The 57,671-nt window shown below is 61.7% G+C and carries 52 protein-coding genes (1 of these 52 running past the window's edge); 28 read left to right on the top strand and 24 right to left on the bottom strand.

Annotated features, from left to right (window positions below):
• Together SM753_RS19425 and SM753_RS19420 are read right to left on the bottom strand one after the other, a co-directional pair.
• A protein-coding gene (locus SM753_RS19425) for a DEAD/DEAH box helicase (RefSeq protein WP_323192766.1) crosses the window boundary here: on the bottom strand, positions 1 to 1,604 show its 5' portion. 217 nt of this gene lie to the left of the window's left edge; only the first 1,604 of its 1,821 coding nucleotides appear in the window; the start codon lies at positions 1,602 to 1,604; its stop codon lies beyond the left edge, outside the window.
• 234 nt (positions 1,605 to 1,838) lie between these two features.
• Positions 1,839 to 2,516 (bottom strand): halocyanin domain-containing protein, encoded by a 678-nt coding sequence (locus tag SM753_RS19420; RefSeq protein WP_323192765.1) that lies wholly within the window; start codon positions 2,514 to 2,516, stop codon positions 1,839 to 1,841.
• A gap of 186 nt (positions 2,517 to 2,702) precedes the next feature.
• Here SM753_RS19420 and SM753_RS19415 point away from each other — a divergent pair, with 186 nt between their 5' ends.
• A complete protein-coding gene (locus SM753_RS19415) occupies positions 2,703 to 2,915 on the top strand; it encodes a hypothetical protein (RefSeq protein WP_323192764.1) in 213 nt (70 codons plus the stop codon).
• A gap of 203 nt (positions 2,916 to 3,118) precedes the next feature.
• Here SM753_RS19415 and SM753_RS19410 read toward each other — a convergent pair whose 3' ends face one another.
• Complete coding sequence (locus SM753_RS19410; protein WP_135536981.1) at positions 3,119 to 4,330, bottom strand: orc1/cdc6 family replication initiation protein; 1,212 nt, start codon at positions 4,328 to 4,330, stop codon at positions 3,119 to 3,121.
• Between the two features lie 1,639 nt (positions 4,331 to 5,969).
• On the opposite strand from SM753_RS19410, the gene SM753_RS19405 reads away from it, so the two are divergent.
• A complete protein-coding gene (locus SM753_RS19405; protein WP_135536980.1) occupies positions 5,970 to 6,167 on the top strand; it encodes a HalOD1 output domain-containing protein in 198 nt (65 codons plus the stop codon).
• 843 nt (positions 6,168 to 7,010) lie between these two features.
• On the opposite strand, the gene SM753_RS19400 is transcribed toward SM753_RS19405, so the two are convergent.
• Positions 7,011 to 7,292 carry an ArsR family transcriptional regulator gene (locus SM753_RS19400; RefSeq protein WP_135536979.1) on the bottom strand — a complete coding sequence of 94 codons (282 nt, stop codon included), beginning with the start codon at positions 7,290 to 7,292 and terminating at the stop codon, positions 7,011 to 7,013.
• A 1,080-nt stretch (positions 7,293 to 8,372) separates the two neighbouring features.
• On the opposite strand from SM753_RS19400, the gene SM753_RS19395 reads away from it, so the two are divergent.
• Both SM753_RS19395 and SM753_RS19390 read left to right on the top strand, forming a co-directional pair.
• Positions 8,373 to 9,410 carry a DUF1616 domain-containing protein gene (locus SM753_RS19395; protein WP_323192763.1) on the top strand — a complete coding sequence of 346 codons (1,038 nt, stop codon included), beginning with the start codon at positions 8,373 to 8,375 and terminating at the stop codon, positions 9,408 to 9,410.
• Positions 9,410 to 9,991, top strand: a complete 582-nt coding sequence (locus SM753_RS19390) for a metal-dependent hydrolase (RefSeq protein ID WP_323192762.1) — start codon at positions 9,410 to 9,412, stop codon at positions 9,989 to 9,991. Before SM753_RS19395 ends, SM753_RS19390 begins: the two co-directional genes overlap by 1 nt.
• 80 nt (positions 9,992 to 10,071) lie before the next feature.
• Here the strand turns inward: SM753_RS19390 and SM753_RS19385 are convergent, their stop codons facing one another.
• From SM753_RS19385 to SM753_RS19375, 3 genes are all read right to left on the bottom strand, one after another.
• Positions 10,072 to 11,076, bottom strand: a complete 1,005-nt coding sequence (locus SM753_RS19385) for a lipid II:glycine glycyltransferase FemX (protein WP_135536975.1) — start codon at positions 11,074 to 11,076, stop codon at positions 10,072 to 10,074.
• Positions 11,077 to 11,229: 153 nt separating this feature from the next.
• Positions 11,230 to 12,852: an alkaline phosphatase family protein gene (locus SM753_RS19380; protein ID WP_323192761.1), complete on the bottom strand. Its 1,623-nt coding sequence runs from the start codon at positions 12,850 to 12,852 to the stop codon at positions 11,230 to 11,232.
• A 282-nt stretch (positions 12,853 to 13,134) separates the two neighbouring features.
• Positions 13,135 to 13,686 carry a hypothetical protein gene (locus tag SM753_RS19375; protein ID WP_323192760.1) on the bottom strand — a complete coding sequence of 184 codons (552 nt, stop codon included), beginning with the start codon at positions 13,684 to 13,686 and terminating at the stop codon, positions 13,135 to 13,137.
• Positions 13,687 to 14,077: 391 nt separating this feature from the next.
• Here SM753_RS19375 and SM753_RS19370 point away from each other — a divergent pair, with 391 nt between their 5' ends.
• From SM753_RS19370 to SM753_RS19335, 8 genes are read left to right on the top strand one after another with little or no spacing between them, the layout of a single operon-like run.
• Positions 14,078 to 14,662, top strand: a complete 585-nt coding sequence (locus SM753_RS19370) for an acyltransferase (RefSeq protein WP_138799156.1) — start codon at positions 14,078 to 14,080, stop codon at positions 14,660 to 14,662.
• On the top strand, positions 14,659 to 15,738 hold the full coding sequence (locus tag SM753_RS19365) for a DegT/DnrJ/EryC1/StrS family aminotransferase (protein WP_323192759.1): 1,080 nt from the start codon (positions 14,659 to 14,661) through the stop codon (positions 15,736 to 15,738). The genes SM753_RS19370 and SM753_RS19365 overlap by 4 nt, the downstream gene beginning before the upstream one ends.
• The gene (locus tag SM753_RS19360; RefSeq protein WP_323192758.1) at positions 15,731 to 16,705 is read left to right on the top strand and encodes a Gfo/Idh/MocA family oxidoreductase; all 975 of its coding nucleotides are present in this window, start codon (positions 15,731 to 15,733) and stop codon (positions 16,703 to 16,705) included. Before SM753_RS19365 ends, SM753_RS19360 begins: the two co-directional genes overlap by 8 nt.
• Positions 16,705 to 18,069 (top strand): nucleotide sugar dehydrogenase, encoded by a 1,365-nt coding sequence (locus SM753_RS19355; RefSeq protein WP_323192757.1) that lies wholly within the window; start codon positions 16,705 to 16,707, stop codon positions 18,067 to 18,069. The genes SM753_RS19360 and SM753_RS19355 overlap by 1 nt, the downstream gene beginning before the upstream one ends.
• 2 nt (positions 18,070 to 18,071) lie before the next feature.
• The gene (locus SM753_RS19350) at positions 18,072 to 19,103 is read left to right on the top strand and encodes a glycosyltransferase family 2 protein (protein WP_323192756.1); all 1,032 of its coding nucleotides are present in this window, start codon (positions 18,072 to 18,074) and stop codon (positions 19,101 to 19,103) included.
• Between the two features lie 8 nt (positions 19,104 to 19,111).
• Positions 19,112 to 20,173 carry a non-hydrolyzing UDP-N-acetylglucosamine 2-epimerase gene (gene wecB, locus SM753_RS19345; RefSeq protein WP_135536967.1) on the top strand — a complete coding sequence of 354 codons (1,062 nt, stop codon included), beginning with the start codon at positions 19,112 to 19,114 and terminating at the stop codon, positions 20,171 to 20,173.
• Positions 20,166 to 21,071 (top strand): polysaccharide deacetylase family protein, encoded by a 906-nt coding sequence (locus tag SM753_RS19340; RefSeq protein WP_323192755.1) that lies wholly within the window; start codon positions 20,166 to 20,168, stop codon positions 21,069 to 21,071. Before wecB ends, SM753_RS19340 begins: the two co-directional genes overlap by 8 nt.
• Before the next feature lie 25 nt (positions 21,072 to 21,096).
• Complete coding sequence (locus SM753_RS19335) at positions 21,097 to 22,101, top strand: GNAT family N-acetyltransferase (protein ID WP_323192754.1); 1,005 nt, start codon at positions 21,097 to 21,099, stop codon at positions 22,099 to 22,101.
• 203 nt (positions 22,102 to 22,304) lie between these two features.
• Here the strand turns inward: SM753_RS19335 and SM753_RS19330 are convergent, their stop codons facing one another.
• Both SM753_RS19330 and SM753_RS19325 read right to left on the bottom strand, forming a co-directional pair.
• Positions 22,305 to 24,827 carry a PKD domain-containing protein gene (locus tag SM753_RS19330; protein ID WP_323192753.1) on the bottom strand — a complete coding sequence of 841 codons (2,523 nt, stop codon included), beginning with the start codon at positions 24,825 to 24,827 and terminating at the stop codon, positions 22,305 to 22,307.
• A gap of 44 nt (positions 24,828 to 24,871) precedes the next feature.
• Entirely contained in the window at positions 24,872 to 25,993 is a 1,122-nt protein-coding gene (locus SM753_RS19325) for a DUF354 domain-containing protein (protein WP_323192752.1), read from the bottom strand.
• Between the two features lie 353 nt (positions 25,994 to 26,346).
• Here SM753_RS19325 and SM753_RS19320 point away from each other — a divergent pair, with 353 nt between their 5' ends.
• Together SM753_RS19320 and SM753_RS19315 are read left to right on the top strand one after the other, a co-directional pair.
• Entirely contained in the window at positions 26,347 to 27,573 is a 1,227-nt protein-coding gene (locus SM753_RS19320) for a prenyltransferase/squalene oxidase repeat-containing protein (protein WP_323192751.1), read from the top strand.
• 55 nt (positions 27,574 to 27,628) lie between these two features.
• Positions 27,629 to 28,690: a glycosyltransferase family 4 protein gene (locus SM753_RS19315; RefSeq protein ID WP_135536961.1), complete on the top strand. Its 1,062-nt coding sequence runs from the start codon at positions 27,629 to 27,631 to the stop codon at positions 28,688 to 28,690.
• Between the two features lie 4 nt (positions 28,691 to 28,694).
• Here SM753_RS19315 and SM753_RS19310 read toward each other — a convergent pair whose 3' ends face one another.
• Positions 28,695 to 29,624 carry a hypothetical protein gene (locus tag SM753_RS19310; protein ID WP_138799165.1) on the bottom strand — a complete coding sequence of 310 codons (930 nt, stop codon included), beginning with the start codon at positions 29,622 to 29,624 and terminating at the stop codon, positions 28,695 to 28,697.
• 198 nt (positions 29,625 to 29,822) lie between these two features.
• Here SM753_RS19310 and SM753_RS19305 point away from each other — a divergent pair, with 198 nt between their 5' ends.
• The 4 genes from SM753_RS19305 (at position 29,823) to SM753_RS19290 (ending at position 34,991) form a co-directional block, all read left to right on the top strand.
• On the top strand, positions 29,823 to 31,643 hold the full coding sequence (locus tag SM753_RS19305) for a hypothetical protein (protein ID WP_323192750.1): 1,821 nt from the start codon (positions 29,823 to 29,825) through the stop codon (positions 31,641 to 31,643).
• 96 nt (positions 31,644 to 31,739) lie between these two features.
• A complete protein-coding gene (locus SM753_RS19300) occupies positions 31,740 to 32,732 on the top strand; it encodes a sugar phosphate nucleotidyltransferase (protein ID WP_323192749.1) in 993 nt (330 codons plus the stop codon).
• Positions 32,729 to 33,706, top strand: a complete 978-nt coding sequence (locus SM753_RS19295) for a UDP-glucuronic acid decarboxylase family protein (RefSeq protein ID WP_138799167.1) — start codon at positions 32,729 to 32,731, stop codon at positions 33,704 to 33,706. The genes SM753_RS19300 and SM753_RS19295 overlap by 4 nt, the downstream gene beginning before the upstream one ends.
• 103 nt (positions 33,707 to 33,809) lie before the next feature.
• Positions 33,810 to 34,991, top strand: a complete 1,182-nt coding sequence (locus tag SM753_RS19290) for a glycosyltransferase family 61 protein (RefSeq protein ID WP_323192748.1) — start codon at positions 33,810 to 33,812, stop codon at positions 34,989 to 34,991.
• A gap of 64 nt (positions 34,992 to 35,055) precedes the next feature.
• Here SM753_RS19290 and SM753_RS19285 read toward each other — a convergent pair whose 3' ends face one another.
• The 9 genes from SM753_RS19285 to SM753_RS19245 all read right to left on the bottom strand — a co-directional run bounded on the left by SM753_RS19285 (position 35,056) and on the right by SM753_RS19245 (position 47,411).
• Entirely contained in the window at positions 35,056 to 36,579 is a 1,524-nt protein-coding gene (locus SM753_RS19285; protein ID WP_323192747.1) for a flippase, read from the bottom strand.
• A gap of 380 nt (positions 36,580 to 36,959) precedes the next feature.
• A complete protein-coding gene (locus tag SM753_RS19280; protein ID WP_138799169.1) occupies positions 36,960 to 37,193 on the bottom strand; it encodes a hypothetical protein in 234 nt (77 codons plus the stop codon).
• Between the two features lie 10 nt (positions 37,194 to 37,203).
• Positions 37,204 to 39,840: a hypothetical protein gene (locus SM753_RS19275; RefSeq protein ID WP_323192746.1), complete on the bottom strand. Its 2,637-nt coding sequence runs from the start codon at positions 39,838 to 39,840 to the stop codon at positions 37,204 to 37,206.
• 460 nt (positions 39,841 to 40,300) lie between these two features.
• A complete protein-coding gene (locus SM753_RS19270) occupies positions 40,301 to 41,917 on the bottom strand; it encodes a right-handed parallel beta-helix repeat-containing protein (protein ID WP_323192745.1) in 1,617 nt (538 codons plus the stop codon).
• An 88-nt stretch (positions 41,918 to 42,005) separates the two neighbouring features.
• Positions 42,006 to 42,251, bottom strand: a complete 246-nt coding sequence (locus SM753_RS19265) for a hypothetical protein (protein WP_135536951.1) — start codon at positions 42,249 to 42,251, stop codon at positions 42,006 to 42,008.
• Positions 42,252 to 42,273: 22 nt separating this feature from the next.
• Complete coding sequence (glmS, locus tag SM753_RS19260) at positions 42,274 to 44,091, bottom strand: glutamine--fructose-6-phosphate transaminase (isomerizing) (protein WP_138799172.1); 1,818 nt, start codon at positions 44,089 to 44,091, stop codon at positions 42,274 to 42,276.
• Between the two features lie 265 nt (positions 44,092 to 44,356).
• The gene (locus SM753_RS19255; RefSeq protein WP_323192744.1) at positions 44,357 to 44,956 is read right to left on the bottom strand and encodes a hypothetical protein; all 600 of its coding nucleotides are present in this window, start codon (positions 44,954 to 44,956) and stop codon (positions 44,357 to 44,359) included.
• 739 nt (positions 44,957 to 45,695) lie between these two features.
• Positions 45,696 to 46,826, bottom strand: coding sequence for an alpha-D-ribose 1-methylphosphonate 5-triphosphate diphosphatase (locus SM753_RS19250; RefSeq protein ID WP_323192743.1), 1,131 nt, complete (start codon positions 46,824 to 46,826; stop codon positions 45,696 to 45,698).
• Positions 46,827 to 46,958: 132 nt separating this feature from the next.
• Positions 46,959 to 47,411, bottom strand: coding sequence for a hypothetical protein (locus tag SM753_RS19245; RefSeq protein WP_138799174.1), 453 nt, complete (start codon positions 47,409 to 47,411; stop codon positions 46,959 to 46,961).
• A gap of 225 nt (positions 47,412 to 47,636) precedes the next feature.
• Between SM753_RS19245 and SM753_RS19240 the strand changes: the two genes are divergently transcribed.
• Together SM753_RS19240 and SM753_RS19235 are read left to right on the top strand one after the other, a co-directional pair.
• Positions 47,637 to 48,002 carry a hypothetical protein gene (locus SM753_RS19240; RefSeq protein WP_323192742.1) on the top strand — a complete coding sequence of 122 codons (366 nt, stop codon included), beginning with the start codon at positions 47,637 to 47,639 and terminating at the stop codon, positions 48,000 to 48,002.
• 131 nt (positions 48,003 to 48,133) lie between these two features.
• Positions 48,134 to 48,448: a HalOD1 output domain-containing protein gene (locus SM753_RS19235; RefSeq protein WP_323192741.1), complete on the top strand. Its 315-nt coding sequence runs from the start codon at positions 48,134 to 48,136 to the stop codon at positions 48,446 to 48,448.
• Positions 48,449 to 48,736: 288 nt separating this feature from the next.
• Here the strand turns inward: SM753_RS19235 and rdfA are convergent, their stop codons facing one another.
• From rdfA to SM753_RS19220, 3 genes are read right to left on the bottom strand one after another with little or no spacing between them, the layout of a single operon-like run.
• Positions 48,737 to 49,345 (bottom strand): rod-determining factor RdfA, encoded by a 609-nt coding sequence (gene rdfA, locus SM753_RS19230; RefSeq protein ID WP_135536945.1) that lies wholly within the window; start codon positions 49,343 to 49,345, stop codon positions 48,737 to 48,739.
• A 49-nt stretch (positions 49,346 to 49,394) separates the two neighbouring features.
• On the bottom strand, positions 49,395 to 49,937 hold the full coding sequence (locus tag SM753_RS19225) for a hypothetical protein (protein ID WP_323192740.1): 543 nt from the start codon (positions 49,935 to 49,937) through the stop codon (positions 49,395 to 49,397).
• 43 nt (positions 49,938 to 49,980) lie between these two features.
• Positions 49,981 to 51,276, bottom strand: coding sequence for a sodium:proton antiporter (locus SM753_RS19220; protein ID WP_135536943.1), 1,296 nt, complete (start codon positions 51,274 to 51,276; stop codon positions 49,981 to 49,983).
• A gap of 151 nt (positions 51,277 to 51,427) precedes the next feature.
• Here SM753_RS19220 and SM753_RS19215 point away from each other — a divergent pair, with 151 nt between their 5' ends.
• The 8 genes from SM753_RS19215 (at position 51,428) to SM753_RS19180 (ending at position 55,364) form a co-directional block, all read left to right on the top strand.
• Complete coding sequence (locus tag SM753_RS19215; RefSeq protein ID WP_323192739.1) at positions 51,428 to 51,997, top strand: hypothetical protein; 570 nt, start codon at positions 51,428 to 51,430, stop codon at positions 51,995 to 51,997.
• Positions 51,998 to 52,070: 73 nt separating this feature from the next.
• Positions 52,071 to 52,292, top strand: coding sequence for a hypothetical protein (locus tag SM753_RS19210; RefSeq protein ID WP_323192738.1), 222 nt, complete (start codon positions 52,071 to 52,073; stop codon positions 52,290 to 52,292).
• 151 nt (positions 52,293 to 52,443) lie between these two features.
• Complete coding sequence (locus SM753_RS19205) at positions 52,444 to 52,641, top strand: hypothetical protein (RefSeq protein ID WP_323192737.1); 198 nt, start codon at positions 52,444 to 52,446, stop codon at positions 52,639 to 52,641.
• Between the two features lie 39 nt (positions 52,642 to 52,680).
• Positions 52,681 to 53,064, top strand: a complete 384-nt coding sequence (locus SM753_RS19200; RefSeq protein WP_323192736.1) for a hypothetical protein — start codon at positions 52,681 to 52,683, stop codon at positions 53,062 to 53,064.
• 55 nt (positions 53,065 to 53,119) lie between these two features.
• Positions 53,120 to 53,701: a hypothetical protein gene (locus SM753_RS19195; RefSeq protein WP_323192735.1), complete on the top strand. Its 582-nt coding sequence runs from the start codon at positions 53,120 to 53,122 to the stop codon at positions 53,699 to 53,701.
• Positions 53,702 to 53,752: 51 nt separating this feature from the next.
• Positions 53,753 to 53,926: a YHS domain-containing protein gene (locus SM753_RS19190; protein WP_138799180.1), complete on the top strand. Its 174-nt coding sequence runs from the start codon at positions 53,753 to 53,755 to the stop codon at positions 53,924 to 53,926.
• Complete coding sequence (locus SM753_RS19185; protein WP_323192734.1) at positions 53,923 to 54,468, top strand: uracil-DNA glycosylase; 546 nt, start codon at positions 53,923 to 53,925, stop codon at positions 54,466 to 54,468. The genes SM753_RS19190 and SM753_RS19185 overlap by 4 nt, the downstream gene beginning before the upstream one ends.
• A gap of 209 nt (positions 54,469 to 54,677) precedes the next feature.
• Positions 54,678 to 55,364, top strand: coding sequence for a hypothetical protein (locus SM753_RS19180; RefSeq protein ID WP_323192733.1), 687 nt, complete (start codon positions 54,678 to 54,680; stop codon positions 55,362 to 55,364).
• Between the two features lie 73 nt (positions 55,365 to 55,437).
• Here the strand turns inward: SM753_RS19180 and SM753_RS19175 are convergent, their stop codons facing one another.
• A complete protein-coding gene (locus SM753_RS19175) occupies positions 55,438 to 57,105 on the bottom strand; it encodes an NADH-quinone oxidoreductase subunit D (protein ID WP_323192732.1) in 1,668 nt (555 codons plus the stop codon).
• Positions 57,102 to 57,671: NADH-quinone oxidoreductase subunit B (locus SM753_RS19170; protein WP_323192731.1), on the bottom strand; the 570-nt coding region annotated here is incomplete at its 5' end. The genes SM753_RS19170 and SM753_RS19175, both read right to left, overlap by 4 nt.

Genomic DNA, 57,671 nt, shown 5'->3' with positions numbered 1-57,671 from the left:
GGCAGGTCGATCCCCTCGTCGCCCACCCGCGAGATGACGAGCGTATCTCGCTTTCCGTGCCGGAACTCGGAGAGCAGTTTCTCGCGGCGAGCATGGCGGGTCTCGCCGCTGAGGAAGGGAACGTTCAGCGCCTCCGCGAGCGCATCGCCGTGGTCGAGATACTCGACGAATATCAGCGCCTTCGCGTCGCGGTGAGTCGCGAGCAGATGGCGAACTTCCCGGAGTTTAGCGGGGTTAGTCGCCGCTATCTGGCGGCGGTCGTGGCCGCTGGTGTTCGCGTGGTCCTGCTGTCGCTCGTCGGTGTCCCAAGGGACGTACCGTATCTCGACTTCGGGTTCCTGCACGAACCCGGCATCGAACAGCGAGTCCCAGTCGGTACCGATCGGCGGACCGATGAGCGTGAAGATGTCCTTCTCGCGGTCGTCCTCCCGGATTGGAGTCGCCGACAGGCCGAGGCGGTGTCTGGTCTGTAAGTCCGCGCTACGCCGATACACCGTCGCCGGCACGTGGTGCACTTCGTCGTACGCGATGAGTCCCCACTCGCGCTCGTCGAATAGCTGTCGGTGTCTGTCCATCCCTGCGGTTTGGTAGGTGGCGATCGTGACTGGCCGGATCTGCTTTTTCCCGCCGTGGTACTCGCCGATCTGGTCCGCGGTGAGCGTCGTTCGCGCGAGCAGTTCGTCGCACCACTGGGTAGCGAGTTCCCTGCTCGGCACGAGTATCAGCGTCTCGCCGCCGACCGCCTCGAGTATCCCCATGGCGGCGACCGTCTTTCCGCTACCAGGCGGACCGACGAGGACCCCGGACTTCACGTCGGTGAACTCCCGAACCCACTCCCTCTGATAACCCCGAAGGTCGACGTTGAGATCGATATCCAGTTCGTCACCCTCGTCCAGATCGCGTTCGTCCTGTACAGGGTAGCCCGCTTCGTAGAGGACCCGCTTGACCGCCGCGACGCGCCCCTCCGCGACCCACGAGATGTCGTCGTCGATGGGCGCGCGCAGTTCGTCGTCGGTGAGTTTCTGGCGTGCGACGTTTCCCATCAGGTCGTCGCTCGCGGCTTCGAGGACGGTGTAGCCGTCCTCGTGGGTCCGCAGGGTGAACTGGTGGGCCCGCTTCCACTGGTCCTCGATCCACTCCTCGACGTGGGAAGAAGAGTTTGGGACGACCTGACGGACCGTTTGCAACAGGTCGGAAAGCGAGTCGTACGGCGCTTGCCAGATATCCTCGCGGCGGAGTTCGTACACGTATCCGCCTTCCCTGTTCGTGTCCGCGAGGTGTGCGAACTGCGACAGTTGCGCCCGCGTGAACTGCGTCGGGTTGTCGACGACTATCTCTCGACGTTCGGGGAAGAGCACGACTCGTTCTCTCTCCGCCACTGCCGCCCAGTCGGTCGGGAACCAGACAACCGGGTCCGTCTCCACGTCGAGACGTTCGACATCGGACCCATCCGCGAGGGCCGCGAGGGCGTCGACGGCTTCGGCCTGCGAGCAGTCGAGCGTCTTTGCGACCTCGCTCGCCGTCACGACTGGTCGGTCCGCGTCCTCTAACACGTCGTGGAACGCGTCGAGCGTCACCGCGTCGAGATCCGCTGAATCAGTCACTACCGACCGTTACGGCGGCGGAAACAAACGGCTTGCGGGTTGCGGCGACCGGACCCTACCGCGCTAATCGAGCGGGCACGGAGTGAGGTATCCTAGCGTGTAGTATTCCGAGATCGGACTGGATGTACCCGTAGCGTCCTCGGAAACGGGTTTGACTTCGGCTGTTCGACGGGGGCGTGACAGTCGGCTGTTCGACGGGGGCGTAACGACCGGCTGTTCGCCTAGGTCACCTGCTCACCTGTACGCTGTGGGCTCGTTATCGGTCCGATCGCCTCGGGAAAACAGGAAGATCGCGAAGGCGATAGGCGAGAGGAACGCGGCGAGCATGCTGGCGCCGATCAACATCGTTTCGGTCGAACCCGTATTGCCGCCGCTACCGCCGTCTTCCTGTTCACCGTTCCCTCCCTCGCCGCCCTCCTGGTTACCGTTCGCCGCGGAGCCCTCGTCGACCTCGATGTCGCCGACGACGACAGCGCCTTTCATCCCAGTCTGTTGGTGGGGGGAACAGAAGTACAGGTTGATACCCTCTTCTTCGAACGTCTGCGTGAAGGTAAACCCCTCCTCGTTGGTGAGTTCGCTCTCGAAATCGCCGTCTTGGTGAACGACGTTGTGGCTCCCCGCACGCCACTCCCAGACGATCTCAGTCCCAGGGTCGACCCGGATAGCCGCCGGGTCGAAACCGAAGTTCCCGCCGTTCGCCTGGCTCCCGACGGTGACGGTCACCTGGTCGGTTCCGGTCTGGTCCTGAATTCCGTCGTAGTTGCCGACGTTCTCGAACCAGTTTCCGAAGCCGTCCTCCTGCGCTCGTGCCCGACCGGCCGCCGCTGGCGCGGCCGTTGCGATCCCGGCCGCACCGGTCGCCTTGAGCAAGTCCCTGCGGCCCATACCGCCGCGCGTACCGTTTTCGGTCATGGTGTATTCCAAGATACGTGACGGGACACTAATACCGTCATCGGAATTCTCATACACTGGGAACATAGAGGTTCCTCAGCCTCGGAAGTAGCTGGGTTTCACACGCTGAAGCCGTCATATCCCACGGACTGGGAACATCGGTCCGGTGCGATAGCCACTCCAACACAGCTCAGGAACCCTCTCTGTATGGATGCGAAGGGCCTCGGACGAGTTCACAACCGAGGTCGGAACGGCGGCTGGGCGTGGGGTGTCGGGACCCGAAACGACGGCTGGGCGTGGGGCATCGGGACCCGAAACGACGGCTGGGCGTGGGGCATCGGGACCCGAAACGACGGCGGCGCACTCGGGTATTACCCCGGCAGATTTCGGATACGGATCGAACCCCAGTTCAGCCGATGACGCGGAACTGGATCCGCTCGAACTGGGCACGATAGACCGCAGGGAAGTGCTCTTAGAGCTGGTGAGTAATCGAGACGTACAGAACTACTGGTACATATCTGCACCGACAGAGGAAGCGTTGTGGGGATTCTGGACGGCATTTCACGGGAAACGTGGTGTGTTCTCCACTCTACTATTAGTCGTCTTGTGTTCTCAGCTTACTATTAGTCGTCTTCCTGATCCGTCTCGATGAGGACCTTCTTCACCACGTCGGGGTCCTCCAGAAGTTGGTGTTCCGTGTAACTTCCTTCGGCGCTTCCACCGCTACGCCGGGACTGTTCGAGGATATCGAGGAAGGCGTGTTCTTTCAGCAGGTCGCGGACGCGCCGGAGCGACAGCGGTTCCGACCCTTCCTGACGGCAAACCTCTTCGTAAACGTCGTAGATGCGCGTAGTCCGAAACCCGTCAGCTTCCGGCTGGTTGAGCGCGAGGACGGCGAGTGCTTGCAAGACGTATCTGGAGTGAGGCGTCGAACCGCGGATGAGTTCGCGGAACCTGTCGGTTTCGGCCCGCTCTCGTGCCTGCACTACGAACTCCTCTCGGACCGTTTCGGACCCACCGGACTGGGCGATCTCGCCCGCGTACCGGAGGATGTCGATCGCCTTTCTGGCGTCGCCGTGTTCGCGAGCGGCGAGCGCCGCGGCGCGCGGTATCGTCGACGAATCGAGAACGCCGTCCCGGAAGGCGTCGCTTCGAGCTTCCATGATCGACCGAAGTTGCGTCGCGTCGTACGGCGGAAAGACGAACTCGCGTTCACAGAGGCTGCTCTTGACTCGTTCGTCCATCCGGTCCTTGTACTTTATCTTGTTGCTGATACCGATGACACCGAGCTTACAGTGGTCGAGTTTGCCGGCCTCGCCCGCACGGGAAAGTTGCATCAGAATGTCGTCGTCGTCGAGCTTATCAACTTCGTCGAGGATGATCAGAACGACGTCGTACTGTTCGTCGAGCAGTCCCCAGAGGCGCTTGTAGTACGTCGACGTACTGAGACCCTTGTCGGGGATCTTGACACCTGTCGAGTCGGGTTCGTTGAGCCTGCTCGCTATCGTTTGGACCGCCTGTGTCTCTGTACTGTCCTGCGCACAATCGACGTATGCAAACGCCGCACCGATGCCCTCGTCGCTTGCGACGCGGACGAGACGCTGAGAGATGTGTTTCGCACAGAGGGATTTCCCAGTCCCGGTTTTGCCGTAAATGAGAACGTTGCTCGGACTCTGGCCGAAAATAGCCGGGTTTACTGCGTTGGCGAGGTCCGCGATTTCGTCGTCTCGGCCGACGATGCGACCCTCTTCGGGGAGGTGATTGATCTCTAACAGTTCCTTGTTGGCGAATATCGGGTCCTCCCGTGTGAAGAGGTCGTCGGCAGATTCGGACATAGTTGAGTTACACACCACGTTTCCGGTGAAACGCACTTATAGTTATCCCGGGAGACACACACACCACGTTTCCGGTGAAATGGGGTTTTGGGTGGGGGTGGGGGAGCCGAAACGGGGGTTTTCGTTCATCGGAAACGAGGTCTGTTCATCAGAAAACCGCGTCAAACCACCGGAGTGAGAACTGATCAGTCCCAAACGCACGCTGTTTACCGGGGTTTTTCTTGCCAATGGCAGCGATTCACCGGAAACGTGGTGTGAGAACGCGACCGGAGACCGTCTCGAACTCGCGTAGGTTTCGTATTTGTGCTAACACGTCCGTTACGAGAACTGCAATGAAGCGCCGTAGGCCGAGACCGCTCTGAAAGACCGTAGGTCGGTAGAGAACACCATAGGCCGTTTGAAACACCGCGGACTACGACACATACCCGGAAGCTCGTTTCGAGGAATCCACCCGTTGTCTAGAGTCACTGCCTGAGGGTTTCTTTCGAGTGGAAATGAAGTCGGTCAATCGACTACAAGTCTCTTTTTCTTTAAAATCGATTAAGTTAGTGGACTATAGGCTATGCAGGCACTTATAACCACTTGGTTAAGTTAGCTGGAGATATTGACAACACCTAGAAGGTTTGCGATAGCTGCTTTCCATTTGTCCCTTACATCGTATCCCGATCTATTCCTTTCACCTAACGTCATTTCGCCCTACTAACCTCATCTCGCCCTAGTCAATTCCATACCTAGCCCATCTCATCCCTCTCTCTCCATACCAACCCCCACTCAATCCCACCTCACTCAACCCCACCCCCCGTCCAAACCCTATTTCACCGGAAACGTGGTGTGTGTGTGTCTCCGTGAGAAAGCGGCACGTGATTGTCTCGGTTACAGGTGCACTCCTGTCGATACTCGACTCGTCGATTCGATGCTGTAGTAGCCGAGTCGGGACACCAGCACCGACGGAGATCCGCCTTTCACCGGAAACGTGGTGTGTGCGTCTCTGATCTGACACCTGGTTAGCGGTGAACAGTACGGATTTCACCGGAAACGGGGTGTGGCAGTATCTGGGAACACCGGACACCGATTACTGGCTGATTATATTTACAAATATATTACTGTAATACGGTGCCCCCGGTTCAGTTCGAAGTTCGGAGTCCTTCAACGTGGTTTTCCCGTTTGTCCCGGGATAGCAACCGCGATTTTTCTGAGTAAGAGGAGCTTACAGTACCGGGGAGAACTGGTTACACCGGTAAGACATCATTACAGACGGTACCAGGGATAGACTCCGCTCGGATCTCTCTTTGTCAAACCAGACCAAAGGTCAGTCCGCTCATGCGGATCCGGATAGATCATGATCAGCGTAGGAAGTCGCGCTTCGCTTAAGTGAAGGTTACCCGACTATGGACGGCACTTCTCGAAACGTATACCTTACCTTTGATACCATTTCGGCGGGTTCGACGAGATATATTGGGGAAGTTTTATAGGAGCACTCTAAAATACCAAGGAGTGGACCACGACCAGATCATCTATGATTAACGACATAACTGCCGACACTCGACAGACAACAGCTGACGATTCGAGCGACAGAAATCGAACGACTGTATCGTATGACCCGGTTTCTGGAGGGAGTGATATCGGGACTTCCGTCGTAATGACTGTCGCAGAGGCGTTAGATGTCGATCCACTTGACCTCTCCCCGTCTCTCAACGAAATCCTCGACCCGGACGCGCTCAACTCCCTCTTCGATTCTATGGACGGAGACAGTATGTCCTCGCTAACGTTCTCTGAATGGGACTGTACTGTTACTGTCTACTCGGATGGGCGTATCCTCGTCGAACACGACGAATGAATCCCTTCAGACGGGGTCTCTCGTTCGCTCATAGGTTCCTGTAGCACCGCAAATACGCTTCAGACACACTGATGAAGGACGTTTCAGTCATACCGGTGGTAGACGAAAGTACCATGTCGCGGTCCGAGTAGTAACTCCCTGTGGAGGGTTTGTCCCTCTTACTACCCTGAACCACCATTACCCTTTTTTACCAAAGGGGAGAAATCAGAGTCTAATGACGCAGCGATTGTCACGAGGCGATTGGGAACGGATCCGTCAGTTTGCAGAGACTCCGACCTATAAGCGCGAACCTGAAATGCTCGTTCCTGATGCCGATGACGAGGAGGCAGGAGACTGAACGGGACTCCTCTATCTGTATCTAAATCCCTGATGAAATCTAGAAACTATTCTTTAATCTTTATCTGTGCTCTCGCGCTGGTACGACGCTAATTCTAGTAGTGCTTGCAATCCCACACCGACTTAGATCTCCCTCGTGAGCATGGCCAGTGGTATAAATCGTTGCAAGCACTACTATCAGTGTGCAAGTGATAGTGACGCAACTCCTGCGGTAATTCTTCGCCCGTGAAAGACACGAGAAACCGCCGCCTATGCGATGCTGTCTCCTTCGAGAACGGGCAGGGTCGTTGCTGATGCTATCCATTGTTGAACGTCGCTGATGCATTGCTGAAACTCTATTCGGGCGCACGTAAGCGAAGACTGTCGCGCGAAATATCTGACCCGAACCCGCCTGACAGGATACTCGTCACGATACTGCCGGTTACGTATCGCTACTGTGTTCCGATACGATAGACAGGACGACGCAGAAAGCAAGACGGGAACCGGGAGCCACCCTCCAGTCGCCTTCTATTCTTCGAGCATGTTCTCGGATTGGATCTGACTCCAGATCTGTTCGCCGCGGTCCGTGATCCCGTACACGCGTCCTTTCTTCCTGTCCTCTGAAACGAGAAGTTCGACGAGATCACGTTCCCGCAGTCGTCGTAGGCTCCGTGAGATATGCGCGATCGATAGCTCTGAGTCAGTGGCGATCTGGGACGGCGTTGCTGGGCCCTCTGCTAATCGTTCTAAGACGGCGACGCGATACCGTGAGCTAATAACGAACCCGATCTCATCCCATACTTCAGTCATATTGTCCGATGTTAGCGTCTGATATCCTTAATTCGTGTGTATAGTCAACCTTGAATTACCCGCTTACTTCCAGTTTAATCGAAACGTAATTGTGCCACAGTTACGGAACCAGACCAATTCCATCACAGTTTGTTACCTGATACTGCGCCGTTCCACCGGGACACGATACCGATTGTGTTTCCTCGTGGTTCCCCAAGTAACTCCGGCCCTATTTGACTGCGTGTGGTTACAACTTTAAGCAGGTGTTCCATCCGGATCGACCTATCGCTGCATCCGAACTGACCTCTCTGAGTTGATTCGAACTTGTCATCTACGCTCAACGGAGTTTCCCGCGATCCGACGGTACGCAGATGTTCTCTCTCTTTCTCTTGAGCCGGTTTCTATGCGTTAGACGCTCGTGGCTCCTACAGACGATTGTGGACCGTAAGATATTCTCGCGTATCAGCTCAGCTTCAACGATCTCACCCCGGCTGTTTCTGCAACTGTCACCGAAACGCCGGGAGAAATCCGAGGTTTGCTAAACTCGACTGAGGACCGCAGTATCGGAGAATTTACTAAGTGGAATATAACAAAGCGACTCTCACGGAGTGATGTCGGTGACTGCCTATGGCTTCGCAACCAGACGGATCGGGACGGAATCGCGGATCGATCACGAACAGACAGTGCCGTAACTGCGGGGCATACGTCTCGAACCAGTTCGCTCGCGTGTTCGGCAACAATCAGAACAGAGTGTACGCGTGCCTCGATTGCTCGACGACTCGTGACCTCCGTGAAGGGGTTGCTACGGAGGGTTGATCCGTCGCATACGTCGCAGCGTCGGTCCGTTCCCTCAAACGACAGCTCTGCCAGCCGATGGCTCGCCACGGACGATGTGAGCACTCTGGGAACCAGTTACGAGGAGAACGCTGAGACCCAGCTACCGAGGAGAAAACCAACGCCGTCGGAAAATCCAAGCCGTAGGATCTTAATAACAATGCCCCAAGGACGGGTACCCCGGAGTAACCGCACTACTATGTCGAGTGTCGAGTATCGCCGCGCGATGGACGAACTGTTCGGTCGGTGTAGACCGTACCAATCACTATGAATTACGAGACATCGAAGCGCTCGTTCTGGGAGCAGTTTCTCACTGTGGCTCGACAGGTTCCGGTCGACCTCTCGGTCGTCAATTTGTACGTGGTCGCGACCGCCCTGGTGATTACGGTGTTACCGGCAGACGCGACGACGGTGAGGCCGATCGTTGTCCTGCCTCTGATCGTATTCGTTCCGGGGTACGTCCTCGTTGCGTTCTTGTTCCCGAGACGACACAGTTTGCCCGAACGGTTCCGAACGTTTTCCGAGGAACGAGTGACAGACAAGACGGCCGGATACATCGATCTGGTGGAACGCGGTGCCCTCGGATTCGGGGTTAGCGTCGCGCTGGTCCCCATACTCGCTCTGGGAATCTCGGTGGCCGGGTTCGAACTGTCGACGCGGAACATCCTCGGAACGCTGGTCGCGTTCGCCGTTATCGGCTCCGTTCTGGCGACGTTCCGCCGCTTTCGCGTCGCGCCGAAACAGCGGTTCACGCTCCCGGTTCGGCGCTGGTTCGTCGGTCTCCACGGAGCGCTGACCGGCGCTGGCTCGGTGACTGGAACCGTCCTGAACGTCGCACTGGTACTCAGCGTCATCATCGCGCTCGGCACGCTCGGTGGGGCAGTCACATCTCCTGCCGACGGCCAGGCGACCTCCGAGATAACGCTACTGACTGAGAACGACACCGGCGATCTGGTTTCGGAGGGGTATCCGAGCCAGTTCACCTCCGGCGAGGAGCAGGATATGACGGTTCGAGTGGAAAACAACGAACGCGAGGAAACGACGTACACGGTCGTGGTCGTCGTCCAGCGCGTCGATGTCACCGACGGCTCGGCGTCCGTCCTCGAACAGGAGGAGGTGACGCGACTGCAAAACACGGTCGGACAGAACGAGGTCTGGACGGAACGACACGCCGTCGCGCCGGAGATGATCGGGGAGGATCTGCGACTTCAGTATCTCCTCTACAAGGACGGCGCGCCCGATGACCCCAGTCCTGAGAACGCGTACCGATCCGCGTACGTCTGGATCTCCGTCACGGAGAACTGATGTGGCCCTGGGAACACCTCGCGGTGGGATACATCGCGTATTCGCTGTACACCCGTCGACGGTACGGGAGACCACCTGACGGGCCGACATCGGTGCTGCTCGCAGTCGGTACGCAACTCCCCGACCTCATAGACAAACCGCTCGCGTGGACGTTCGGCGTCTTACCGAACGGATCGTCTCTCGCACATTCGCTTACCTTCGTTGCGCTATTCGTCCCGACAGTGCTTCTGGTCGCTTGGCTCGCTGACGTTCCACGCTGGGGTGGCGCACTCGCGTTCGGACATGTCAGCCACCTGCCCGGCGATATGCTGTATCCTCTGGCGACCGACGGTGGAGTCGCTACCTCGTTTCTCCTGTGGCCGTTCGTCCCCGGCCGAGAAACCGCTCCTCGGGGGTTCCTCTTCGAGTTCGAGACGTACTTCCTACAGTTCGTCCAGTTCCTCGGCACGCCGAGAGGACAGTTGTACATCGTTCTGGAACTCGCGCTCGTAGCCGCCGCTCTGCTCGTCTGGAACAGAGACGGCAGGCCGGTGCTTACGGACGTTCTCGCCCCCGGATCTCAGTCACGTTCTGGAGACTGACGTGTTCGACTTCTTCGAACGAGATCGCTGTGACCGAGATCAGAAGAGAACAGCCGTACCGATCGGTCCTCCGATAGCCGCTACCGGATCTTCTGGTAGAGGTGGGCCATCTTGTTCATCACGGGCGTCCCGTTTTCGATGCTGTGGTACGCTTCGAGTTCCGGGCCGAACTTCGCTTTGTACCGGTTGATCCGCGGCGAGTCAGCGCCGACCAGGTCGTAGTACGCCCGGCCGCGCTCTATCGCGTCGCGCATGACGCGCCAGTCGAGCAGGTCGTTGGTCGCGATGTCGACGTCCGCATCGGTACGGACGCCACCCTGCCACCGGTACACTCGTTCGCCGTCGTCAAGGACGAGCATGCCGCCGACGAACGTCCCGCCCACGTACAGCGTGTACGGGCGTAACTGCCCGTCCGGGAGGCGGTCGAACAGGTCGATCACGAACGGCGTCGGCAGATGAAACGAGATGTCCTGTGCCTCGTACCGGTTCCGGACCTGTTCGAGGATCCGCTCTATCGCGGTGTGGCTCCCTTCTTCGATGACGTAGTCGGCGTCTTCCCCGTCCCGGATGTTGCTCCGCGCGTCGCTGCTGAACCGGCTTTTGACCGCCTCAGTCCCGTCTTCGAGGTCGACGAGGTACGTGTAATCGGGAGTCACATCGTGGTCGTTCCAGATGAACGGACGGAGGTCGTCGTACCGACTGTCTGTCCGGACGTGGGTGTATTTCGGACCGATATCGTTCTCGATACGCTCCATGCACCCGTCGAGGAACCGCTTCAGACGGCGCTCGCGTTTGCGTTGTTTCAGCTTCTCCATGTTCAACACGGCCGGCCCGAGATAGGGGACTCGTATCTCCGGCGGCGGCGAGAACGCCGTGGACACGGGTCCTTTCTTGATCTCGAACACCGGAAAGAGCCCCACAGCCTCCTGTCCTTTGAACCCAGCAAACCGATACAGGTTCGCGCTCGTGTACTCCGCCTGAACGTCGAGTGCGTCGAACTGGTGAAAGAGGTTCGTTCCGTCGGAACGGTCGACGTAACGGTCCCACTCCTCTGCGTCGTCGATAGTGCGAATTTCAATGCTCATGCGTACGTGCGAGTTTTGATAGTCATGCGGAAGTGCGGATGCGGACTTCGGTGTTCGGCCGCGAGTGTCGCGTGTCGTTGGTCGCGCGCGAGTCTAGTGTGCCGGTTCTCATATGCGAGTCTAACGTACCAATGCTCGTGTCATCCCGGTCGGTCATTCGATGTACCCGAGGTTCGCGAGACGGTCCTCGACGCCGCCCTCGTCGGTCGTCGACCGCTGACGGTCGTATTCGGGATAGCTCCGTTCGCCGGACGATTCGACGGCCGGGAGGACCGTTCCGTCCATTCGTTCGTCGGCCGCCACGCCCATCGTCGCGAGTACCGTCGGCGCTACGTCGAACAGGTGGGCGTCCGTCAGGTCGACTGTCTCGTCGATGTCCTCTCCGGCGACGGCGACGATACCGTCTCGCTTGTGGTTCCAGGGTTCGGTCGGTTCGCCGAATCTGGACCCGGAGAGGCGCGCCGAGAGGAAGTGGTCGAAATCGGACGGTACTGCTATCACGTCGGCCGCTTCGTCGGCATGTGGCCCGTGGAAGTACTCCTCGCGTCGTGCGACGTCCTCGAACACCGGTTCGCCGTCCGGCGTCCGGACGCCGGAGAGCCGGCGAACGAGGTCGTCACGGACGGCCTCGTACTCCGACGGCGGGACGATCCCCGCCGGTTCGCGTCCTTCGAGGTTGATCCGGACGCCGCACTCGATGCGGGAACGCATGTACGCCCGAGAGTCGGGGAAGTCGACCTGCTCCGTTCCGGCGCTGACGAGCGACGCGGGGACTCGCTTCGCGACGAAGTCGTCGAGGCCGACGAGTCCGAGCGCTTTCCCGATCCGCTGGCTCGTCACCCCGAACCGAGCCAGTCCGGTCATCACGTCTGCGAGCGCTCTCTCGTCCGGTTCCGTCTCCGTCTTCCCCGCTTTCAACTGTCCGTCGCGAACGGTCGCCCAGCTAGGCATGCCTTCTCCGCCTTTGACCGCAGTCACGTCGCCGGACTCCCGTAGAAACTCGTTGACGCGGAACTCGTGACCGCGGTACCGACCCATTCCGTGGTCGCTTGCGACCACGACGGTGTCTGGGTCACAGTCGTCTAAGATCGCGCCTACCTGTTCGTCGACGGCCTCGTACACGGCGCGGACGGTTCTCTGGTCTCCCGGCTGGTCGTGGAAGACGGTGTCCGTGACCTGGAACTCCACGAAGCCGAACTCCGGGTCGAAGCGGTCGACGAGATATCGGAACGCTTCGCCGCGGGAGCGGGCGACGGACGCGTACTCCTCCCGCTGGGCTGTCTCCCCGTCTACGTCGTTCGGGTAGACGCGGTACGACCCGATCTCCTCGCGGACGTCCGCTAACAGACCGGCTGGGTGACAGTCCGGGTCCTCGGGGGCCATGTATCCGGGAACGAGCGCCCCGTCGAACTCGCTCGGAGGATGCGTCACCGGAACGTTCACGACGACGCTGGTCTGTCCGACCGAGTCGAGTAGCCGCCACAGCGGTCGTTCGTCGACGTGTGTCGCGTTGACGACCTCCCAGTCGTACCCGTCGAAGGTAAGAAAGTCGAACACCCCGTGTTTGCCGGGGTTCATTCCGGTGTACAGCGACGGCCAGGCACTGGCCGTCCACGGCGGGACCTGCGATTCGAGCGGTCCGCTCGCTCCGTCGTCCAGTAGCCCGGCGAGATTCGGCACGGCACCGTCCGCGACGAGGGGATCGAGGACGCCGTGACACGCCGCGTCGATGCCGATGAGAATCGTCTTCGGTCCAGTCGTTTCCCGACTCTCCATATCGGTTCAGTGATGCGAATTTCCCTTTGTTATGCAGGGTATAGGGCTGGAAACCCGAGACACGGCGTCGAGTACGGTGATACTACTGTCCGACTCCGAGAAATTCCCGATCAGATCTGAGAACCTGTCCTGTCGATCTGGTCGCAGGGGACCGCTGTTCGTCTCGACGGTTCGTTCGTCAGACGAAACAGTCGTAGAGATAGGTCGATTGAGAACGGTGCACGTCGCCGATTGTCGGTCGCCGACCCGTACGTCGGTCCGACTTTCGGTAGTCGCCTCGATTCATCGATTCATGTTCACCAGGTCTGCGTCTATCTCTGGTTCGTGGTACCTGTTGTAAAGGTAGTTAGCGATGGCCGAGAGACCGAACGCGACGATGATGGCGATGCCGGCGACGTACTCCGGAACCGCGGCGAAAACGGAGACGTCGAACGCGACGAGCGTGTACAGTACCGCGCCTGCGACCGCGACCGCGAGGTAGTACATCTGCCAGGGGAGCGTCTCCTCGTCGCTGCTGAGATAGCTTCCGAGCTCGTCCGCTCGGTCGGCCAACGTCACTATCCCACTGTCTTGATCGTACTCGATGATGCCTGCTTCGTCTAGTTTCGGGATGTGCGTCTGATACAACGAGACGTACACCCGTTTTCGCTGTTGACTTGTGAGTTCCTCGACGTCCATGTCGTTCTCCCAGGCAGCGACTTCGTCCGCCAGTTCCCGCAGTTCGACTGGCGTCCCTTCCTGGCGCAAGTAGTACAGTACGAACCTGCGTCTAGGGCTGCTGAGGAGATCGAACACGACGTCCTGCGATAACGCGCTAGTGTCGGATTGAGACATTAATTGAACGCGGTTTGTCAGCTCTGGTATTGCTACCTGCCCGTACGTAGACTCCTAGAGCGAGGTATACCGGTATCACCACTTTGTTACATACCGGTTACAGTCAGGGTAACGATGTAATACTAGATATGCACACTCTGACGGTGCCTACGGACCGAAAACGCCGGCGCTGGCGTGCTGTCTATCGGCCTGTTGGGTGAAGGTGTCTTATACTCTGGCTCAAGGGGCTGAATAACAAAGGCATCTGCATAATAAGCAGAGAGTAGCCTTTCATGCCGCTTGCACTGGGATACGGCTGGGGGACCACAACCCGGCATATACGAACAAAACGCACTGAACCGTCCATCGAGAGACCTCCATCCGAGGAGACCGCGACTCCGGAGGTGAGTACATGGCAGAGCTCGTGACCGGCGACGGCACTGACGTCGACGAAGGTGCCACAGTCGGCTACGAGTACGCCACTGACTGCGGACCGACGGTCCTGGGTGACGACTCCACAGTCCGACACGGATCGATACTGTACGGGGACGTTCGTGCGGGAGACGAGTTCGTCACGGGACACGGGGTCCTCGTCAGAGAAGAGTCGACGTTCGGCGACGACGTCGTCGTCGGGACCGACACGGTGATCGACGGTCGCGTCGATGTCGGGTCTCACGTCAGTATTCAGACCGGCGTCTACGTCCCTCCGGAGAGCACTATCGGCGACAACGTGTTCCTCGGACCTCGGGCCGTGTTGACGAACGACGCATACCCCGTCCGCCAGGAGGAGACACTCGACGGTCCGACTATCGAAGACGGCGTCTCCATCGGAGCGAACGCGACGATACTGCCGGGCGTCACCGTCGGCGCGGGGTCGTTCGTCGCCGCGGGTGCTGTCGTCGACCGCGACGTTCCTCCGGATACCCTGGCGATGGGCGTCCCAGCGGAGTTCGGGCCGCTACCGGGAGTTCTCGAAGGTGGGAATCAGATAGCATGAGTGTCCCGATAGCTTCCCCGGACCTGGACGACGCGGAACGGAAACGCGTCGTCGAGGTACTGGAGGACGGTCACCTCGCTGACGGTCCGCTCGTCCGGCAGTTCGAATCCGAGTTCGCCGAGTTCTGCGGCGCGGACCGCGGAGTCGCGACGTCGAACGGAACGACGGCCCTACACGCCGCGTTTCGCGGGCTCGGCATCGGAGAGGGCGACCGCGTCGTCACGACGCCGTTTTCGTTCGTCGCCAGCGCGAACGCGATCAGGTTCGCGGGCGCGGAACCGGTGTTCGCCGACATCGACCCGGAGACGTACAACCTCGACCCCCACGCGGTCGAAGAGATAGCAAGCGCGGGCGACGTCGACGCTATCCTCGCCGTACATCTCTACGGCCTGCCCGCCGAGATGGACCACCTCCGAGATATCGCCGACGACCACGACCTCGCTCTGATCGAGGACGCCGCGCAGGCACACGACGGCGAGTACGACGGCGAACCGGTCGGTTCCCTCGGCGACGCCGCCTGCTTCTCGTTCTATCCGACGAAGAACATGACGACGGGCGAGGGCGGCATGATAACCACCGACCGCGATGAGGTCGCCGACCGCGCCGCACGGTTCGTCAATCACGGGCGCACGGACACGTACGAACACGCCGAGGTCGGACACAACTTCCGGATGACGAGTATCGCGGCGGCCATCGGTCGCGCCCAACTGGAGAAACTCCCCGGCAACGTCGCGGACCGTCGCTCGAACGCGGCGCGGATCACCGAAGCAGTTCGCGATGCCCCGTCGCTGACCCCGCCGGCCGAACCGGACGGTCGGCGACACGCGTACCACCAGTACACGGTTCGGTGCGAAGACCGCGAGGCGTTCCGGACACATCTAGAGAGCCGTGACGTCGCCACGAGCGTCTACTACCCTCGGCCGATTCACGACCAACCGGCGTACGCTGACGTGTCCGCCGACGCTCCGGAGGCCGAGCGAGCGAGCAATGAGGTGGTTTCGCTCCCGGTGCATCAGGGGCTCTCCCAGGACGACATCAGACAGATCACTGACTGCGTCAACACTTATCATGACTAAGACCAGAGTTGGAGTCATCGGTGTCGGCAGTATGGGCCGACACCATGCGCGGGTGTATCGAGAGTTACCGAACGCCGAACTGTTCGCCGTCGCCGATGCTGATTCGGACCGCGCACAGGAGGTTGCCGACGATTACGACGCGCGGGTCCTCTCGACTGAGGGGTTGCTTAACGCGGTCGACGCGGTGTCGATAACGGTCCCGACGGAGTATCACTACGCGGTCGCGCGAGACGCGATAGACCACGGAACGCACGTTCTCGTCGAGAAACCGCTCGTCGACGACCCGGATGCAGGGCGCGAACTCGTCGAGTGCGCGGACGAGGCCGGACTCACCTTGCAGGTCGGTCACATCGAGCGGTTCAACCCCGCGGTCCAGACGCTCCAGGATATCGTCCCCGACCTGGACGTGATCGCGGTCGACGCCCGGCGACTGGGCCCCCCGGTCGACCGCGAGATCAGCGATAGCGTCGTCCTCGATCTCATGATCCACGACATCGACATCGTGCTCTCGCTCGTCGACAGCGACCTCGAAACCGTCGAATCGTTCCGTACCGGAGACGATCCGTACGTGGCGGCGTCGCTACAGTTCGAAAACGACACCGTCGGGACGCTGACGGCGAGCCGCGTCACTCAGGAGCGAGTGCGTCAGCTGTCTATCACGGCCCGCGAGTGCCAGGTCAACGTCGACTACATGGAACAGACGGTTCAGATACACCGTCACTCCCTCCCTGAGTACGTCGAGACGAACGGCGACGTCCGCTATCGGAACGAGAACGTCATCGAGCGGCCGACCGTCGACAACGGGGAACCACTGAAGAAGGAACTCGCGTCGTTCGTCGAGGCCGCGACGACGGGCGAAGAGCCCGAGGTAACGGGGGACGACGGGATCCGTGCCCTGGAGGTCGCCAGAACTATCGACCGGACGGCGTCCGACCGAACTGTCCGGCCGAGGGAGGTGCGTCACTGATGGAGCTAAGCAGGAACGAAACAACCAAACTGTACGGGACGGAGAGCGCGATAGAGGACCGGCGCGAGGCGTTCGTCGACGGCGACGTACCGGTTGCGGTGTACGGACTGGGAAAGATGGGTCTCCCGCTCGCGGTCGTCTATGCGGGCGTCACCGGCAACGTCGTCGGGGCTGACGTCGACCGTGATGTCGTCGACAGGATCAACGACGGCGGCTGTCCCGTCGAGGGCGAACCGCGTCTCCCGGAACTCACCTCCGCCGCGGTCAACGCGGGGGCGTTCCGGGCGTCCGACGACCCCTCCGCGGTAGCGAACGACGCGAGCGTTCACGTCGTCATCGTCCCGACGACGCTCCGCGACGACTACCATCCGGACCTTTCGAACCTCCGGACGGCAGTTCGCGACATCGCATCGGGTCTCGACCCGGGCGACATGGTCGTCGTCGAGTCGACCGTCCCGCCGCGAACCTGCGAAGACGTCATCGAACCGATCCTGATAGAGGAGAGCGGTCTCGCGGCCGACCAGTTCGGCCTCGCGTTCTGCCCGGAGCGAACGTCCAGCGGACGGGCGCTCAAAGACATCCGCGGAGCGTATCCCAAGATCGTCGGCGGCGTCGACGCGGAAAGCACGGTCGTCGCGGAGACTATCTACGACGAACTCACCGTCAACGACATCGTTCCGGTCAGTGACGCCACGACGGCGGAGTGCGTGAAGGTGTTCGAGGGCGTGTACCGGGACGTCAACATCGCTCTCGCGAACGAACTCGCAACGTTCACTGACGAGCTAGGCGTCGATGTCAACGAGGCTATCGAAACGGCGAACACCCAGCCGTTCTGTGACATCCACGACCCCGGGGTCGGCGTGGGCGGCCACTGCATCCCCTACTACCCCTACTTCCTGATCAAGGAACTCGCGAGCGACGCGCCGATGCTGCGGACGGCGCGCGACGTGAACGACGAGATGCCGCTTTTCGCGGTCAGAAAACTCGTCGAAGGGTTACAGCGCGCCGGCAAACATATCGAGGACTCGGCGATACTCGTCCTCGGCGTGACGTACCGGGCGGGCGTCGCCGAGACCCGCAAGACGCCGGCACGGCCGATAGCCGAGAAGCTGAACCAGTTCGGTGCGACTGTCGTCGCGGCCGACCCGATGATCGACGACTTCTCCGAGTTCGACGTGTACGGTGCGGCGATCGACTCCGTCACCGACCTGGACATCGACGGGGCGATACTGGTGACGGACCACGAGGAGTTCGAGACGCTCGACTGGAACGCCTTCGACGAGAACATGGTCGTCGTAGACGGCCGTGACGCGCTCGAACTCGGTGACACCGACCACCACGTCTACACGATCGGGAGCGGGTAACAATGTACCGGGGCAAGACAGTCGGCGTTGTCGTGCCGGCCTACAACGAGGAGGGGTTCGTGGGTGACGTGATAGACTCCTTGCCGGAGTTCGTCGACAAGGTGTACGTCGTCGACGACTGCTCGACTGACGGGACCTGGAAGGAGGTCCAGCGACACGCAGCGAAGGCGAACGCGCGGCGAAGTGATCCGCCGATCCCCGACGGCGGCGTCGGGTCAAACGACGATGTCGAAGCGGACGGCGGCGTCTCTCTCGACTCCCGCGTCACGACGATCCGCCACGACGAAAACAGCGGCGTCGGTGCTGCGATCAAGACCGGCTACGCTCGCGCCCGGGAGGCCGGACTGGACGTAACCGCGGTGATAAACGGGGACGGGCAGATGGACCCGGATATTCTGGACCGGATCATCGACCCCGTCGTCAACGGAGAGGCCGACTACTCGAAAGGGAACCGTCTGCTCTCCGCTTCCCACCGCGATGGGATGTCCAGTTGGCGGCTGTTCGGCAACTCGATACTGACTTTCCTCACGAAGATAGCGAGCGGGTACTGGCGGATGGTCGACCCTCAGAACGGCTACACGGCCATCTCTCTACGGGCGCTCGAACGGTTAGACGTCGATAACCTGTACGACGAGTACGGGTTCCTGAACGACGTTCTGGTCAAACTGAACACCCACGGGTTCCGGATCGCCGACGTTCCGATGGAGGCACACTACGGGAACGAACAGAGCAACATCAAATACGCCGACTTCATTCCGCGGCTGTCTCTGTTGCTCTTCCGGAACTTCCTGTGGCGTCTCAAGATGAAATATCTCGTGTACGACTTCCATCCCCTCGTTCTCCTGTACACGTTCGGAGCGCTGAGTTCGCTCTCTGGCGTGGCCCTCGCAGGGGTCACGTTAACGGGGATGGACTCCGTAGTCACGGGCAGTGCGCTGTCGATACTGCTCGTCCTGTTCGGGGGGACGCTATGTACGCTGGCAATGATATTCGATAAGCAGCACAACGAAAATCTGGAACGAAGAACCTGGTGAGAGCATCAATGAAAGTACTGACCGTCGTCGGTGCACGACCGCAGTTCATCAAGGCGTTTCCGGTTTCGCAGGCGCTTCGAGAGTCACACGAAGAGGTGTTCGTCCACACCGGACAGCACTACGACGAAGGCCTCTCGGACATCTTCTTCGAGGAACTTGCGATTCCCGAACCGGACTACCATCTCGGTGTCGGGTCGGCGTCGCACGCGACCCAGACCGCCGAGATGATGACTGGAATCGAATCGCTGATCGACGAGGAGTCCCCGGATGTCGTCCTCGTTTACGGGGACACGAACTCGACACTGGCCGCGGCGATCGTCGCTGCCAAGGAGGACGTCGCGATAGCGCACGTCGAGGCCGGCCTCCGGAGCGAGAACTGGTCGATGCCGGAGGAGGTAAACCGCGTCCTCACCGACCACGCGTCGGACCTCTTGTTCGCCCCCAGCGAGAGCGCCGCGGAGAACCTCCGTGAAGAGGGTCTCACTGCCGGAGTGCACGTGACTGGCGACGTGATGCACGACGCGGTTCTCCACGCTCGAACGCGGGCGCAAGACTACTCGTCTATCACCGACGACCTCGGCGTCGACGACGGCGAATACGTCCTCGCCACGGTCCACCGCGCCGGCAACACTGACGACCCGGAGCGCCTCGAAGCTATCATGTCGGGTCTGTCGGCGTCACCGGCCCCCGTCGTCTTTCCGGCGCACCCGCGGACCGTCGGCGCACTCGAGCAGCACGGACTCTGGGAAACGTACGCCGACGAGATGCGACTGATCGAACCGGTCGGATATCTCGATTTCGTTCGACTGCTCGACGGGGCCGAACGCGTCGCCACGGACTCCGGTGGCGTTCAGAAGGAGGCGTTCTATCTGGACACCCCCTGCGTGACGCTTCGTAACGAGACGGAGTGGACCGAAACCGTCGAGTGCGGATGGAACGTTCTCGTCGGCGCGCGGGAGTCGGATATCCGCACAGCGTTGACCCAGCAGTTCGCCCCGGAAGAGAATCCTCCCCTGTACGGGGACGGTACTGCCGCCACGAGAATACTGGATGCCCTCGACTATGCGTGATGACCACGCGTTCGCGCTGTGTCTGACACACGACGTCGATAGGCCGTTCAAAACCTATCAGTCGATCTATTACGCGTTGCAGGAGCGGCCGTTGTACCATCTCAAAACGGCGATCCGGCGGACCAACCCGTACTGGCAGTTCGACGAAATACGGTCGCTGGAAGCCGAACTCGGCGTTCGCTCGGCGTTTTACTTCCTGAACGAACCGCACCTGTTCAGGGGGACCAGCCCCCGCGAGTGGTTTCGACCGGCACGGTGGGTCCAACACATCGGGAGTTACGACGTGGAATCGCCGGAGATCGCCGACGTTATCCGGTGTCTGGACGCAAACGGCTGGGAGATCGGCCTCCACGGGTCCTTCGACTCATACCGCGACAAGGAACGGCTTCGATACGAGAAGGACGTTCTGGAGAACGTTCTGGGTCACCCCATCGTCGGCGGTCGGCAACATTACCTGCATCTGGACGTTCCGGAAACCTGGCGGTACCACGACGACCTCGGTCTCCAGTACGACGCCAGCCTCGGGTCGTCACACGAGTACGGTTTCCAGCACGGGTACGAACCGCTCCGTCCGTTCGGCGATTCGTTCGTCGTCTTCCCGCTGACCGCGATGGAGACCGCCCTTCCGGACCCCGGCGAGGAGTTCGATAAAGCGTTCGAAGCCTGCGAGGACCTGCTCCTGGAGGCCGCGGCGAACGACGCGGTCATGACGGTGTTGTGGCATCCGAGATACTTCAACGAGGACGAATACCCCGGCTACCGTCGGCTGTACTATCGTCTCGTGGAGCGGGCGCTCGACCTCAACGGCTGGGTCGGTCCGCCCGGCGACCTCTACCAGCAACTGATGTCGACGGAGGAGCGTGCGGAACGGGGTATGGAGAGGATAACAAAGTTCTAATCCACCTCACCGAGGAACGAACCAGATGAACATCGAACGCCTGACGTTGGACCAGTGGGCAGACGCCCTACCGTCCGGCGGATTCGACGTGTTTCACACTCCTGAAGCGTTGCGAGTACTCGACGACCACGCCCCCGGGACTATGACGCTACTCGGCGGGTTCAAGGGACAGCAGTCCGTCGCACTGTTTCCCGCGTTCGTCCGAAAACGGTCTGTCGGCCGGGCGGTCACTTCACCGCCACCGTCGATGAGCGTCCCACACATGGGACCGATCATCAACCCCAATTCGCCGAAACAGCGCAAGCGGGAGAAACTAAACCGGAAGTTCGCTCGGGGCGTACTCGACGAACTGGACGCGTCGTCCGCACAGACGCTCTTCCGCGTCGTCACGACGCCCGGATACGGCGACCCGCGGCCCTTCGACTGGGCCGACCTCTCCGTCGAACCCGGTTTCACGTACCGGTTGCATCTCGACGGGCGGTCGCTCGACGACGTCATGAGTTCGTTTAGTAGCAGCCTCCGCCGAGATATCCGCAAGGCGAAGGAGTCGGACGCGGAGATCTCGGTCGAGGGCGTCACGGCGGCCCGTACGGTGTTCGACCGCATGGTCAACCGGTACGACGAAAACGACGACACGCTCCCTATCACGTGGCCCTTCATGCGCGACCTGGTCGACGCACTCGACGACCGGTGTCGCGTGTACGTCGTTCGGACGCCGGACGGCGAGTTCCTGAGCGGTATCGTGACGCTCTTTTCGAACGACACCGCCTACTTCTGGCAGGGCGGCGCTCGGGCCGATTACGACGGCGTCAGCGTCAACAGCCTGCTCCACTGGGCGATCATCGAGGACATCGTCGAGGACCCGGAACTCGATTCGGTCCACCAGTACGACCTCGTCGGGGCGAACACCGAGCGGCTCTGCAAGTACAAAGCGAAGTTCGGCGCACAGTTACACCCCTACTACGTCGTGGAATCTGCCGGTCCGAGCATGGAGATCGCAAAGCGGGCCTACCAGCTCGTCAAGCAGTAACGTCCTCCCCACCGCACTCGTTCCATCGCTACCGCGCTCGATCCGTGCGGAATCGGTGTGCTGACGAACTATCGTAGCCGCTGAGACGATTCACACGCTGATCGCATCGCTGTCGTGCGATCAGGTGTGCATTGACTTTCAGTGTGTACTATGACTGCAACAGGAACTCCAGTAGTGTATCGCCGGCTCTCGGCCACTCCTTTTCAGGTGAGCCGGCGGACGGCGACGAATCCCGAGAGACAGACCGCAATCAACGCGACGCCGACGCCGAACCCGGACATCCCGTTGCTCTCGCTCGTCGCGTTCGGCGGTTCCTCCCCGCTTTCGGCTTCCTCGACCCGGACCGTTGCTGTCGCCGTTCTCTCGGCGGCTTCTCCAGCAGTGATCTCGTAGGTCCCCGTCCGGTTAAATCGGACTGTGGCGGTCACCTCGGCCGATCCGTTAGCCGGGACCGTGACAGACTCAGTGGCGACGGGACCGTCGTCGGTGCGGAACGTAACCGTCCGCGTCAGCGCCGAGTCCCGGTCGTTACTCACCGTCGCCGTCACTTCGACGGGCGTTCCCGCGGTTACCTGCTGGTCGGTCACCGTGGCCTCTCGGACGACGCCGCCCGTTTCGGCGGGGACGACCGCTACCGGCGACGATTCGTCGTTCACGGAGAGAGTCGCCTCGCCGGTTTCGTCGGGGCTGACCGGCACGGTCACGGTTTCCGTTCCGTTCGCGGGCACTGACACCGTCCGCGACGTGACGTTCTCGCCGTCGAGGGCGACTGAGACGGTTTCCGTCGCGTCGGCGGTGCCCTCGTTCCGCAGCGTCGCAGTCACGTTGTTCGTCTCGTCGGCGCGGAGTTCGCCGCCGGTTTCGATGGCCGTTACGCTGACGTTCGGCCGCCGCACCGCGAGTGCGACCGACGAGAACTCGCCTGTAGTCGCTTCGAACCGGTACGGCTCCGCCGGTTCATCGGCCGCCGTCCCGTTCAGCCGGTGCCACTCGTTGCCCGTCCGCTGGTACAGCGCGGCGTCGGCGGGACGCTCCAGCGATTCCCCGTCCACTTGAACGGAGTACGTAACCGATTCCATCTCGACCGCCGGCCCGTCACTGACCGAGACCGTTACGGGCACGGAATCGGCTCGTAAACCGTCGGCCGCTTCGGTAGTCACGCTCGCGTTGAGGCTCTCGGCGCTCTCGGCGGGGACGAACTCGACGCTAACCGACCTGTTTTCCCTCCTCTCCCCCACCGGTTCGAACTGGACCGCCTCTCCCGCGCGAACGTTCTGGGCGGTCACCCGTGTGCTGTCTCCGTCTCTGACCGTCTCTACGGTGGTCTCCGGCGGACCGGAGGTATCAGATACCGGGGCACTGCCGGCGGCTCCGCCGCCGCCCGGGCTCTCGCCGTCATCGTCCTGATTCCCGTTACCGGCATCGCCGTTTCCGCCGTCCGGTCCCGACCCGTCGCTGTCATCGTCGCTACCGCTCTCGCCACCGCCATTGCTCCCGTCACCGCCGCCGTCGCCACCAGTATCGTCATCGCTCCCGTCACCGCCGTCTTCGCCCGCTTCGATCGAGATCTCGAACGATTCCTCTGCGGTGTTCCCGCTCGGGTCGCTGACGGTGACCGTGCCGCTGTAACTACCCGCCTCGTCGAACGTGCGGGTGATCTCCTCGCCGGTCACCGACTCGGTGCCGTCGAAGGTCCACCCGACCGAGGCGACCCGGTGATCGTCGCTCGACTCGCTCGCACTCAGCGTCAGCGTCTCGCCGGCAGTCCCGCTATCCGGAACGTCAGCCGCGACGGTCGGCGCTGTCTCGTCGGTCACGTCGACCGCGGTCTCGGCGGTATCTTGGTTGCCGTTCCCGTCGACGACGGTGACCGTTACGGTCCGTTCACCCGGTGTGTCGTACCCGTATCCGGTCGACGGTTCCGCAGTGGTCCGATCAACCGCTCCGTCGCCGGTCAGATCCCATCGGTACTCCGCGATGTTCTCACCAGCCGAACCGCTGGCGTCGAACGTGGCTTCGTTTCCTAGCTCCACGGAACCGGGGGATGCCGCGAGCGAGGCCGAGGGCGACGCGCGGTCGCATCCGCCCGTTCGAATCGTCGCCGAACTGTCCATCGAGAGGTCGACGTGGTCGCCGTCGGCGTCGCGGGCCGTCCAGCCTCGGACTCCGTCGCTGAACTCCGCTTCGACGGTGATACCGTCCGGTCCAACCCCGCGGAACGCGCCGCCGTCCGTGCGGTTTTCCTTCCAGTACCACTCTACGGCGCTCGCGTCGCCGTCGCGAACGAAACTATCGTTCCGTCTGGGGTAGTCGTCGTCCTCGACGGCCCACTCGCCGTTCTCGGGGAGGTCGGTCAGGGTCGCGTTTATCTGTCCGCCGCCCTCTCCGTCTCCGAGCCTGTCGTGGATGAAGACGAGGCTCGCTCTCTCGCTCCCGTTGTAGACGAAGAGCTGACTTTCGCCCGTCCGCTGTAGCTCTCTCGTTCCATAGGAACTGTACACGCCGACGTCGTCCGTTTCGTGCGACCGGTAATCGTAGTAGGAACTGACCGATTCGGTGGCGTCTCCGTACATGGTTAGTTCCCGGCAGTCCCCGTCCTGTACGACGGACGCGGTTCCCTCGTTCGCCGCAGCGACGGGAACGCCGGATATCAGTGCCACGAAGCTCGCTGTCGTGAGAACCATCGCGAGCGAGATACTCGCGAAACGCGTTGTTTGAGAATGCATCTTGACGAAACCTACTGGAGGCGGTGTTCTTTCAGAATGCTGTCCTACGGTTTCGTTATATCGGCGCTCGGCTCCGTGAGTCGTCCCCTCTCGGTTTCGTGCCGATGGGCCATCTCGGTCCTGGACTCTATTGAGTCGGGGTCGGTCGCGATGTCTACGATAACGTCGGTGAGGTTCACCGTCTCGCTCATCAACGTCTCGCGCCGACGCTCCCACCGTTCCGTCGCCGTCTCGTCGGCGAGTAACTCCGTCGCCGTCTCGGACACCTGGTCGAACGCTCGGAGGTTCCGAATCAGGCCGCGGTTTTCGAGTTCGATGAAGTTACCCATGTCGTCCTCGCCGACGAAGGAGTTCGACCTGATAGCGGGCGTTCCGAGCAGCGCCGCCTCCGTTACCATCGTCTGCGTGTCCGCGACGAGCAAGTCCGCCTCGGCCAGTGCGTCGTGGAGCAGCGCCGGGTGGACGTCGAACTCCCGGGCCGGCAGCGAGTCCGTGTCCATCTCCTTCCCTTCGTCGGAGAGCAACACCGTCGCCTCGTCGGCCAGATCCTCCACCAGTTGTCGCCGTTGCCCGGGGGTAAATCCGCCCTCTCCGACGTCGTGGTGAGAGCCGAAGGCGTTGAACCGCACCAGCACGAAGCGCTCGTCGGGGTCGAGACCGAGACGGTCGCGGACGTTCCCGGCGGGTTCGTACACGTCCGGGTGGAGATACGCACACTCCTTGAACCCGGGGAACTCGTAGTGGTCTTCGCCGAGATCCTTCTGGAAGGCGGCGGGGGTCAACATCGCGTCCGCGAACGGCTTCGATATCTTGTGGTCGAGCGACGTGGGTTCCGAGTCGAGGATGAGTACGACCGGCGAACGCGTTACCGCTCCGGCGTGAGCGGAGTACGCGCCCATTCCGAACACGAGATCAGGGTCGAACCGGACGCTGTAACTGAATATGTTCCGGTAGTGGTTCGGCAGGTTACGCAGTAACGAGTATTTGCTCGTATCACACTGACCGTACGTCGTGTACGGCAGGTCGTACCAGTCGAGCAGTTCCGTCGTACAGCCGTAGTCCCGGGCGAGGATCCGGGCGTCGTGACCGCGGTTCCGTAGCTCTCTCACCGCGTGCTTGTAGAGGTGCACGTGGGCGGGCGTATTGGTAAAAAACAACTGTCTCATCGGATCAGAGTCTGACAGCGGCGAACTTTGTTAGGTGGGGCTTGTTCTACCGCCCGGGTGGAGTTTGTATCGTGTAACCCCGTTCGGCGCGATCCAAGCGACCCCGCCGTCTACGATTTCTCGGATAGTCGCGCTCTCGCGTTCGACTCTTGCTCAGCTTTTCGTTCGTGAAACGGTCCCTGATATCCCATAGGCGGGCTATTACAATGTTGTCTGCACCGGTAGCAGGCTTCACGACTCATGTTTGCCGGATCTCGAATGAACAGACACCACGGGAGACGCTCAGCGAACCTCGTATGACGTTGAATTCACCTGGCAGCACACAGAAGCACCGATCCCCGGGGCCACCATCCATGGAAGGGAACCAGCCGACCATCATGCGCATCCTACGAGAGACGGTCGCGTACGCGCGACACCGGGACTACACCGGCTGGGACTACGGTGACGGGATGTCGAGTAAAATTCGGCAGGCGCTCCCGATCGACAACAAGTGGGTCAACATCGCCTTTCAGGAGACGATAAAGCGGTCCCCGGTCAACGTCAGGCCGCTGTTTCTCGTCGAGCAGCGCCGTAACTACAAGGGGACGGCGCTGTTTGCGATGACGAACCTGAACTTCCACCGGTTGAAAACGGACATCGATTACGGGACCGACATCGTCGGCGGGACGGACTATCTCGACGAGGCACACCAACTGCTCCAGTGGCTGATCGATAACCAGTCGACGGGGTACAGCGGTTTCTGCGGCGGGCACAAACACCAGATCCAGCATCTCGACGGACGGGGCGTTCCCAACGATCCGGACGTCGTCTCGACGTCGTACGCGGTCAAAGCCCTGCTCTCCGGCACCGATCTGGACTCCCGATACCCCGAAATAGCCCGCACTGCGGCCGACTTCGTCGTCGAAGACCTCAACTATCGCGAGGTGGACAACGGCGACGGCGCTATCATCAACTACCACAAGAACCACTCCGAGGAGTACTACACGATAAACGCCGGTGCGCTGGGCGCGCGTCTGCTCATCGAACTGTACGATTACTTCGGCGACGAGAAACTCCGCGAACGCTCGACGAAGATCCTAGACCATATCGCGAGAAAGCAGACCGACGTCGGCGGCTGGACGTACCGTGACCCCCCGTCCGCGTCACATCTCTCGATGGACAGCCACCACAACGGGTTCATCATCGAAGCGCTCCAGCAGTACCGGTCGCTCACCGGATCGTCGCGGTACGACGACACTATCGACCGGGCGCTGTCGTTCTACCGTGGCCTGTTCGACCCCGACGGAGCGCCCCACTTCGACGAGTCGAACGCCTACCCGCGGGACATCCACGCGGTGGCGCAGGGGATCCTCGTGTTCACCTACGCCGGCGACCTCGAGTTCGCGGAGCGGATCCTCCAGTGGACGCTCGACAACCTCTACGCGGGTGACGGACAGTTCTACTACCGGAAACAGCGGTTCTACACCAAGCGTATCACGCTCATGCGCTGGTGTCAGGCCTGGATGGCCTACGCGATGTCGGAGTATCTGACCGCTCAGCGACTCTCGGGGTCTCCTGACCAGACCGTCGAGATCGGATAACGGGCCCGGTTAGGCGGTTATTTAATAAGGAGATCGAGCCCTTTCTTCCGCGTACATGGACGTACTCATCGTCGGAGTTGCCGGTAAACGGACCGGCGGGATCGCACAGTACATCGCCGATCAACGTCGGCACGTGGACGATGCCGACCTCCGAGTGTACGATACGCACACGGCGTCCGACGGGGGAACCCTCTCGTTTCTTCGAGCGGTTCTCGCGTCGCTCTGGACCTTCCTCGCGTTCCCGTTCCGTCGCCGGCCGGACGTCGTCCACGTACACACCTCACATCAGTTCTCGTTCTACCGCTCGTCGCTGTACGTCCTCGTCGCTTCGTACCTCTGGCGTCGGCCCGTGGTGTTACACGTGCACGGTTCCTCGTTCGACGAGTTCGCGCTGACCGATTCGTACGCCGTCGCCGCGCTTCAGCGGATCGTCTTCGACGCCAGCGACCGGATCGTCGTCCTCTCGGAGTACTGGAAGGACGTACTCTCTCTCAAAGTCGAGGAAGAGAAACTGTTCGTCCTGCCGAACGCCGTCGACGCGTCGGAGTACTCCCCCTCGTTCGACCACGAGAAACCGCATCTCGTCTTCGTCTCGAACCACATCGAACGCAAGGGGATCGTCGGGTTCGTCGACGCTATCGACCGCCTCAAGCGAAACGAGACGCCGCCGTTTCGCGTCTCCATCGCGGGCGACGGTCCGCTCTCGGACCACGCGTCGTCGCTGTGTGAAACCTACGACGACGCCGAGTATCTCGGCTACGTCTCCGAGGAGCGAAAGCAGGCGCTGTTAGAAGACGCGTCGGTCTACGTTCTGCCGACGTACGCGGAGGGGCTTCCGATCGCCTTGCTCGAAGGAATGGCCGGCGGGAACGCTGTCGTGACGACCGACGTCGGAAGTATTCCGGAGGTTGTCGGCGACCGAAACGGTCGAATCATCACTCCTGGCGACGTCGACGGACTGAAGCAGGCGCTCAAGGCTATGGTCGAGGACCACGAGACTGCGACGGGCATGGGCGAGGCGAACCGGGACCTCGTCGTCGACGAGTACACCTGGTCGACGGCCAGCGACCGGCTTGTCGATCTGTACGCGGAGATAGGGGAGGAGACGAACGCGTAGTCGGCTACTCCGCGTATCCGAGTTGCTGGAGCCGCTCCGTCACCGTGTCGTCCGTAGCTAACTCCGTTTCAGACGGTCGCTCGGTTCTGATAGTCTTTCGTTCTCCAGTTTCGTACTCAAGCCAGGGGACTGTCACGAGCGAGTCCGTGTACACGCCCGGCGGATGACCCCACTCCTCGATCGGGACTGGCTCCGCCCGCTCGCCGATCATGTTTCCGTGGTCGGCCGTGACGACTGTTTTCCCGACGAGGTCGTCCAGCAGGTCGTGGACGGCGTCGAGAACGAGGTCGAAGTTGTCCCGGTAGGCGTGCCAGATCGTCTCCTTCGACACGTCTCGTTCCCCCTGCATGAGCTTTCCCCAGATGTCCGTCCCGTCTCCGTCCTCCAACCGATTGTCGACGGTGAGTTCGGGAGCGTTGATAAACGGGTAATGCGGCTGCATGAAGTGGACGATGAGGCGTTTGTCCGGATACTCGTCGTTCGCCTCGCGGGCGTACCGCACCATCGTCTCGGGCAGGACCGTGCCGTGTTCGTCGTTCCAGTCGTCCGTGTCCCAGACGTTGACGACGTCATGAAACGAGGCGTCGAGGCGGTCACGCCAGCGGTGCAGTTGCGGACTGGCGGTGACGTACACGGTGTCGTGAAGCGTTCTCCCTTCGAAGTTCGCTTCGAGGAACTCGACGGTGTGGGAACCGCGGGACTGGCGGGATTCGAGCGTTCCAGGCAGGTCGTGACGAACGTCGAACAGGTCGTACCGGCAGCCGTCTAACACCAGTAAGTTGTCCCAGTCCTCCATCACCACGTCGACGCCGTCGGTGTTGTACGGCCGGTTGTACAGCCGCTGGTAGTAGAGCCGATTCAGTTCGCGTCCGAAAAACGACGGGTTCGACGCGACGCGTCGGAGTCCCCGTCGAATCTGTCCGGCGGAGTACATCGGTTGATTGTACCTCTGTCATGGTCATAGTAAAGTGGACGTTACCGCCTGTGCGGACCACTGAGCAACGCTTCCACCGAAACCTCCCTCTCGTGGTTTCTGCCGCCTGTCGCCGGTATAGGAGGTCTATTACAATGCGAATGTGAGCGGGATACTGTCGGTATGCCGAACGGCTCTCGGAGTCATCTGTATCGTACTATGGACAGCGGACTGCTCGCTCTCGGGTTCCTCTCTCTCGCAGCGGGGATCTTCTTCGCGGCGAACGACCCGCCGAACGGCTACGAACTCTCCGTTTACACCGAGACGTCGATCCGCTTCTGGGTCGGCGTCAGCGTCGCTTTCATGGTCGCGCTCTTCGTCACGTTTACCGCCGGTCAGCTATGGCAGCGGTCGACCGCCCTGTTGCTCGCGGGGGCGTCGACGGTCGCTATCGCCGGCCTCCCGCTCGTCCGGGGGTACCGTTTCTACGGCTCGAACGACTCGCTGACGCATCTGGGGTGGGCCCGGGACGTTCTCTCCGGAACGACGGAGCCGGAAACGCTGTTTTATCCGGCGCTTCACCTGCTGACAGTCGTCTTCCACCGACTTACCGGGCTCTCCCCGGAGCGGTCGATGATGCTCGCGGTCCTCCTGCTTACCACTATCTTTCTCGTCTTCGTCCCGCTATCGGTCCGTGCGCTCACCGACAGTTACGACGCCGTCGCGATCGCAGTCTTTTCTGCCGCGTTCATGTTGCCGATCACTAACCTCAGCACCCACATCCACGCGCATTCGTTCACGCAGGCGACGATGTTTACCGGTTTGCTGCTGTTCGTCTTTTTCGTCTACGTGGCTCGTTCGCCGTCTTCCGCCCTGTCGATTACGCCGATCGACCTCCTGCTGGCGGTGGTCTCGTTCGCCCTCGTCATGTATCACCCGCAGCAAGCCGCGAACGTCCTTTTGCTGTTTCTCACCGTCTCGGTCGTGCAGTTCGTCGTTTCGCGCACGCCGTTCGGGATCGCTGAACCGATCCGCTCGCAGCGACGGTTCTACGTTCCGACGCTCGTGTTCGGGGCCATCTTCTTCCTCTGGACGTCGCGGTACGAACTGTTTTTCAGCGCCACTGAGTACGTCACTACCACCTTTCTCCAGTTCCTGCTGGGGTCGCCCGGCCCGATCGGCGAGTCCGTCCAATCACAGGGGGCCTCGCTCTCGGCGCTCGGCGCAGGGCTTCACGAGATCGTCTTCAAACTGCTGTTCCCGAGCCTCGTTCTCTCTCTTATCGCCGCTACCCTCATGCTCGCGGCGCTCACCGGCAGGCTAGACGGGCGACTCGGCAACAGGAACGCGATTGTGTTGTACCTCACGCTCGGTTTCGTCCCTATCACCGGCATCTTCGTCGTCTACTTCGTCGGGAGCATCTCCGAGCAGTACTTCCGCCACTGGGGTTTCATGATGTTGCTCGTATCCGTTCTCGCTCCGATCGCGCTCTATCGCTTGCTCGACGGTCTCTCGGGACGGTTCTCCACGCCGACGCTCCGCGCGGCGACCGTTGGACTCCTGATCGTGTTACTACCGCTCGCTCTCCTGACGGTGTTCCCGTCCCCGTACGTCTACATGCCCAGTCAGCACGTAACTGACACGCAGATGGAAGGGTACGACACCGCGTTCACCTATCACAATCAGAGTCTGGACCTCGTCGGGGTTCGGGGGGGACCCTACCGGTACAGCGACGGTATTCAGGGCGTCGCGGCGGCCGAAGAGGAGTATCTCCGCGGCGTGACGAGCGAGAACATGAGTCGGTTGCCGGAGACGGAGGGAGCGCCCCGCTATCTCGCCTTTTCGCAGTTCGACGTCGAACGCGAGGTGGGGGCTTATCAGGGTCTCCGGTACTCGCAGTCTGACTTCAGTGCCGTCCGGTCTCAGCCCGGCGTTCACCGGGTCAGTTCGAACGGGGACGTGGAACTGTACTACGTCTCTTCTAGCGACGCCGACAGCCAGGAGTCCGCCGACGGGGACGGCTCCGAGTCCGCCGCCTGATCGGCGATTCAGGCCGTCTATACGGCGGCCGGGGGCTCATTCAAACTGTCCATAACAAACACTCATTGTCTCTTACTATCGCTCAGAAGTCAGATCATGAAAGCTATCGTCCCAACGGCGGGTCGAGGGACGCGGTTGTTCCCACACACCCACACGAAGCCGAAGTCGATGGTTCGTATCGCCGGGAAACCGATCCTCGGCCACATCCTCTCCGGATTCGAGTCGACTGCCGTTTCGGAAGTCGTCATCGTCGTCGGCGGACCGATGAGCGACCAGGTCGTGGAGTACGCTCGCGACGCCTACGGCGACGCGTTCGACCTCACTTTCGTCGAACAGGCCGACCCGGAAGGGCTCGGACACAGCGTCTACCAGACTCGGCCCGTGGTTGCGGACGACCCCGCGATCATCGTCCTCGGAGACATGCTGTTCGAGAACGGGTACGACGAGTTTCTGGCCGCTCACGACGGGTCGAGCGCCGGCAGCGTCGGCGTCAAGCCCGTCGACGAACCGGAACATTACGGCGTCGTCGACACCTACGAGGGAGCCGTCGTCGATCTCATCGAGAAGCCGTCCGAACCGCCGTCGGACCTGGCTATCACCGGTGTGTACGTCATCGAGGACACTGCGACCCTGTTCGACGAACTCGAATACCTGATCGAGAACGACGTCCGCGGCGCGGGCGACGAGTATCAACTCACCGACGCGTTGCAAGGGATGACCGACCGCGGTTGCACGCTGTCCACGTTCGAGGTCGACGACTGGTACGACTGCGGCCGCCCAGAAACGCTCCTCGAAGCGAACCGCGTCACGCTCGACGAGACGGAGACGAACGGCGGCGACCGCCCGACTATCGTCCCGCCGGTCGACTGCGGCGACGACGTCACGGTCGAGGGGAGCGTCGTCGGTCCGCACGTCAGCCTCGCGGACGGCGTCACCGTCGAAAACAGCGTCGTCCGCGATAGCATCCTCGGGCGCGAGGCGACGCTCACCGACTGTAACGTAGCGCGCAGTATCGTCGGCGACAACGCGACTATCGTCGGCGAGTCGAAGGAACTCGACGTCGGCGACAACAGCACTGTCGAACTATGAGCGGGCGAGATCACGCAGTGGTCACCGGCGGTGCCGGCTTCGTCGGCAGTCACCTCGTCGACGACCTCGTCGCGGACGACTACCGCGTCACTGCCGTCGATAGCTTCGCCAGCGGCACGCCGGAGAACGTCTCCCACCACGCGGACGACGACCGCTTCTCTCTCCTCCAGCGGGACGTCCGCGACCCGCTGCCCGACTTCGATTCCGTCGATGTCATCTATCACTTCGCGTCCCGCGCGAGCCCGACTCACTTCGACTCCCACCCCATCGAAATAGCGATGACGAACAGCCTCGGGACGCGACACGTTCTGGAGGCCGCGGTCGAACACGACGCTCGCGTCGTCGTCGCCTCGACCAGTGAGGTGTACGGCGACCCCGAAGTCCACCCGCAGCCGGAATCCTACCGCGGCAACGTGAGCCCCCGCGGTCCTCGCGCCCCCTACGACGAAAGCAAACGGTTCGCAGAGGCTCTCTCGATGGCGTACGTCCGCAAGCACGACGTGGACGCTCGGACTGTTCGCATTTTCAACACCTACGGGCCGCGGATGCAACTCGACGACGGTCGAGTGATCCCGAACTTCCTCTCGCAGGCGCTCGCCGGTGACGACCTCACGGTGTACGGCGACGGCGAACAGACCCGGAGCTTCTGTTACGTCACCGACCTCGTCGACGGGATCCGCCGTCTCGCTGATCGGCCGGGACTACAGGGTGCAGTGATGAACGTCGGCAACACGAACGAGATCACGATACGGGAGCTCGCGACCGTCGTCCGAGACGTGGTCGATACACCGTCCGAAGTGACCTACGAACCGCGACCGACGGACGATCCGGATCTCAGGTGCCCCGACGTGTCCACCGCTCGCGAGAGACTCGACTGGGAACCCAAGGTGCCTCTGCGTGCGGGACTCGCCCAGACCGCGGACCACTTCCGCACGCGACGACACGAGATAGTCGGGTCCACGCCGGAGGACTGACCGCTTGGCGTGTAGTCGCAGGATAACTAATACCGTCGGACGATCTGATTAAATCATGTTCCGGACAGTACGGTCCTCTCTGGGCGGTGGATCCGCCGGGCAGATGGAGGACCGGCTCCGACATCTGGCGCGTGACCGAGTCTTTCAACCGCTTCTTCCACACGCCTCGGAGACGATACTCGACGCGCTCTCCGACCGCCTCCTCGAATACGACGAACTCCGTACCGTCGCGGTCGAAGCGGGAACGTACTACCCGTTCGGCGAGTCCGAGGAACTGGAACTGACCCGCCCCGACACCGACGAACCGCCCCAGGGAAAGATCGCTGACCGCATCGGCACCTTCACTCTCCGGCAACCGTACGTCTGCGAGCTACCGAACTGCCGTCTGCTGGGCGCGTACCCCGTTCCCATCACTGAGCAAGGCAAGATCCCGGTCGAAGCGGTCGTCCGACCCGCGGTTCTCGTCCGGAACCTCCTCTGTTCCGGGGCCGACCTCGTGACGAATCCGGGGTCGGCCGTCGAGGGCGTGCAGACCGACGAGTCGATCGGGACTGCCTGTCTGCTGTACAACTACTGGAGCAGCGGATATTTTCACTGGACCTTCGAATCGCTCATCCGCCTCCAGGGCGTCGAACAGTATCGGGAGGCGACCGGCCGCGACGTGACGCTGGTCCTCGGTTCCGACCCGCCGGAGTGGCAGCGACAGACGCTCGAACTCCTCGGCTACGACGAGGACGACTGGGTCACGTGGTCGACTCCGGACGTCCGGGTCGACAGGCTCGTCGTTCCGACGGTTCGCCGCGAGACGGTCCTCTCGCCGGCGGCCGTCGAGTGGCTTCACGACCGCGTCCGCGAGCGCGTGCTGTCCGACGCCGTTTCCCCCTCCCCGGACGACTACCCGGACCGGATATACGTCTCTCGCGACGACGCCGACCGCCGCCGCGTCGACAACGAGGACGAGGTGATGTCGCTTCTCGAAGACCACGGGTTCTCTCGGTTCGTCCTCTCGGACCTCTCCGTCCCCGAGCAGGCGGCGCTGTTTAGCGGTGCCGACGTGATCGTCGCTCCACACGGCGCGAACCTTACGAACATGACCTACGCGGACGACGCCACCGTCGTCGAACTGTTCCGCGACGGCGACGTTCGCGGGCAGTACTTCCAACTCGCCGAGATACTTGACTTCGAATACCGCTTCCACGTCGCTGAGCCGGTCGGTCCGGACATGCTCGTCGACCTCGACGACTTGCGTCGCTCGCTCGACGAGATAGCGGTGTCGTCCCGGTAAAGAGCGGGTTCTCGTACAAAGTGTCCGTCTTCGGGGCGAACCCTCATCCCGCCTCTACCGAAGTTCACCGCTCGGATGGGACGAACCGCCAGATGAAGGGCAACGTGATCCCGAGTGCGTCCTCGATGAGTTCGAGCGGCAGTTTGTCCTCCGGCTGGAGACAGCCCGTGACCGAGACGAGACCGACCGAGACGATGCCGATCACGGCAGGCACCAGCGGAAGCGTGACGTACGTGAGCGAAACGACCGTCGACGCGGCTATCGCCGCGGGGAGGATGGTCAGCGGGAGGACGAGAAACGTCCGCTGTACCCACTTCGAGAACGGCGATATCCCGAACAGCCCCCGCAACACCACGTACTGAACGACGTTGAGCAGGGTGTACGACGCGGCCGAGGCGATCGCGGCACCCAGGAACCCGTACATCGGGATCAACAGGAGGTTGAGGACGATGTTGAGCGTGAACGCGAAGACGTTCGCGAGCAGGATGTAGTTCGTGTATCCGAGGGCGGAGAGCGTATCCAGACTGCGGCCGTACGCCGCCTGGACGAAAAACCCGGACGACAGGATTATAAGCGCCAGCGACGCCTGCGCGTACTCCTCGCCGAACACGAGCGTCAGCATATCGCTGGGAAACGCCACGAACGTCACGAACAGCGGAAACGTGACGATGAATATCCACTTGGTCGTAACCTTGTAGATCTCGTTTATCTCCTGGGTCTTGTCGTCGACGTCGAGCCTGGACGCAAGCGGCAGGTAGAGGAACCCGAACGACGCGAGGATAACCGGAAGGCCGTTCGCGAGCGGGTACGCCGCGCTGTACAGCGCTACCTGATGGGACGATCGGAAAAACCCCAGCATGACCGTGTCCGCCTTCGTCAGCAACAGCGTCAGGAGCGTAGAGAGAACCAGCGGTGCCGAGAAGGTCAGCATCTCTCGCGTGTGCGTTCTGAACGGACCGAACAGCGGGAACAGCCGGTCCAACAGGTAGTGGGCGGCGATGAGCGCGCCGATGGCCGCGGCGAGATACGCGTAGCCCGCGGCGACGATGCCGTACCCGGCGTACAGCAACCCGACGACGAGGAGGATCCGCATGCCGCGATAGATAATATCGTACGAGTAGGTCCGATAGATCGTGTTCTCGAGTCCCCGGATCGCTCCGACCGTCACCTTCAGTCCGACGACGAACGGGATCGCGGCCACGAAGACGAGCAGGAGTCCGCGCGACCTCGCCTGGTCGAACAGGAGCTGGTGCGTCTCGTCGAGGAAGACGACGAGCGCGGCCGTGAGCAAGAGAGCGAGCGTGATCGCGATGACGAGGCCGGTGATCCACACGCCGCGAACGTCGCGGTCGTCCTCGAAGCGGGACACGTATCGTGCGATCCCCTGGTCGAGTCCGACCAGTCCGACCGTCACGCTGATGCTCATAACCGCGATCCCGAGGCTGACCTCGCCGTACGCGTCTGTCGTCAGCACTCTGGCGATGGCGATGCGTTCGACGAGCTTCGACACCGACCCCAGAACGCTCCCGAAAAACACCAGCGTCGCGCTCGACAACAGTGACGAAAGGTCACTCTCCTCGACGGACATCGTCATCAGTCGGTGTAGCCGAACTGTTTCCCACGACGAGACTATACGCACGCCCGGACGAACGACACTGACCGTCGGAGGGCTCCATTTATCGACTACAGCGCCTCGCCGGGTTTCGTTATACTGTACCTACCGCAGCCGTCGACGCGACGGGATAACGGGCACCCGAGTCGGAGGCGACTGCACCGCCAATGGACGACAGACGGCCTGCTCTGGAGCGCGTAGCGGGACGCATCAGTAGGGGGTCGAGAGCCGGTGACAGAGGATGGAGGCGGGGTTGCGTCAGCGGGGGAGGAGAGAACCGGTGGTAGAGGGTGGAGGGTGGGTCGCGTCAGCGAGGGGGTTGACCGCGTAGCTGAGTTAGACCGTGTAGACCGTTTCTACACGCTTTCGACGAGGTCGCAGACCGCATCCGGCTCCGCGACGATGAACGCTTCGTCCTTGATCATCTCCTCGTCGTTCGGGAGGAACATGAGCTGTTCCCCTTCGGCGTTCCGCGCTTCGACCATCTCCCAGTTGTCGAGTTCGTACCCGAGGTCGTCCTCGAGGTCCGGGTCTTCCGCCTTCTGTGCCCACTCCGACCGCGTGGGGTGCGTTTTTTCGGTGTAGCTCATTGTGGTCCCGTTACTGTTCCCCCTCGAAGTCGACCGAGGCGTTCCCGTCGATGTAGAAGGTCTTCACTGACCCGTCGAAGGCGTAGCTGTCTTTCTTGCCGGGTTCGACGATACCGGACGCGGTTCCGCTCTCGACGGTGTCCCCGTCGTCGATCGTCGCGCCGTTGGCCGTCGATTTTTCGATCGTACCGGTCATGGAGAACTGGTAGGTGGCCTCGGCGTCGCCGGCGTCGACGGTGATCGTGTTCGGGAGCGACGATCCGGTCGCTCCGAGTTCGGCGGGATCGACTTCCTCGCCGTCCACGATGACCGTCGCGTCGCTGTCGATGTCGAACGACGTGATGTCGCCCGAGAACGCGAAGCTGTCGATGCCGCCCCAGACGTACCCGCTCGCGGAGCTACCGTCGATCTGGTCGCCGCCGGAGGAGTTGATCCCCCACTGGTCGTCGGACGGCGCGAGTTCACCGCTGACGGAGAACTCGTAGTTGGCCTTGCCGGAGTCGCCGTAGATGATGAGAGAGCGCTCCGGGTTCGACGCGCCGTCGTCCGATCCGCTCGAACCGAGGTCGTCGGGGGTGACTTCCTTGCCGTCGAGGACGAGCGTCGCGTCGTTGTCGATGGTGAACGACGTGACTCCGCCTTCGAACTGGTAGCTGTCGATGCCGCCCCAGACGTATCCGCTCGCGGTAGTGCCGTCTACCGCGTCGCTGTCGTCGACCGTCGCGTTGTTCGCCGTCGTTTGTTCGAGGTTGCTCTCGACGGAGAACTCGTAGTTAGCCTCGCCGGCGTCGCCGACGATCGTCAGCGTGTGCTGGTCGGCGTTCGTCGAGTCGCCGTCGTCAGAGGAGGAGTCGTCCTCCGTGCCGAGGCTGTCCGCGCTGACGTTCTCTCCGTTGAGCGTGATCGTCGCGTCGTTGTCGATGGTGAACGACGACACGTCGCCTTCGAACCCGTAGCTGTCCTTGCCGCCCCAGACGGATCCGCTCGCGGTGCTCCCGTCGATGAGGTCGTCATCGTCGGTCGTCGCTCCGTTCGCAGTGAGCTTCTGGAGGTCGTCGCTACTGACGGCGAACTCGTAGTTGGCCTCGCCCGAGTCACCGTAGATCGTCAGGACGTTTCCTGGAAAGGGTTCACTATCGTCTCCGGAGGGTGTGTCCTCGTATTCGCCGCTGGTCGTGTTCTCGATGTTCGGGGCCGGACAGGAGTCCCCGTTGGTGATGTTGCTAGTGTCGGCGCTCGAACTCTGGAGGTCGACCGCTTGACCGCTGACGTTGATGTTCGTATCGGCGATCTCGCAGTTGTTCGCGTCGAGGATCTGCACGCCAGTCCGGTTCGAACCCTTCTGCTGAATGCAGGAGTTTCGAACTTCGGACCCGTCGCCGCCCATTAGCTGCACTGCGGCACCGCCGTTCGCGTTTCCGGTGACCTGCACGTTCTCCATCCGCGTCCAGTGCGGTTCGGGGGGCGTATCCTGGTCTTTCCGCCACGGGATGTTGCCGGGACGGTCCCGGCGGATCGCGGGGGTGCCGTCCACGTCACACCGCACGCGCGTGTTCTTGATAAGGAGGCTCCGGCCCTGCGGGCCGTGTTCGATGACGGACTGGAGGAGCGGCGACGACTTCGCCCACACGTCGCAGTTCCGGACTTCCGCGCCGGCGGGGATCCGCCAGTCGCTCGTCTGCGACATCTTTGCCTGCTCGACGATGATACCGCGCGGGTTGAAACTGCCCGTCGAGATGGGACGCGGGCCGGTGTAGTTGTCCACGTCGGTGACTATCTCGCAGTTCTCGACGTAGCTACCGTCACCGCTGATCCGAACGCCGCAGACGTTGTTGTTCTCGAAGTAACTGTCCTCGACCTGGACCTTCATCTTCGTCCTGCTCGCGTAGATGCCGTTGTTACCGAACTCTCTGAAGTCGAGGTTCTGACATTTAAGTGTACCCTGACCGACAGCACCCCAGATCCCGACGCGGCCGTTGCCGCCCTTGTATTTCCCGATCCGGGAACCCTTTTTCGCAGTGATGTTCCGGATGACTCCGACGCCGTCCGCGTTTCGGACGCCGGCGAGGAACGCGTACGCCGTTCGAGATCCGCTGTGCATCCCGCGTCCGAGTATCTCCATGTCTTCGATGTGGAACCGGTTGTCCACGACGAAGCGAATACTACACGTCGTGTTGTCCGCGCGCAGGTCGATGTCGATGCCCTCGACGAGCAGGTTGTCGCTGCTGCCTCGGAGTCCGGTGTCGAGTAAGGGGTTGTTAAACCCGTTCGGCGGACGGAACTTCACGTCGCCTTCGCCGACGAAGCCGACTCGGTCCGGCATGTCGTACGCACCGCCGAACTGGTAGGTCCCCTCGGGGAAGCGAACGAGCGTTCCGGACTGGACCTTGTTTGCGAGCGTTCCCTCGACGTTCCCGTTTCCGTTGGGGTCGAGACCGAGGTCGTCGACGGCGTCGACGACGCGGTCGAATTCGATCCCGTGGAGCGTCTCGGCGGCCGCACCGGTGCCGGCGGCGGCAGTGGCCGCGCCAGCCGTTACGGCAGCCGCGCCCGTCAGCTTCAGATACGATCTCCGGTCGATAAGGGAGTCATTCTCCTCCGCAACGTCAGCTTTCTCCTCGCGAACGTCGTCATGGTCCTTTGCCATATCAGGGCAGGCGAACCTTACTTAAATAATGATTTTCACCCCATACCCCCCATTAGGTGGTAACTGATCCCTACTTACGTCGCGTATACATACCAGATAGTTACCAACCGTCGGTAAGATCCGATTACAACGGTAACGGAATATTACCTCCGCGGTCCGGACGCTGATCTCTGTTGTAAGACCTATCTAACGCTCTGCTCGTGTCGGTAATACCATCCAAACCGACGCGTATGAGGAGTAAATAGCACCTTACGGGGAACAAACCAGCGCTTACGAAGCGGTTTGCAGCAACGAGTGAACGGAACTCTGCCGGGAGTGGATCAGATCCAGTCGCCACCGAAAGCCAACACGCCTACTCGCACGACGGCTGGTCGATCAGTGAGAAACCCGTTTCAGTTGTTACTAGCGGACAGAAGTACAACAGTTCGACGCAGGAACGGAACGAACAGCGCAACCAGACCTACTCTCGAAACATTCCGATGAGGGTTCGTCCCTCCTGCGTCTCGGGAAGTCTGACCATCTGGAGATGCTGCTCGCGCAGCATCGGCTGACGCAGGCGCAGGTCGAACGTTTCGCTCTGCGAGGGGTCGACTTCCGTCGCTTTCAACTCCGGTTCGTTCGTCACCTCGACGGAGTTCAACAGCAGCAAGCGGTTCGAGTCCACGAGGATCGGAAACTGCGACGTGGTGACGGCACCGCCGTCTATCAGGAGATTGGTCGAGTTTACGAGGCGGATGCCGTATCTGTTCGCTCCCGTCTGCTCGATGCTGCAGTTCTGTATGACCGAGTTGGAGCTCTCGACGAGATACACTGCTGCTCCCCCGCGGGCGCTGCCGGTGATGGCGGTGTTTTCGAGCGCTATCCAGTGTGGCGTGGGCGGGACGCGCTGGTTCTGCTTCCAGGGAATGCTTCCCGGTCGGCTGCGCAGAACCGCGGGCGACCCGTCGACGTCCATTCGGATCTCGGTGTCTCTCACTGTCAGCGTCCGGCCCTGGGGACCAAGGTTCACGGCCGCCTGACAGCGGGGCGTCTTCTTGATGTGGATCTCGCAGTCGCGGATCTCCGCCCCGGGGGGTTTCGGACCGACGTTGCCCTGTTCGACGATAACCGCCCTCGTGTTGAACCCGGTCTCGAACCCGCCTCTCGGCCCCGTGTACTCGTCCATGTCGACCTCGATAGTCGACCTCGTCGCGTAACTTCCTTTGCCGCTTATCCGGATCGCGCACACGTTGTTGTTGCGGAAGTAGCTCTCGACCACGCGGACGTCACCCTTGCAACGACTACAGTAGAGCGCGTTGTTGCCGAACTCCTCGAAGTGGCAGTCCTCGATCCACAGCGTCCCAGCGTGGCTGTTCGTGGTCCAGACGCCGACGCGGCCGTTTCCGCCCTTGTAGTTCCCGATGATGGACCCTTTTTTCGCGGTGACGTTCCGGATGATCCCCTCCCCGTTCTCGTCCATTATCCCGACGCCGAACCCGTCGATGACGCTGGTGTCGTCGTGGTTCCCGCGGCCGACGTACTCGACGTCCTGTACGTGAAACGCGTCGCACATCATCCGAAGCCCGACGGTACACTGGTCGGCCGTGATGTCGATGTCGATACCTTCTATCAGTACCTCGCCGACCTGATCGAAGTCGAACAGCAGCCGGTTCGTCTCGGCCGGAATAGCGAACGTAACGTCGCCGTCACCGACTATTCCGATCCGGTCCAGATCCTGAAATCGACTGAACTCGTCCAACCGGTAGGTCCCTTCCGGAAACTCCAGCAGGTGGCCGTCGGACGCGGCCGAACGGAGCTGTTCGTCGCACGCGTCTTCGCCCGTCGGGTCGCAGTCGGCGTCGTCCACCATGTCGACGACGGTGTCGAACGCCGCTCTGTCGACTGCGCGTCGGTCCTCGTCCATCGGTGCGGTTTCGAGGTCCTCACGTTCCGCGTTCTCGGCTCTCTGGGGGCTAACACTGTCGGTCGTTCGTGTATTGCCATCGTCTTCCGTCTCGCTCCGGTCCGGACTATTGCAACCGGCTGCGGCTACGAGCCCGACCCCGCCCAGAGCCTGGAGGTATCGCCGTCGATTCACGTGTGTTCTCCTAGGTGAACGAACAGCCGTTTGTTTGTTATACGTCTACTATCCTGGCCACGCATTGGTAAGGTCACCTTACTCCCCGCTATCGCCGGTGACTGTTGAACTTGGACTGACCGGCGCTATCTCGTACCCGTGCGAGCGCCTCGAAGTAATGGTCGAGTTCCCGGTCACGTTCGGCTAACACCGTCTCCAGCTCGGACCGCGACGCCGACACGGGAAACGTGACCGCGATCTTCACGTCGTCCGCTTCGATACCGACCGCCACCTGGTCTTCGGACCCGTTGGTGTACCAGTCGATCTGAATATCGTTCGGGTCGATTCCGCTCATCGTCGTCCCTCTCCCGGTTCGTTCATTTGACTGTCACGCTCTTTGCGAGGTTCCGCGGTTTGTCTATCGCTCTGCCGAGGTGATCTGCGACGTGATACGCGACGAGCTGGAGCTGGACGTTCGCCAGTATCGCTGCAACTTCCGCCGTCGCGTCCGGGTAGGTCAACGCCTCGTCTGCGGTCTCTATCGCCGCGTCGTGTTCCTCGCTGGCGATAGCGATCACGGGTGCGCCGCGAGCCTGCACCTGTTGGACGTTGCTCAGCGTCTGTTCGTCGTGGCTGCCGGTGAAGACGGCGAAGACGGGCGTTTCGGGGGTGACGAGCGCGAGCGGGCCGTGTTTGAGTTCGCCCGCTGCGAACCCCTCGGCGTGCTCGTACGTGATCTCTTTGAACTTCAGCGCCCCTTCGAGCGCGACGGGGTGAGCGATATCCCGGCCGATGAAGAAGTACGACTGCTCGTCGAGATAGGCCGTCGCTATTTCCTCGGCCCGACTCTCGTCTATGACGCGCCGGACGTCGCGGTCCAGCGATTCGAGCGATTCGAGAAGTTCGCTGACGCCGTCGCTCGCCAGACCCGTCCTGTCTCGGATGATACGCTCCCCGAGCAACGCGAGCGACGCTATCTGCGAGGAGAACGTTTTCGTGGCCGCGACGCCGATTTCGGGGCCAGCGCGGATGAACAACGAGTCGTCGGCCTCGCGGGCGGCCGTGCTGCCGACGACGTTCGTGACGGCGAGCGTCCGAGCGCCCCGCGAGTGAGCGGACCGGAGTGAGCTAAGCGTGTCCGCCGTTTCGCCGCTCTGAGTGACCCCGACGACGAGCGTGTCGCTCTTGACCGGTGCCGGACTCGTCGCGTACTCCCCCGCTCTGAACGCCTGTGCCCGAACTCCCCTGCTCGCGAGGAACTGGGTCGCGTACAGCGCGGCGTGGTAGGAGGTCCCGCAGGCGACGAACTGCACGTCGGTGACGCCGGCGAACGCGCCGGGCGCGAAGTCGTCGAACGTCACCTCGTCGCCGTTTGTCACCCGCCCCTGAAGCGTCTGCGCCAGGGCCGTCGGCTGCTCGTGGATCTCCTTCAACATGTAATGGTCGTAGCCGCCCTTTTCGGCGTCTTCAGCCACCCAGTCGACGGTCTCCGGGGGCCGTTCTACCGGCGCGCCCTCACTGTCGGTGATCCGGTGGTCCCCGTCCTCGATGACGGCGACGTCTCCGTCCTCCAGATAGATGACGCGGTCGGTGAACTCGAGGAACGCGGGGGCGTCGCTCGCGAGGAACCGTTCGTTCTCGTCCAGTCCCATCACGAGCGGTGATCCGCTTCGCGTAGCGTACACGGATTCGGTTCCTTCGACTACGACCGCAACCGCGTAGCTTCCCTCAACCTTGTCGATGGCCTGTCTGAACGCCGACTCGGGGGAGAGCCCCTCGTCGCGGTACTCCTCGATCAGATGGGGGACGACTTCGGTGTCCGTGTCGCTCTCGAAGCCGTGTCCGCGGTGTTCGAGTTCGCTACGCAGTTCGGCGTGGTTCTCGATGACCCCGTTGTGGACGACCGCAACTTCTCCGGTGCAGTCCGTGTGGGGATGAGCGTTCGAATCCGTGGGCGGTCCGTGCGTACTCCAGCGAGTGTGGCCGATTCCGACGCCGCCTCCGCCGGATATCTCGGCCCGTATCTGCTGTTTTAGCTGTGATATCTCGCCCTGGCGTTTGCACACCTCGATCCCGCAGCCGTTTTTCACCGCGACGCCGGCCGAGTCGTAGCCGCGGTACTCCAGGTTCTCTAGTCCGACAAGCAGTTCGTCGACTGTCTCGTCTGCCCCGACGTGGGCCGTGATTCCACACATTGTTCACTGTCGTTCGGAGGTAGTCGTCGTTTCCCGAGCGAAACGCGACTCCCGTTGATGCATTGTTTCAGTCATATCGTCTCTCCGTGTGATCCAGACGGCTTCGAAAGCCGGAATGACACGTGGTAACACGAGATTGCCGTGCTGCGACCTTTGTTATTGACGTATTGTACCGGATTCAGACGGGGCTTAGCGATCGTAGGTAGTCGCTTCAGCGGAAAAGAGCGGGTGCGCGGGCAACGGCCTCGGCACGAGTCGGGATTTACTACGCTTCGGAGTACTGGTCGTGGGCTAGCGCGCAGACGGCGAACGCGACGATGACGAGAGCAACGACTAAGCTAGACATCCAGGCGAACGGATACAGGCCGAGTTCTCCGACGCCGAACAGGAGTCCCCCGGTGGCGGCGATGCTGAGATAGTAGTAGGGCCAGGGATGACTCGTCTCCTCGTCGGTGTCGAGATACTCGTTTAGCAGGCCCGCGTTCTTTCCCAGTTCGATCCGTCCGCGGTTGCGGTTGAAATCGACGATGTCCGCGTCGTCCATCTTCGGCAGATGACACTGGTACAGCCCGACGTACACCCGTTTTCGCTCGCCGGACGTCAGTTCACGTCTCGGTTTGTCGTTTTCTTTCGCGGCGACGTGTTCGGCCAGGTCTCCCAAGGCGACGGGACCCTCGTGTTCGTCGAAATGCTTCAGCACGAACCGTCGCCGTTCGTTTTTCAGCACCTCGAACATGACATCTAACGACAGGTCCGACTCCGATTCCTCCTCGGGCGGTTCTTGCGTTACCTCAGTCTCCTCTACTGTCTCCTCTTCCTCTGGCGTGACAGTGTCTTGAGAGACGCTCACCTTACTCGAACCCATTCTCCATCCACCTCGCTTCTCTCCGAGTCATTTGTAAGCAGTTCGCCCCGGCTGCTGCGTTCCCCAATGCGTGACATGCGTGTGCAATATTCCGTTTTTTGCTCGTCTGTTCCCCACCACCCTTTCGGGCGATTCGTACGTTCGCTCGCGTTTGTAGCACTCCATACGATGATACCACGTTGTATAAAGTTAACTAATATATAATTATACATGTAAGATGAGTGGGTGATCGGTCAGGTACTACCTGTGATAACGGTAGGTTACACTTGCGCTCGTGTAGCATTCCATTCTGGGTATTTCCGGGGACAGCAGAGATGAATACGGGCGCTCACCTGTTGAAATCTCTCAATTCCAGGCTACAACGAGGCATGCTACTACAGTCTCAGCTGAAACGGTTCACATGCCGGTCGCAGAGCCGTCGTGCGACCCCGTGCGTTGACTTTCCGTGACTACAATAGCCGTCTCCACTATGTCGTTCTAAGAAACGCCGAATGATCCGCGCTGGTGACGGCTGACTGCCGGTCGCGCCCCCTCGCGCGGCCGGCTATCGATTCACAGCGTCGGTCCCCCGGCCGACGGTGTGACGGTTGTCGCGCATCGCGTCCACGGATACCCCCCAACCCCGTCGTTCTGAGGTCCGTCACCAGCGTAGATACCTACAGCCCTAAAACGAATAAAACGACGTTACTGTTCTGTCGTGTTTCATGTCGGAACGTTCGGTTAAGTGCGGATTTCTCCCTTATGAGCTGTCGACCCGGTACACCTCTTGCCCGTCGACGAACGCGTGCGAAATAGTGGGCCTCGGATCGGTATCGACGAGTAGTAGGTCGGCACGGGCCCCGGGAACGATGCGGCCTCTGTCGTTTAATCCGACGGCATCGGCGGGCGCACTCGTTGCGCGCGCTACCCGTTCGGGGAGCGGTTCGTCAGTATCGACGAACACCGCTTCGAGGAGCGACTTGGGATGGTAGTCGCTGCAGAGCACGTCGAGAACACCGTTCTCGGCGGCGGCTCTCGCGTCGAGGTTACCCCACAGGCTCCCGCCTCTCACCAGATTCGGTGCTCCCATCGCCGTCACCAGGCCCAGTTCGGTCGCTCGTTCTGCGGCGGCCATCGTCACCGGGAACTCGCTTATCGCCACACTGTGCCGAGACATTCGGTCTACCGTGGCCGGACAGTCGTCGTCGTGAGAGGCAACCGGTATTCCGGCGTCGGCGGCACGCTTCGTGAGCCGGCCCGTCCGCTCGCGCAGTACCGACTCGTCGCAGTCACGGTGGTCCGCAAACGACTGCACGTTCCAGTCGCCGCTTCCGTCCGCGTACCGTCGCTCGAACTCGTCGACGTCGTCGAACTGCCCGTCTCCGGGCACGTGGTTCATCAGCGAGACGAGCGACACGCCGTCGTCTGCGATCGCGTCCGTGACTGCGTCGACGCAGTCAGGGTCGCTTACCTCACACCGCGCGTGGAAGTGGTGTCGTCCCAGAAGAGACTCGGCTGCTGCTATCTCCTGATGCAGTTCGCGCGCGAGGTGAAGCGACCGGTTCTCAGTGGGTGTCTCCTCGAACGCAACAGCGTGAAACTTCGTCGTGATGCCGGCTGAAAGGTTCGCTCTGTCACACGTTTCGAGGGCCGCGGACGTCGGCACGCGTGCCTCGGACCGGGGGAACACGTGCCGTTCGATGTCGTCGCCGTGGAGGTCGACCAGCCCCGGAAGGAGATATTTCCCATCGGCGTCGACCCGCTTCGATGCCTCGACCTGCGGGTCGTCCGGAGAGATAGCGGCGATACGGTTCCCCTCGACGACGAGACAGCCGCGTTCGACGGCTGTGGGTGTCACTATCCGCGCGTTTTCGACGATAGTGCGCGTCATTAGACGGTTCGATCCTCCGTGATGCGCCCACGGTCGAGAATAGCCCCTGTGTGCGTTAGTTGTTCGATGCTGGTCATGCGACTGAGTCGGTTGGCGTAGAGAACAGTCGGTTCCTGCATAGTTATGTCCTCACTATATTATCTCGGGCGGCCGTAGCGCCACGCCCGCCCAGGTCGCGACGAGAACGAGGGCGATACCGGGTCCGACTTCCCCCAGTCCCGCCGGGCCGGCAGCCATCGCAACCCGAAGGTCGTGCAGTGCATCCGCGACGTATACGACCGCTGCCACCCAACCGAGCGTCGTCGCAACGCGTACCTTCCCCGTCACTCGCCCGAGCAGGTAATACCCCCAGTACCCCCCGACAGCGGCGACTATCTTGACGAGTATCATCACCTCGAGACCGGCCGTTCCGATGACGGCCCGGAGAACCGGATTCAGTTCTCTCGCCGCTCCACCGACGTACGCGTACGTGAGTGCGGAACTAACGAGACACCCCGCGAGCGCCGCCCAGTACGCCGCGCCGAAGGTCCGTCGACTGGCCGGTTCGACAGTCCCGCATCCGACCCGCGTAATCTGGTTCTCCATCCGGTTTGTCGGTTACTCTACCCTGTTCCCCGTCTTAAGTAAACGTTCGATACGACGCTACTGCGTTCGATAGGAAGTTGTTACTCGGACGAAACTCCACGACGGCGACGCTAACTGTCGGTTCTCTCTCCTTCGCGAAAAACACGGGCGAAGATCGTGTAAACAGTTCGTACTGTACGGTAACGTGACTATACTTATCCCCACCGCAGTCCCTGTCATTCCCCGATGGCAAACGATTCGGGTTCACCCACCGTGATGTGTTCGGAGGAGAGTGACGTTTCGAACGTACTCGACACGACCTTCGAACTCCTCGCTAGAGAACGGCGTCGGACGGTCCTTTACTGTCTCCGCGCCTCGGACGGACAGCTCTCCCTTTCGGAACTCGTCGACCGCGTCGCGGAGCGTGAAGCGGCCGAATCAGCGCCCGACGACGACCAACAGGAGACCGCGATCTCCCTCAGCCAGGTGCATCTCCCGAAACTCGCAGACGCCGGCGTTATCGAATACGACCGTCAGGAGCAACTGGTCGAACACGAGGGCGATCCGTTTGTCGAGACGTTTCTCGATCGGGCCGACAAAATAGAGAGATAGTGTTGCCGCTACTTCCCGCTTCAATTTCCTAATGTTTTTCTTCATGCAGAACTTCCATCGTAGTTAGCGATGGAACCGAGATCACCTACGTTTCGAAACTGGGAACAGAGGGAGGGTGTTTGACCGCCGTTATGACCGGATCACAGTTCTCTGAGGCGAACGATGACGTAACCTACGATCCCGAAGCAAACGCCTACTACGCACAACACGAGTGGTCGAGCGACGATTCGGTAAGCGTGACGCTGGTCACGGTACTCGCCGATATCATGGACGCGGATCCCATGTCGATCGACCCGCTCAGTACACACGTGAACCCTGATGCTCTCGACTCGCTGTTCGACACACAGGGGGGAGACAGTACCCCGGTGTCCGGCCGTCTCGAACTTCCTATCGACGGCTACCACGTCACCATTTACGCGGACGGCGAGATCGTCGTTCGTCCGTAACCCGTTCGAAACGACCCGGACTGAGACAACTGTTCTGCAGTTCTCTATTCCTTCCACCGAACATATTCGGAGTAATTTTCACCTCATAGTTAAGTATTTTAACTAGTCTCGGACGGCGTAGCTCGTTCCGTTACCTCCAGAAACGCGTCTCTGCGGTGAACTGAACCGAGGTTTCTGTAAGTTCGATCACCACCGCTCTCACGGCTTGTCCTCGGAGACCACGGATACAGACCACTCCGTACGGCTATAATACTCGAAACTATATATTTACATTACTATGTTCGTAAGTCACTGCTGACACTCGCAGCCGCCTCGTTCGATGAGGGCACCGACCTCGTGGTGTCGACCACACGCTTCACAGGTGACGTTTACGTCTACGAACACGTCGAACTCGTCAAGCGCGAGAACCTCTGCGTCGCGAAGTTGGGAGAGCGTTCCGTCCGTTACCGCTGCCGTCCGGTTCTGCAGGGCAAACACGGTGTTAGTCGCCGACTCTATCCTCTCCTCGTCGTCGCGGTTTTGCTCGTAAGCGGTGTCGAGACACTCCGTCAGGTGGGTGTGGATGGACTGATGAGAGACGAAATCGTCCTGGACCGCCTCGACGTCGACCGAGGCGCGTTCGAGGCGTTTTCTGGCCTCGACACGGACGCCCTCGCTCGTCTCGTCGCCAACGAGGAGGTTGTAGAAGTTCTCGACCTCGCCGTCAAGTACCTCCATGTCGGCCCGGTGCATCGCCGCCCGTAGGAGCTGTTGATTCACGTACTGTTCGAGGTCTCGAAGACTGTCCTCCCCCCACCGTTCCGCGAGTTCCTCGTGTAACTCCGAGACGTCGTATTGGTCTATCACCCGGCCGACCTTGCAGTTGCAGTCGACCGTAACTGCGTCTGTTGTACTCATTACTCGTACTAACGAATCTAGTTCGTTTAAACCTTACTTCCGGACGATACTACTCCAGGCGAACTCGGGCGTCGGGGTGCTGGTCGGCGTCCTCCGCTATCGGACCGTCACGACGCTTCTCTTCGAGTTGCGCTTTCGCCTCTTCGCGGTCGAGTCCGCCGACGGTAGCGACGATGTCGAGGAGTAGGTTCTCCGGGACACCTCTTCCCGCACCGCCCTGGCCGATCGATACGTCTGTCTCTGTGAGCACTTCGACGAAGTCGACGATATCGTCAGCCCCGCCCAGGCGGTCGTGCCACTCGGCCGGGTAGTTGCTCACTCTCCCATCGCCGAGATCGTACACGGTCTCCTCGCCGATCCACGTCTCGCTGTTTCGGCGCTTCTCCTCGATCCGGTCGAGCATGACATCGCTGTTCAGTTGACTGAGTCCTTCCCGGTCGAGCGCGTTCGCGTACGCCTCGACGACGTCCCACGGGACGCCCGGACCGTCAGTCGAGTGGTACCGCTCGATGAGAGAGAGGAACTCGTCGGCTAGCAACGAATCTCCGCGGTGGCCGAACTCCTCTATGATGTGGTCGTGTAGTTCCACCATCACTGGATTGAACGATCGCGACGGCAATAAACAACAGTCCATATCAGTCCGTCGGCGCGGGCCGACGCGTGTCACGCATCTCGTCGAGTTTCGCCATCACCGGGTTCGCCAGCACTCCGTGGAGTACCGCCGAGAACAGCACAGTCGCCGCGACAATGGCCCAGATCTCCTCGTGGGCACCGAAACGGGCGTTGTTCAGACCGTACGCGAGATAGTAGAACGAACCGATCCCGCGGATGCCGAAAAACGAGATCACGGACCGTTCGCTCCACGACGCTGCCGACCCGAGCATCCCGATCAGCCCCGCCAACGGTCGGACCGCCAGAACGAGTAGCACCGCTACTATCGCGCCCGTTCTCGAAAGCGGAGCGAGAAGCCCGCTCACCAGTGCACCCCCGAACAGGATGAGGACGGCGGACATCAGCAGGCGTTCGACGACCACGGCGAAATCGTGGAGCGTCTCGTGGTAATCGTGTGTCCATTCGTAATGACGCAGTACGAGCGCCGTGACAAACACGGCGATGAACCCGTACCCCTGTATGATCTCGGTCAACCCGTAGGACAGAAGCGTTGCGGCGAGCGCTTCCGCACCTTCCATCACGCGCGCGAGCCTCGTCGTACTCGGCGCTCCGAAGACGAACCACGCCACGACTTTGCCGATGACGTACCCGGCGATCACGCCCACGACGATCTTGTAGACGACGTAAAAGGCCAACCACTCGCCGACCCAACTGACAGCGAACAGACCCGGTGCCGTCGCAGCCAGGATAGCAGCGTACGTAAACGGGAACGCGAGACCGTCGTTGAGCCCCGCCTCCGAGGTGAGTGCGAATCTGACCCGCCCTTCCTGTCGCTCGGGGTCTATCTCCTCGTCCTGGTCCGCTTGCGGCTCGCCGACCTGCACGTCCGCCGCCATCACCGGGTCCGTCGGCGCGATGACGGCACCGAACAGTATGGCTAACGCCGGGAGCATTCCGAGGACCCACCAGCCGATGACCATCGTCATCGCGATCGTGATGACCATCGTTATCCCGAGCAGACGCCAGGTCGACGCCCAGGCCCGCCAGTCGAACGGTCGGTCGAGTTTCAGCCCTGCACCCATCAGTGCAATGATGACGACCAGTTCGGTCAGCCGTTCCGTTAGTTCCGCGTTGCCGACGGGGTCGATGGGAGGCAGCCCGATAGGGATCGAGAACACGAGCGCGCCGAATCCTATGTAGAGTAAGGGAAACGAGAGCGGTTTGTCCGAAACCATCTTCGGCAGGACTACCGCTCCGAGGATGGCGATGCTGACGATCACCAGCCCGACGTGATACAGATCGACGTGAAACTCGACCATGTAGACGGTGATACGACAGAGAAAAACTTGAATACCGGCGTCGCATGCTGGCGCTCCGCAACAGACGGCGCGGTAGACGACCGCCCCGGTATCAGTGCCGACCGCCGGTCTGCCGTCCGCGGTTTTGCCCGCGCTCGCCCGTCGATCCGACGTGGTGCTGGGCGAGGCCTCGTTCCGTCGTTCCTTCGCCGTGGCGCTCCGTCGGCTGCTGGCCGTGCTGCTCGGAGCGCTGTTGACTACCCTGTTGTCTGGACTGCTGATACTGCTCTGTGCCCCGCCCGCGACCCGTCTGCTCGTTACGATCTGTCCCTCTCGTCCGTTCCGACTGTCGTCCCTGACCGTATCGCTTGTCCCGTCGACTGGTACCTCGTCCGCCGCGCTCGAAGCCCGTCTGCTGGTCGCTCCGTGTCTGCCGGCGTCCCTGTTGGCTCTGCTGTCCGCCGCGTTGCTGGCTCCGGTGTTGCTGTCCGCGCCGCTGTTGTCGGCGGTGCTGCTGGTTCCTGCCTTCGGTGCCGCCGCCTCGCTGGCTTCCCCGTTGGCTCTGCGGGTTCTGTCCCTGGTTTCGGTTCCCGTACTGGTCTCGCTGTTGCGTCCGTCGCTGCTGATCCCCCTGCTGTCCGCTTCGTCCCTGACCGCTCTGTCGGTACTCGCCGATACCTTCGGACCCTTCGTGTTGATGATGCGTCATGGTCGAACAACGCTACTCCCTGATTCGGATTAAACCGATTCCACTGTTCGAACTGTTTCGCGGTCTACCACCGATGATATCCGTCTAAATCCGGCGTTTCGCGCGTTTGAACCCGACACACAGCGGATACGGAGTTGCTATCCCCGCTCGCTGGGCGCTGTCGACCCCGACCACGCCGACTAAGCCCGAATTACCGCTTGACGCGGCGACGGTTCCGCCGGTCTACCCGCGTTCCTTTGCGTTCGCTTCCGTCCCCGTATCCATGTTCGACCTCTCCGAATCGCGGACGGCGATCCGGCGGACGAGCGACCACGTCGAGACGGCGTAAAAACGCATCGCGGAGTACCGCGACGAACGAGCGCGAGACGAGTCCGACGACGGGGAGTGAGCCCGGCATCGACAGATCCGGGCGACTGAGGCGGGGTCTACGACAACTCCTCGCGTCCGCGTTTATGTAGATCGGCGTTGCAGGTCCGATCATGGGCGACGATACAGAGAACGGCAACGGCGAAACCGGGGACGACGCTGACGAGGAACAGGACGTGAACCAGTACGGCGGGGGCGACCAGGACATCGACGCGGTCGAGCAGACGGAACGCCGCGAGGACGATGTCGAGACGGAGGAGGATTCCGAAGAGGAGGAACCCAAGGAGGGCGGAGACGAGTCCGCCGAGTAACCCGTACGGTTTCGTAGCTCCGCGTCGTTCTCTTCATCCATGGGAACGTCCGGAACCTCGCCCGTCGACTGGAACGCCCTGCCGGAGTTCACGCTCGAAAACGACCCCGACGCCGACCGGAGCGACGCGCCGGACCACGTCCGGGCGGCAGCGTATTCGAATCGCCTGTTCGATGCGTCGTTCGAGGCAGGCGACAGCGGCAAGTACGTCTACCTCGCGGACGTCGAGGAATCCTTTTTCGACGAGATGGAAGCCGAACGTGACCTCGAACCGGTCGACGAGACGTACGCCTCGTTCAGAGACGACCCCGATGTGATCGCGCTCGAACGGTTCGAGCAGTTGCCCGACGAGTTCGCCGTCGACGTCGAGCGAACGCGGGAAGCCGCTCACGGCGACGGCAGTAGCGACGCCCGGTCCTCGTGACCTTGTCCGGGCGGCCGCCCCTAGACCCATCCGGTGCGGCGTCGAACCTCCACACATGGCTTCGATCCCGCCCCTGCTCGACGTTCGCGACGACCTGCGACGCGCGCGACAGACGGCCGACGCGGACGTGAACGACGACATCGCGTCCGTGATCGAGCGTCTTGAGGAGTTGCCCGAACGGGAGTCCGGCACGCAGGACAGTCTCATCGACGAGATCGACAACGAACTGCTTCGCCTCGAGGAGCAACTCGGCGGCGACGCCGAGCGCCACGTCGCCGCCGCTCGCAACCGTATTCAGATATACCGTCACTCGCTCGGCGAGTCGAGCGAACACCTGTTAGTTCTCGATACAACGTTCCAGTCCGGCGAGTCCGGTCCCGGTGCGGTGCCAGCGGGCGTCAGGAACGAGGAGGGAACCGTCGAGGCGACCGTCCTGAACGAGGCCGACCCTCGCGATGTGATCCCGGTCGTGACGTTCTACAGCGGCGACGAGGAACTGAAGGAGGTGACCGGGGCCCCGACCGAGTTTGGCGAGGACGACCAGCGGACGGTCGAGGTGACGGCGATGGTCCCCGAGCACACGGACCGCTACACCGTCACCGTCGTCGACGCCGACGACGCGCCGACGTCCGCGTAGCGGGCAAAGACTCTACTCCGTAGCCGTCGAACGACAGAGCGGTGAACACGCATGGAAACCTGTCCCGTTTGCGGGCGAGACGTCGAGGTGAACAACCCGTCCGAGACCGACTACGAGGACGAGACGTTCGCTCCCGCACAGGTCGAACACGGGGGCGAAACGTACCGCTTCTGTAGCGAGGACTGCAAGGATCGCTTCGAGGCGTCGCCCGGAGAGTACGCATGAACGGGTTCGAAGAGAAGTTCGCGGACGCTCTCGACGACGTCCCCGACGAACACGACGACCGCGACCGTTTCGTCGGCGGACACGGGTCGTTCGACGCTGACGTGATGCTCGTCGGGGAGGCTCCCGGAGCGGACGAAGTCGCACAGGGCGAACCGTTCGTCGGGCAGGCAGGCAAGCAACTCGACCGCATTCTGGACGACCTGAACGTCGACCGCGAGGACCTGTACATCACGAACCTGGTGAAGATCCGTCCCCCGGAGAACCGCGACCCGTACCGGGACGAGATCGACGCCTGGTGGCCGGTTCTCGACGCCGAAATCGACCGGGTTGACCCGGACGTGATCGTTCCGCTCGGCTCGTTCGCCGCGCAGGAAATCGTCGACACCGACGAAACGATCACCGACCTCCGGGGCGAGACAGTCGAACTCGACGGGAGAGTCGTCCGACCCACGTTCCATCCCGCCGCTGCGCTGTACGACCGGGACAAACTGCCCACCATCACCGAGGATCTCCGCCAGGCGCTGATAGAGAGCGAGGGGTAACGATACGTTACTCGCGTGGAATCGCGTCCTTATACACGTTTCGCGGGCTCTCGCGTTCTCCGTAGCGGCCGCCCTTCGTCCGCTGTAGCACCTGATTTCGACCCGTCTCCGTCGAAGCACGTCGTTATCGGTCGTGAATCGACAGAAACGACCGCGGCGGTTTATTTCCGTCTCAGGCGTAGCGCCGCCCGCCTTCGAGGGTGATATCAATGTCGCAACAACCGCTGCCGCAGACAGGCGCACAGACCGGACAGATGACAGGGACGATGGGCCAGCAGGGACAACAAGGGGTACAGGCCCAACTCGTCCAGCAGACGGGTCAGAACTTCGAGGCTGACCTGACGGGCGAACTCCGGACGGCGCTCGAGGATTTCGAGACGGTGACTGACGTCACCCAGTGGTGCGTCGACAAGATGATCGAGAAAGGCCCGCAGATGGCCACGTGTATTCGGGTCTGCCAGGACATCGGGGAACTGGCCGACCTGAACGCCCGGATGATCGCTCGTGACTCTATCTACGGACTGGAGGCAGCGATGCTGTTCGCCTCCGTCGCCGAGGACGGCCTTCAGGAGATCAAACGCCACCAGAACCCCCACTGCCAGGAAACTGTCGCCGTGGTCAACCGCGCACTGGACAGCACGTATCAGCTGCTCGAATCGTTCGGGCAACCGCAGCTCATCCAACAGGTCGAGCAACAACTGCACCAGGCACACGAGCAGTTCGAACAGATGCAGGTGCAGCCACCGTCGGCGCAGGGCATGCAGGGCGGCGAAATGGGCCAGCCGATAGGGCAACAGGGACAGATGGGTCAGCAGCCACAACAACAGATGAGTCGGCAGCCCCCGCAGCAGATGGGACAGCAGGGCGGGCAGATGCAACAGCCCCAGCAGTGGTGAAAGCCGAACCGCCGTAACCGTCCGTCATTCGACCGTATCCGCCTCTTTTTTCGGCCTTCAGCCGCGACCCATGCTACCGGTCGACACTGCCAAGGACGATGTCAAGACTCCCAAGCGCGGCGACCAAGTCGGCTACGTACTCGCCTTCGGCCATCTCCGGAAGCGCGTGTAGGTTGTGGTAGTCGGGGCTTCGGATCTTGAACCGGGCCGGTTTGGCCGTCCCATCGCTTCGCATGTAGATGCCGAGTTCGCCTTTCGAGGCCTCGACAGTCTTGTACGTCTCTTTCCCGTCCGGAGGCTTGAGCGTCCGCGGGACGTTGCTCTGGATGGTGCGTTCGTCCTCCGGCCAGTCCTCCAGCAGGTCGGCGCACTGCTCGATGATACGCGCGGACTCCTCGACCTCTTCGAGGCGGGCGAGGGTCCGGGCGTAGTTGTCGCCCGCGTCTCGCGTGACGACGTTCCAGTCGAGTTCGGGGTAGTAGCCGTAGGGGTCGTCCCGCCTGATGTCGTAGTCGATCCCGGACGCCCGGGCGACCGGGCCGGTACAGCCGTACTGCTTGGCGACTTCGGGATCGATTATCCCCACGTTTACCGTCCGCTCTTGCAGGATCTCGTTGCCGGAGATGAGGTCGTGGAGTTCCTCTAACCGTCCCGGCAGGCCGTCGAGGTAGTTCCGCACCTTCTCGATCCAGTCCTCGCGGGGTTCCGGCAGGTCCCAGGCGACGCCGCCGACGCGGAAGTAGTTCGGCATCATCCGCGCGCCGGCGAGGTCCTCGCAGATGTCGAACACACGGTCGCGTTCCATCATCGAGTACATGAAAATGGCCGTGAAGTCGCCGTAAATGTCGAGACAGAACGTGCCGACGGCGAGCATGTGCCCGAGGATACGTCCGAACTCCGAGGTCATCGTCCGGAGCACCTTCGCGTACTCCGGCACCTCGATGTCCGCGAGGTCCTCTACGGCACGCGCGTACGCGTGTTCGTTCGGATAGTGCGAGGAGTAGTCCCAGCGGTCGGGGTATGGCATGATCTCGTGGCGGTAGTGGCCGTTCTGGGCCATCTGCTCCTCGCAGCGGTGAAGGTAGCCGACGTCGGGGTCGACGTCGACCACCTGCTCGCCGTCGAGTACGGTTTTCAGGTGAAGGACGCCGTGGGTCGCGGGATGATGCGGTCCGATGTTCAGCATCATCGTGTCGGACTCCCTGTTCCGATGATCCTCAGCCAGCGGGTTCTTGTGCTCTTCGAGGGTGACGACCTGCGGTTGTTCCTTGTCATAGTCCTTCGAGAGCGGGTGACCGACCCAGGTCTCGGGCAGGAGTATCCGGCGGAGGTCGGGATGGCCCTCGAACTCGGTCCCGACGAGGTCGTAGGCTTCCCGCTCGTGCCAGTCGGCCGTCCGGTACACCGGTTCCGCCGACTCGTGTACCGGTTCGTCCCGCGGCGTCGGCACGATAACGCCGACTTCCTGCGTCGGGTCGTCGTACTTCCGGAGATGGTAGATGGACTCGTAGCGGTCCTCGTACTCCTGTGCGGTGAGACAGGAGAGGTGGTCGAACCCCGCTTCTCGCTTGAGCAGTGTCAGCACTTCCTGGACCTCGTCCGGTCGTATCTCGAACGCCTCGGCGTTGCTGTGGGTCTCCCGGCCCACCGCGCGGTCGCCGAGCAGATCCTCGACGGCGTCGTAGTCGACGGCTGACTCCGCTGGCCGGAGTTCCTGTTCGGACTCTTTAGGCGTGCTCATGGCGTGTTACCCTCCACCCAGTTGTACTGCATGACGAGCGTCTCCTCGTCGATCCGGTCGGACAGTTCCTCGACCACGTCGTCCCGTTTCAGGTCGCCGAACCGTTCGAGTTCGTACGGCTTGACGACGACTGGCGCGCTCTCGCCGTTGGCGACGCGCTCCTGTAACTTCGCGACGCCGTAGATGAGCGCCTCCGGCCGCGGCGGACAGCCCGGTACCTGAATGTCGACCGGAATGACCTCCTCCGCGCCCTTCACGACGTTGTACCCTTTCTGGAACGGGCCGCCCGACGCCGTGCAGTTGCCCATGCCGACGACGAACTTCGGCTCCGGCATCTGGTCGTAGACGCGTTTCATTCGCGGCGCGAACTTCGAAACGATAGTTCCCGGAACGATGATCACGTCGGCCTGCCGCGGCGAGGCCCGGGGGACGCCCGCACCGAAGCGGTCCAGGTCGTGTTTCGTCGTGTAACTGTGCATCATCTCCAGGCTACAGCAGGCGATGCCGAACTGGAGCATGAACATCGACGACCCCCGCACCCAGTTCATGAACTTGTCGAACTTCGT

The organism is Halostella sp. PRR32, assembly GCF_034808085.1.
Taxonomy (GTDB): domain Archaea; phylum Halobacteriota; class Halobacteria; order Halobacteriales; family Natronoarchaeaceae; genus Halostella; species Halostella pelagica.
This window is presented reverse-complemented; position numbering and strand designations above follow the sequence as displayed.

Coding starts and splice junctions, on each gene's coding strand:
- SM753_RS19420 (WP_323192765.1), bottom strand. CDS start 2,516: ATGACCGAAAACGGTACGCGCGGCGGTATGGGCCGCAGGGACTTGCTC.
- SM753_RS19415 (WP_323192764.1), top strand. CDS start 2,703: ATGGATGCGAAGGGCCTCGGACGAGTTCACAACCGAGGTCGGAACGGC.
- SM753_RS19410 (WP_135536981.1), bottom strand. CDS start 4,330: ATGTCCGAATCTGCCGACGACCTCTTCACACGGGAGGACCCGATATTC.
- SM753_RS19405 (WP_135536980.1), top strand. CDS start 5,970: ATGACTGTCGCAGAGGCGTTAGATGTCGATCCACTTGACCTCTCCCCG.
- SM753_RS19400 (WP_135536979.1), bottom strand. CDS start 7,292: ATGACTGAAGTATGGGATGAGATCGGGTTCGTTATTAGCTCACGGTAT.
- SM753_RS19395 (WP_323192763.1), top strand. CDS start 8,373: ATGAATTACGAGACATCGAAGCGCTCGTTCTGGGAGCAGTTTCTCACT.
- SM753_RS19390 (WP_323192762.1), top strand. CDS start 9,410: ATGTGGCCCTGGGAACACCTCGCGGTGGGATACATCGCGTATTCGCTG.
- SM753_RS19385 (WP_135536975.1), bottom strand. CDS start 11,076: ATGAGCATTGAAATTCGCACTATCGACGACGCAGAGGAGTGGGACCGT.
- SM753_RS19380 (WP_323192761.1), bottom strand. CDS start 12,852: ATGGAGAGTCGGGAAACGACTGGACCGAAGACGATTCTCATCGGCATC.
- SM753_RS19375 (WP_323192760.1), bottom strand. CDS start 13,686: ATGTCTCAATCCGACACTAGCGCGTTATCGCAGGACGTCGTGTTCGAT.
- SM753_RS19370 (WP_138799156.1), top strand. CDS start 14,078: ATGGCAGAGCTCGTGACCGGCGACGGCACTGACGTCGACGAAGGTGCC.
- SM753_RS19365 (WP_323192759.1), top strand. CDS start 14,659: ATGAGTGTCCCGATAGCTTCCCCGGACCTGGACGACGCGGAACGGAAA.
- SM753_RS19360 (WP_323192758.1), top strand. CDS start 15,731: ATGACTAAGACCAGAGTTGGAGTCATCGGTGTCGGCAGTATGGGCCGA.
- SM753_RS19355 (WP_323192757.1), top strand. CDS start 16,705: ATGGAGCTAAGCAGGAACGAAACAACCAAACTGTACGGGACGGAGAGC.
- SM753_RS19350 (WP_323192756.1), top strand. CDS start 18,072: ATGTACCGGGGCAAGACAGTCGGCGTTGTCGTGCCGGCCTACAACGAG.
- wecB (WP_135536967.1), top strand. CDS start 19,112: ATGAAAGTACTGACCGTCGTCGGTGCACGACCGCAGTTCATCAAGGCG.
- SM753_RS19340 (WP_323192755.1), top strand. CDS start 20,166: ATGCGTGATGACCACGCGTTCGCGCTGTGTCTGACACACGACGTCGAT.
- SM753_RS19335 (WP_323192754.1), top strand. CDS start 21,097: ATGAACATCGAACGCCTGACGTTGGACCAGTGGGCAGACGCCCTACCG.
- SM753_RS19330 (WP_323192753.1), bottom strand. CDS start 24,827: ATGCATTCTCAAACAACGCGTTTCGCGAGTATCTCGCTCGCGATGGTT.
- SM753_RS19325 (WP_323192752.1), bottom strand. CDS start 25,993: ATGAGACAGTTGTTTTTTACCAATACGCCCGCCCACGTGCACCTCTAC.
- SM753_RS19320 (WP_323192751.1), top strand. CDS start 26,347: ATGGAAGGGAACCAGCCGACCATCATGCGCATCCTACGAGAGACGGTC.
- SM753_RS19315 (WP_135536961.1), top strand. CDS start 27,629: ATGGACGTACTCATCGTCGGAGTTGCCGGTAAACGGACCGGCGGGATC.
- SM753_RS19310 (WP_138799165.1), bottom strand. CDS start 29,624: ATGTACTCCGCCGGACAGATTCGACGGGGACTCCGACGCGTCGCGTCG.
- SM753_RS19305 (WP_323192750.1), top strand. CDS start 29,823: ATGGACAGCGGACTGCTCGCTCTCGGGTTCCTCTCTCTCGCAGCGGGG.
- SM753_RS19300 (WP_323192749.1), top strand. CDS start 31,740: ATGAAAGCTATCGTCCCAACGGCGGGTCGAGGGACGCGGTTGTTCCCA.
- SM753_RS19295 (WP_138799167.1), top strand. CDS start 32,729: ATGAGCGGGCGAGATCACGCAGTGGTCACCGGCGGTGCCGGCTTCGTC.
- SM753_RS19290 (WP_323192748.1), top strand. CDS start 33,810: ATGGAGGACCGGCTCCGACATCTGGCGCGTGACCGAGTCTTTCAACCG.
- SM753_RS19285 (WP_323192747.1), bottom strand. CDS start 36,579: ATGTCCGTCGAGGAGAGTGACCTTTCGTCACTGTTGTCGAGCGCGACG.
- SM753_RS19280 (WP_138799169.1), bottom strand. CDS start 37,193: ATGAGCTACACCGAAAAAACGCACCCCACGCGGTCGGAGTGGGCACAG.
- SM753_RS19275 (WP_323192746.1), bottom strand. CDS start 39,840: ATGGCAAAGGACCATGACGACGTTCGCGAGGAGAAAGCTGACGTTGCG.
- SM753_RS19265 (WP_135536951.1), bottom strand. CDS start 42,251: ATGAGCGGAATCGACCCGAACGATATTCAGATCGACTGGTACACCAAC.
- glmS (WP_138799172.1), bottom strand. CDS start 44,091: ATGTGTGGAATCACGGCCCACGTCGGGGCAGACGAGACAGTCGACGAA.
- SM753_RS19255 (WP_323192744.1), bottom strand. CDS start 44,956: ATGGGTTCGAGTAAGGTGAGCGTCTCTCAAGACACTGTCACGCCAGAG.
- SM753_RS19250 (WP_323192743.1), bottom strand. CDS start 46,826: ATGACGCGCACTATCGTCGAAAACGCGCGGATAGTGACACCCACAGCC.
- SM753_RS19245 (WP_138799174.1), bottom strand. CDS start 47,411: ATGGAGAACCAGATTACGCGGGTCGGATGCGGGACTGTCGAACCGGCC.
- SM753_RS19240 (WP_323192742.1), top strand. CDS start 47,637: ATGGCAAACGATTCGGGTTCACCCACCGTGATGTGTTCGGAGGAGAGT.
- SM753_RS19235 (WP_323192741.1), top strand. CDS start 48,134: ATGACCGGATCACAGTTCTCTGAGGCGAACGATGACGTAACCTACGAT.
- rdfA (WP_135536945.1), bottom strand. CDS start 49,345: ATGAGTACAACAGACGCAGTTACGGTCGACTGCAACTGCAAGGTCGGC.
- SM753_RS19225 (WP_323192740.1), bottom strand. CDS start 49,937: ATGGTGGAACTACACGACCACATCATAGAGGAGTTCGGCCACCGCGGA.
- SM753_RS19220 (WP_135536943.1), bottom strand. CDS start 51,276: ATGGTCGAGTTTCACGTCGATCTGTATCACGTCGGGCTGGTGATCGTC.
- SM753_RS19205 (WP_323192737.1), top strand. CDS start 52,444: ATGGGCGACGATACAGAGAACGGCAACGGCGAAACCGGGGACGACGCT.
- SM753_RS19200 (WP_323192736.1), top strand. CDS start 52,681: ATGGGAACGTCCGGAACCTCGCCCGTCGACTGGAACGCCCTGCCGGAG.
- SM753_RS19195 (WP_323192735.1), top strand. CDS start 53,120: ATGGCTTCGATCCCGCCCCTGCTCGACGTTCGCGACGACCTGCGACGC.
- SM753_RS19190 (WP_138799180.1), top strand. CDS start 53,753: ATGGAAACCTGTCCCGTTTGCGGGCGAGACGTCGAGGTGAACAACCCG.
- SM753_RS19185 (WP_323192734.1), top strand. CDS start 53,923: ATGAACGGGTTCGAAGAGAAGTTCGCGGACGCTCTCGACGACGTCCCC.
- SM753_RS19180 (WP_323192733.1), top strand. CDS start 54,678: ATGTCGCAACAACCGCTGCCGCAGACAGGCGCACAGACCGGACAGATG.
- SM753_RS19175 (WP_323192732.1), bottom strand. CDS start 57,105: ATGAGCACGCCTAAAGAGTCCGAACAGGAACTCCGGCCAGCGGAGTCA.